Raw genomic sequence first — 56129 nt, 5'->3', positions numbered from 1 at the left:
CAGTCGGGGTGGTCGAAGGTGCCGGTCATGATCTCGATCCGGTCGCCGTCGATGCGGCCGAAGCTCAGCGGCGTGCCGCAGGCGGCGCAAAAGCCGCGCTCGGCGATGGTGGAGGAGCGGAAGAACGAGGGCTGTCCCCTGGTCCAGGCGAAGTCCGTCTTGTTGATGTCGGCAAAGGAGGCGAATGGCGCACCTGCTGCCTTCTGGCACATGCGGCAGTGGCAGATCGAGACCCTGGTCGGCGCCGTCATGACCGCAAAGCGCACCGCGCCGCATTGGCAGCCGCCGGTGAGAACGGGTTTGCTGGCGTCCGTCATGGCTGCTCCATCCGTCGATAGGCGTCTTGCAGTGTCGCAAGCGCATCGCCTCCGGCGAAGATGAAACCCGTGACACCGGCGGCCCGCAGCGCCGCCTCGGCATCAGTCGGGCGGCCCGCCAGATAGATATGTCGCCCGCCGGCCGCTTGTAGGGCCCGGGCGGCGGGTTCCGCCTGACCGGTATAGACCTTGTCGCTTGAACAGAGGCATGCAAGCTCCGCACCTGAAGCCTTGAACGCGGCTGCCAATTTGGATGGATCGGCAAAGCCCTCGCTGTCCAGGGCTTCGATGCCGCCGGCTTCGAAGAAGCTCTTCGCGAAGGTGGCGCGCGCGGTGAAATCGGCAGGCGTGCCGAGATTGGCCAGGAACACCTTTGGCCGCGCGCCACGTGCCTTCGACGCTGCGTCGGATTTGTCGCGCAGCGACTCGAACGGTTCCGCCAGCCGGATTGGCGGCAGCGCATCGAATTTGTATGTCTGCTCCCCGTAAGGCGGAAGCGCGATCGGCGTTGTCGTCAGCACGGTGGCTTCGCGCTCATGCAGGTTCGGAAACTCGCTGGCGCCGGTCAGCACGTCGCGGCGCTTTGCGATGTTGGCCTCACGCGCCTTTCGCGCGGCCGCCACTTTGCTCTGGAACACGCCCTGCTGAAGCGCCGCGAAGGCACCACCGGCTTTCTCGCTTTCCTGGAACAGCGCCCATGCGGCCTCGCAAAGCTGTGCCGTCAGCGTCTCGATGCCGCCTGCGCCTGCCGCGGGATCGCTGACCCTGGCGAGGTTGCTTTCTTCCAGCAAGAGAAGCTGGGTGTTGCGCGCCACGCGCCGCGCGAATGGATCGGGCAGGCCGAGCGCCAGCGTATGCGGCAGCACCGTGATCGCATTGGCGCCGGCCAGTCCTGCTGCGAACGTTGCCATGGTCGCGCGCAGCATGTTCACGTAAGGGTCGCGCTGCGTCAGCATGCGCCAGGCCGTGTCGGCGGCAATGAACAGCGGTTTCGGCGTCAGCCCGCAGGCCTGCTCGATGCGTGCCCACAACAGCCGCAGCGCGCGGAATTTGGCCATGGTCAGGAACTGGTCGGCATCCGCGGCGAGCCGCGCATAGACCATGCCCTGCGCCTGCTCGAGGGGAATGCCGGCGCCTTCGATCGCGCGCAGATAAGCGACGCCGCAGGCGAGCACGAAGGCAAGCTCCTGCACTTCCGAGCCACCGGCATCATGGATCACGCGCCCGTCGGCGGAGGCAAACGGTCCCTTGAAGCCGAGCGCGGCAAGGCCCTTGATGGCGCCGGCGAGCGCAGGAACGATCTCGTCCCAGGTGTAGGGGCTGTGGCCCCACGCTGCGGCGGCCGCGAGCGGATCGAGCCCGAAGCGGATGTTGCAGGCTGCCGGATCGAATCCCTTGCTCTTGACATATTCCGCGACATGGATCGCGGCCATCCGCGATTGCGGGCCGATCTGAAGCTCGAGGCCGATGCCGGCGTCGAGATGAATCTCTTTCAGAACCTTAGCGACCGCATCCGCCGAAGGTTCCAGGCCGAAACCATGGGCGCCACTGCCGCCGGCGAACACCAGCGCGAGCCCCGTCGCGCCGTTCTCGAGGTCGGTGAGGGCCTGTGCATTTGCGAGCGCCGCGTCGGGATGGTCGATCCGCTGTACGATCTGCCATGGCGCAGCCGGCGGGCGTCCCACCACGGGCGCAACGCCTTTGGCGCGCGGATAGAGCGGATCGATCTTGATGCCGTCATAGGTCTTGCCGACCAGCTTCTCGAACGGCGCGCCCTTCAGCACGCCGTCGACCAGCTTGCGCCAGTCCTCAGGCGTGGACTTGGGAAAATCCGCCGCCAGCGGCAGGTCGTTAGTCACGGAGGTCATGCGGCGAGGGGCTCCCAAACGTCTCGTTGTTCTCAGGCGAAATTGCCACGGCAGACCGTCCCTGCAAACGGTTGTTTTTGGTTAACCGGTATCCGGAAGCCGCTCAATGCCTTGCGTGGAGACGCTGGCGAGGCCGTCACGCACACGAATACCCGAGATCACGCGCTCGGGCGCGATTTCGGCCAGCGGCACCAGCACGAAAGCGCGCTCGAACAGGCGCGGATGCGGCAGCGTCAGGTCGGGCTTCTGCAAGCTGACGTCGTCATAGGCGATCATGTCGAGATCGAGCGTGCGCGGGCCCCAGCGCCGCTCCTTGGTTCGCGTGCGGCCGAACTTCTGCTCGACTTTCTGCAGCGCGAACAAGAGCGCGTGCGGATCGAGGCCGGTCTCGATCTCGATGCAGGCATTGATGAAGGGATCCTGGTCCTCGTCGCCCCAGGGCGGGGTGGCATAGTCGGACGAGCGCGCGATCAGCGCCGCCTGTGCCATGCCGCAGATATGCGCGATCGCCTTTTTGAACGTCGCGCGGACATCGCCGACATTGCCGCCAAGTGCGATCAGCACGCTCGCCATGTCAGGGATGCCGCGAGCGTGTCAGCATGATGCCGACATCGTCGAAGATCGCGGCGATCGGCGCATGCGGCTTGTGCACCGTGATCTTCACGGCGCGGACGCGCGGGAAGTTCGACAGGATGGCGTCGGCCACGGCGCCGGCTGCGCGCTCCAGCAGCTTGTAATTGGTGTTCTTGAACGCCGCCGTCGTCGTCGCCACGACGTCGGCATAGGACACCGTGTCTGCGAGCCGGTCGCTGCGCGACGGCTCGGACAGGTCGGTATAGAGTTCGAGATCGATGACGAAACGCTGGCCGACTTCGGTTTCGTGATCCATCACGCCATGGCGGGCATGGATCGACAGGCCGGTGACGAAGATCGTATCGGTCATTGCTTGCTCTCGATTGCATGCGCTACCCGCAGGGCCTGCAGGGTTTCGCCGACATCATGGGTCCGGATGATCTTCGCGCCGCGCTGCGCGGCGATCAGGTGGGCCGCGATCGAGCCGGCGAGCCGCTCCGATGGTTCCGACGGCGACACCGAGCCGATGAAGCGTTTGCGCGAGGCGCCGACCAGGATCGGCAAGCCGAACATGTCGAGTTCGCGCAGGCGCGCCAGCGCGGTCATGCTCTGCTCGGCCGTCTTGCCGAAGCCGATGCCGGGGTCGAGCACGATCTTGTCGCGCGCGATGCCGGCCTGTGCGGCGATATCGAGCGAGTGCCGAAAGAACGTCTTCATGTCCGCGATGATATCGATCGCGGGATCGACGCTGTCGCGGTTGTGCATGACGACGACGGGAACGCCTCTTGCGGCGATCAGCGGCGCTATGTCGGGATCGCGTTGCAGGCCCCAGACGTCGTTGGCGATCGCCGCGCCCTGGTCGAGCGCGAAGGCCACCACCTCGGCCTTCATGCTGTCGATCGAGACGGGCGCGCCGAGCGCCACCACGTCGGCCAGCACCGGCTTCAGCCGTGCCAGCTCTTCCGCCGCCGTGACCGGCCGGGCGCCCTTGTAGGGCCGGGTGGACTCCGCGCCGATATCGATGATGTCGACGCCATCGGCGATCATCGCCCGCGCCCGTTCCAGCGCCCGCGCGGGCGCGATGAACGCGCCGCCATCGGAGAAGGAATCCGGGGTGATATTGAGCACGCCCATCACCGCGGGAAGCGGTCGCTCCAGCAGCGTCCGCAGCGCATCAGGCCCGGCCGAGCCGGCCGGCGGGACGGAAGGGGAGGGCGAGGCGTTCATGCGGCCCGCTTTGCGCGGTCGGGCAGGGGGAGTCAAGCGGGGATGGGGTGGGCGAGCGCCGCTCTAGCACCGTCACCCCGGCGCAACGGCGAAGCCGTTGTCGCTGGAGGTGGCCGCTTCTTAGCGGCCCTCGAAGGGCGACGGCCCGGCGCTCTCCGTGCGGATGCGGCGGTGGCCGTGGATCCTTCGAGGCTCGCCGAAGAGGCGAGCACCTCAGGATGACGGAGAGGGAAGTGGGCTAATACGTGATCTTCGGCGGCAGCTTCTTGGCCTTGGCGATGATGTCGCCGACCGACTTCTCGGAAGGCAGGACGCGGACCAGCTTCTTCTTCTCGTTGGCCTCGCGCATGCTCTGCGCCAACCTTGCCGGATTTCGATAGGCGAGCTCCCGCACGGTCGTGACGCCGGCGGCGCGGACCAGGCCGACCTTGGCTCGGCCCATGCCGGGGATGCGCATGTAGTCGGAGACGTTGGCCCATTCCAGCAATTGCTGCTCGCTGATGCCGGTCTTGGCGGAAAGCGCCTTGCGGCCCTTCACGGTGGAGGCGGCCTCGAGCAGCGCGTCGGTCGTGCGGATTCCCTGCGCCTTCAGCTTGTTGGCGGCAAAGGCCGGCAGGCCCTCAATCTCGGAGATCGGATATGTCATGATACTCGATGTGAAAAGCGTCGCTCAGGCGAACTGGCTGAGGCCCGGCGTCCCCGCGATGATCTTGCCCATCTGATCCGCTCCGATTTTGTCTCGCCCGTAGCGGAAAAGTTCACGGGCGACGTTTTGTATGTCGGACATGCCGAGGCCGAGGCCCATTAGGCGCGTGCCGACCGCCATCAAGCCGCCGCCCATCAGCCGCGACAGGCCGCCGCCGCTCCTGGACGCCTCGATTGCAGCTTCCGCTCCTGGGATCTGGTCGATCAGGGCCTGCACGCTCTCGGAAGGACCCTCGCTGCGGAGGAATCCCAGGATGATGCCGACGGTCTTTTCAGCGACAGCACCATCTATGCTGGCGTTTGCCGCCAGCCGTCCGATCAGCTCGTCCATAAGGCCCCTCAGCCGGTTTGCACGCCGGAGTATTGCTTCCGAAAATTGATCTTGAGCCGGTGTGATGTGAAATTCAAGCGATGAACGCATGCGCGGTCGCGATTCATCCTCGAACGCGCGAAAAGTGTTGCACTCGTGCACGAGCCGAGATCGAATCGGCAAGAAATTGCCGCGCTGCGAATACCTCGTTCCTACTTTCGGCTGATGTTGTCCCTTCGTGTCCGACAATGTCACGTGCTCGGGGCGTGCGTTGAATGGTTTTAATCGGTGCGCGACATGCGTTAAACTACGGAACTGGTGCATTTGAGTTTCAATACGCGAAACTCGGCAGAGAGATCAGAGAGAATAATGACCGCACAGGACAGCAAGCTCGGCGATACCGACGACAAGATTTTCGTCGGCAAGGGAAACGAGCAGGCATGGCTGACGTTGGCGCTCGCCAATCGCCACGGCCTCGTCACGGGTGCAACCGGAACCGGCAAGACCGTGTCGCTGCAGGTGCTGGCGGAAGGATTTGCGCGCGCCGGTGTTCCCGTATTCGCGGCCGACATCAAAGGTGACCTCTCCGGAATCTCGGAAGTCGGCGAGGCCAAAGACTTCATTCTCAAGCGCGCCGGCGACATGGGTCTCAAGTTTCAGCCGGACCAGTTCTCGACCGTGTTCTGGGACGTGTTCGGCGAGCAGGGACATCCGGTCCGCGCCACCGTCACCGAAATGGGGCCGCTACTGCTGGCGCGGATGCTCGATCTGAACGAGGTGCAGGAAGGGGTTCTCAACGTCGCCTTCCGCGTCGCGGACGAGAATGGCCTGCCATTGTTGGATATGAAGGATCTGCGATCGCTGTTGGATGCGATCGTTCCCGCCAGTCGCAAGAAGGGACCGGATGCCGAGGAAGATCCGTTAGCCGAGGTCCGCAAGGCCGCGCAGAGCTTCGGCAATGTCAGCAAGGCGACGGTTGGAACCATTCAACGCCAGCTGCTGGTGCTGGAAAACCAGGGCGGAGCGAAATTCTTCGGTGAGCCGGCACTGGAGCTGAAGGACTTCATGAAGACCGATAGCGACGGTCGCGGCATGGTCAACATTCTGGTTGCCGACAAGCTGATGGAGAGCCCCAGGCTCTACGCTACCTTCCTGTTGTGGTTGCTGTCGGAGTTGTTTGAGGAATTGCCGGAGGCCGGCGATTTGCCGAAGCCAAAACTTGTGTTTTTTTTCGACGAAGCGCATCTGCTGTTCAACGATGCGCCGAAGGCGTTGATGGACAAGATCGAGCAGGTGGTTCGTCTGATCCGTTCCAAGGGCGTCGGCGTCTATTTCGTCACGCAGAATCCGATCGAGGTACCGGACAAAGTGTTGGCCCAGTTGGGCGGTCGCGTGCAGCATGCGCTGCGCGCCTTCACACCGCGCGACCAGAAGGCCGTCGCTGCTGCAGCCCAGACCTTCCGGCCCAATCCGAAGCTCGATACGGCCAAGGTGATCACGGAACTCGGCAAGGGCGAGGCGCTGGTGTCCTTCCTCGAGGGCAACGGCACGCCGTCGATGGTGGAGCGGGTGATGATCCGGCCGCCGTCGGCGCGCATTGGACCGATCACGCCGGACGAGCGCAAGGCGATCATGGCTGCAAGCCCGGTGAAGGGCAAATACGATACCGCCGTCGATTCCGAATCCGCCTACGAGATGCTCCAGAAGCGCATCGCCGACACCGCGGCCACGGCGGACAGTCCAGCGGGCGGAAGCGGCGGCGGCATCCTGGGCCAGATCGGCTCGATCGTCGGCACCATCTTCGGCACCAACGTCAAGCGAGGCCGTCTGTCGACCGGCCAGGTCATTGCGCGCGACGTGACACGATCGGTCACCAATCAGGTGATCGGCGGGATGGCCGCCAATATCGGCAAGTCGGTCGGCGGCCAGCTCGGCGGCTCGATCGGCCGCACGCTGGTCCGCGGCGCGCTCGGTGGATTGCTGCGGCGGTAGAGCATGATCCGGAAAAGTGTGCAGCGGTTTTCCGAAAAGATCATGCTCAAACAATAACCTAAAGCGCGATGACGATTCATCCTAATCGCATCGCGCTTTAGGCAGGCCGCCCGACAGGAAGGCAATTCGTCCGCCGAGCTCATCGACCTGTCCCTCGATCCAGGGGCCGAACGTCGCACACATTCAGGTGAGGGGGCTCTCCAAGCCCCCGCGGGTCTGCTACGTCCTGTTTCGTCGCCGCACCGGATCCCCGCCTCGTGACCCCGCCCGCCCCCTTAGCCAAGCCTGATGCGCCGAGACGTCTGTCGCCGCGTGCGCCGCTGGATCTGCTTTTTCTGTTCTGCTGCGTCCTCCTGACGGCTGACGTGCTCGTCCCCGAGATATTCGGCCACGGCAAGACCAAGGATTACGTGCTCTGGTACTGGGCCGGACAGCAGGTCTTGCAGGATGGGCCGCTCTATCCTGCCACGGCCCGCGACTATTTCGACTTCATCTATCCACCACTCCCCGCGATCCTGCTGGCGATTCCGAGCTGGTTCGGCAAAATCCCGCTCTATGTCGTCCTGTCGATCTTGAATGCTCTGGCGTGGTGGTACACCGGGACGCTCTCCCAAGTCATGGCCGGCTCGCACCGCAAGCCTGGCCGCTGGCTGGAAGCGCTGCCGGTGCTGGTCACCGTGGCCTTCGTGTTCGACATGTTCGATCTCGGCCAGCCGAATCTCGTCCTGCTCGCGATGATGCTCTATGGCTTCTGGAGCCTGCGGCATCAGCGGTCGTGGCTCGCCGGCTTCCTGTTCGCGCTCGCCGCCGCAATCAAGGTGTTTCCGATCGCTGTGCTGCCGTATCTGCTCTGGCGGCGGAAGTGGGCCGCCCTCGGCAGCACGATCGCCTTCACCGGCATCCTGCTCTATGTCGTGCCGGCGCCGATCCGCGGTTTCGAGCGCAATGCGGCCGAGCTTGCGGTCTGGTATCAGGGCATGGTCGGGACGAGTTCGGAAAAGGGCTTTGGCCAGCGTGATGAGCAGAACTGGTCGTGGGTCAACCAGTCCCTCATTGCCGTCACGCATCGCCTGGTGCGGCCGATCAACTACAATCAGGACGATCCCAGCAAACCGCCGCGTACGATGAATGTGGTCGAGGTCGACTACAGGACAGCGAACTGGATCGTACTGGCGCTGTCGGCGCTGCTCGGGCTCGGCTTCGTCGCGATCATGCCGCGGGAGGCGCAGCGGACGGAGCGCTCGGACGCCGAGGAGCTCGGCATCCTGTTTTGCCTGATGACGGTGGCCTCGCCGCTGGCGCGGCAATACTACTTCATGTGGCTGTTCTTCCCGATGACGGTGCTGATGCATCGCGCCGCCTTCGACGCGCGGGCGCATGTGCGCCTGGGAACCTGGCTCGCCATGGGTGCCGCCGGCATCCTCATGCTGCTGTCGCTGCCGTGGTTTCCCAAGGTCATCCAGGCCTGTGGCAACAACCTGGCTGCGACGGCCGTCCTCGCAGGGTGCCTCGCCTGGCACATCCGGCATCCGCCGGTTGCGGCTGGCCCCGAGGCCGCGCCGGCGTTAAAAGCGGAGGCACCTTGAGCCCCCGCAATCAGGAACACCACAATGTCCAACACGCAGCTTCAATCCGTGCTCGACCATATCGACAAGGATTTCGACAACAGCCTGGAGCGCCTGTTCTCGTTGTTGCGGATCAAGTCGATCTCGGCCGATCCGGTCTTCGCGGATGATTGCAGGGCTGCGGCCGAGCATCTCGCCAAGGACATCGCCAGCTTCGGTGTCGCGACCGAGGTGAGGCCGACCGCGGGCCATCCCGCCGTCGTCGGCAGGACCGGAGCGGGCGGGCGGCCGCACGTGCTGTTCTACGGCCATTACGACGTGCAGCCGGTCGATCCGCTCGATCTCTGGCATCGTCCGCCGTTCGAGCCCGTTGTCGCGGATCATGCCGACGGCCGCAAGATCATCGTCGCGCGCGGTGCCGAGGACGACAAGGGGCAGGTAATGACCTTCGTCGAGGCCTGCCGCGCCTGGAAGAAGGTGACGGGCTCGCTGCCGGTCGACGTCACCTTCCTGATCGAAGGCGAGGAGGAGGTCGGCTCGAAGAATTTCGTGCCCTTCATCGAGGCCAACAAGCACGAGTTCAAGGCGGACTACGTGCTGGTCTGCGACACCGGCATGTGGGACCCCAACACGCCCGCGATCACGACCTCGCTGCGCGGGCTGCTGTATGAAGAGCTGAAGATCACCGCCGCCAACCGCGATTTGCATTCCGGCGTGTTCGGCGGCACCGCGATGAACCCGATCCGCCTGCTCACGAAAATACTGGGCGGCCTGTTCGACGACGACAACCGCATCACCATCCCCGGCTTCTATGATGGTGTGAAGGAGACGCCGCCAGACATCCTGGAGCAGTGGAAGAAGCTCGATTTCACGCCAGAGACCTTCCTCAAGCCGGTCGGACTGTCGCTCCCGGCTGGCGAGAAGGGCAGGCTCCTGGTCGAGCAGGCCTCGACGCGTCCGACCTGCGACGTCAACGGCATCTGGGGCGGCTATATCGGCGAAGGCTCCAAGACCGTGATCCCGTCACATGCTTCGGCCAAGGTGTCGTTCCGCCTCGTGCAGGGCCAGGATCCCGCGAGAATCCGCAAGGCCTTCCGCGATTACGTATCGGCGCGCATTCCCGGCGACTGCAAGGTCGAGTTCGGCGACCATTCCGCCGCGCCTGCGGTCGCGCTCGACTGGACCATGAAGCCGCTCGCCGCCGCCAGCAAGGCGCTGGCCGAGGAGTGGGGCAAGGAGACCGTGCTGATGGGCTCGGGCGCCTCGATTCCAATCGTCGCCGACTTCAAGCGCACGTTGGGCCTCGACTCGCTGCTGGTGGGCTTTGGCCTCGACGACGACAACATCCACTCGCCGAACGAGAAATACGACCTGCGGAGCTTCCAGAAAGGCATCCGCTCCTGGGCAAGGATCCTCGCCGCGCTGGCGGAGGTGAAATAGGCTGGGTGCGGTAGGGTGGATAGCCGAAGGCGTAATCCACCAACTTCGTTCCGCGTTCGCTGAAACATGGTGGATTACGCTTCGCCAATCCACCCAACGAAGCCCTGAAACAAAAACGCCGCCCGGGATTGGGCGGCGTTTCATTCCAAAAGGCGTAGAGGTTCGTTGGGCGCTACTCTACACCAGATCCAAAATATCTCAAGACCTGTAGCCGGGATTGACGCGGTCGAGCTTGCGCAGCAAGGGCGGCCACACCAGGTTGGTGGCGCGCAACTCGGCGCGGTCGCGATTCGACAGCAGCTCGGTGTTCTTGTCGATCGCGATATCGTCGACCGGATAGATCGGCGTGCCCAGCGCGCGCGTGCGCACCTGCATCGAGCAGGCGCGCTCGAGATGATACATGCGCTCGAAGGCGGAGGCGACCGAGCGGCCGACCGTGAGCGTGCCGTGGTTGCGCAGGAGCATGTGGTTGTGGTCGCCGAGATCCTTCTGCAGCCGCGGCCGCTCGTCGTGGTCGAGCGCGATGCCTTCATAGTCGTGATAGGCGAGGTCGTGGGTGACGAGCTGGGCAGTCTGGTTCAGCGGCAACAGGCCTTCGGCGCTGCTCGACACCGCAGTGCCGTCGAGCGTGTGGAGATGCAGCACGCAGATCGCGTCCTCGCGCACCTCGTGGATCGCCGAATGGATGGTGAAGCCGGCCGGGTTGATGCTGTATTCGCTCTCGGAGAGCTGGTTGCCGTGCAGGTCGACCTTGACGAGGCTCGAGGCCGTGATTTCCTCGAACATCAGTCCGTAGGGGTTGATGAGGAAGTGATGGTCGGGACCGGGTACGCGCGCCGAGATATGGGTGTCGACCAGATCGTCCCAGCCGTACAGCGCGACGAGGCGATAGCAGGCGGCGAGATTGACCCGTTGCTGCCACTCTGCCTCCGTCATGTTCGACGGCACTTCCCTGAGGCGCGCTTCCGCTGGCGACATGGCTGGTCTCTCCGAAACATCGTTGTGCGGGGCGAAAACCTAGTCTTGCTGCGGGCTGGCAGCAAGACGGCCAAAAGCGCGGCAGTTCAGCGTAGCTCGCATGAGCGCAAGGGATAGGCGCGGCTGCCCCGAAGGTCCCGGATATGTGGCGCTCATCCAGGCCGCGACTGCGTTTTTCTTGTGCAGCCCGGAGACCGGGGAAGGAATTTACGGCGCCGGGATCGACAGCAGGCTGGAGATGCCGCGGCCGCGGATGTCGTAGACGCGGGCGAACACCACGTCGTCGCGCTTGATCTCGACCATGACGGGCGCGGTGAGACCCTTGCAGTAGAACTCGCCGAGCGTCATGGCGAAATCGGCCGCGTTGGAATCCCAGCCGATCGTGAAGTCGGGGCCGAGCGCGACCTGGGCCGGGCGTTGCGGACCGCACACCGCGACCTTCCATTTGCGGTTGCTGGGCGGCACTTCCTGGCGCTCGACGAGCTGCTCGCGCAATTCGTCGGAGGCCTGCTTCAGGGCGAGGCCCCAATAGTCCAGCATGAAGCGGTCGTCGGCGCCGCGAACGGTCCCGGCGATGTGGTTGAAATGCGTGTATTGGTAGGGGTGAAGCCGGATCATCTCGGCGAGCGACAGCGCGAGGCCGAAGCAGAAGGTGGCGAGCACGACCGGCTGCCAGGTGCGGTGATTGGCGCGCAGGCGCTCCATGGCCCAGGCGAACGCGACGCCGCCGAGCACCGCCATCGGCGGGATCACGAAGACGAAATGACGGATGCCGTTGTACAACGCCGGGCGCTTCACCATCGCGATCGCGAGCGGCAGGGTCGCAGCCAGCGTCAGCATCAAGAGGATGGTCTTGCGGCGCGCCGGCACCCCGCGTCGCGGCAGCATGGCGAAGGTGCTGAACACGGCGCCGGCCGTCAGCACCAGCATCACCTCCGGCAGCTGCAGCGCGAACAGCGTCGGCAGATAGGACCAGGGCATGTCGGGCACCGACACGATCGCGCCGTCGAACATCTCCTTCCAGGGCTTCTCGAAGAAATGCGAGAAGTAGGTCAGAGCCTCGAAGGGATTGCCTGGCTCCATGATCGACCACGGCCAGATCAGGCCCATCACGAGATAGCCGAGCACGAGGCCGGGCAGCAGCACATAGACGACATGGGCAAAGCGGCGGACCGACTCGCGCAAACCCTCGGTGCGCAGTTCCTCCAGCAGCAGCGGTATGAAGCCGAACACGGCGTAGACGAGTGCGAGCCCGCCGAGAATGCGGCAGCCGAGCGAAAGACCGGCACCCAGGCCGACGATGAGGACCGTGCGCGGCGACGGCCGCGGATATTCCTCGGCGAGACGGACGAGGCCGAGCATCAGGATGATCATGGCTACCGCGAAGGGCGCATCCTTCGGGTTCATGAACATGTGGCCGTAGAAGATCGGGCAGAGCGCGAGCAGCAGGAGCGAGGCAAGACCCGCAAGAGGCCCGCCGATGCGGCGGCCGAGCCGCCACGTCACCGCAAGGCCGATCACGCCGACGATGGCGCCGACCAGGCGGCGCGTCTCGAACAATTCGAGCGGGATGACCTTGTGCAGGAGGGCCGCGACCATGTCGAAGCCGCCGCCATACATGTAGAGATTGGCGAAGGAGAGCGCCGCGGTGTCCTTGAAGCCGGAACCGAACATGCGCAGCAGCAGGTCGGCGTATTCGGCGTGGGTGTAGTCGTCCCAGCCGAGCCCGTAGTCGCGGAAGGTCAAGCCTGCGATGACGGCGACCGCAGCCAGCACCAGCATGGCGAGATCGTCGCAAGTCCGCTCGACCGAGCGCCGGAGGGGCGTGTCGATCACCGAAGTCGTGATGGATGTCATAGCGGTCGGTGCCCCGGGATCCCCTCTTGGCCCTGCCGGTGCGCACGGGCCTGCTCCCCGGACTCCCTATAGCGCAGTTCCATTACCAAGTAATTGGGCATTATAGCTAATATCCTGATGCGACGCAGCAATTCCCGTTCTTCGGATGACCCCGAGCAGTACCGAGCCGGAGCTGAAGGGAATGTGAATAAGTCCCTGATTTCCTTTCCTTTAGGAACACCGCCTACAATTGGCCGTTGGCGTGGAACATCGTATGACGGTATCGTGGCGTAGCGGTTGTCGCGTGTGGATGCGCGGCCGGGGGTGAGTTCGATGAGCTTGGCATTGTTGATCGTGGGGATTTGCGCCGTCCTGGCGGGTCTCCTTGCGGTCATTTTCGGCTTGACGATCAGAGAATTCAGCCTCGGCGGAACTCTCATAATCTCCGGCGTCATCGGCGTCTGCTCCGGAATGTTACTGGTCGGCCTGTATCTCGTGCTGCTCGAGCTCAAGGGCATCGCTCGCCGGCTGGCCGCCGCGATCGCGCCGTCCGATGTTCGGGTCAGGCCCGTGCTGCCGGGCCTCGCCGTGTCAGGCACGGTCACGCCCGAGCCGGCGGCGCCGCCGCCACCGTCCACAGGCCCGCGGCCGTGGCAGAGCGAAGCTGCCGCGCGCGAGCGTCCGCGGGTCGAGGGGCTGCAGGAGGCCGAAGCTCCTGCGCCGCCACCCGCCGCGGAAGCGCCGCGTCGGCGCAACCTGTTGTTCACCTCGACCTCGCGCAAGGAGCGCGAGCGCGCGGAGAAGGCCACCGAAGGCGCGGCGTCGCAGCCACCTGCGGAGGAGCCCGGTGAGGCGCCGGACCATCCGCCCGCGAGCTTTGATGCGGCCTGGCCGAGGCCGGATCGTATGCGCCCGCAGGAGCCGCCGGCTCCTCCCCCGCGCCGTGCGCCGCCGCGTTCCCCCTCGACCTTTGCGGAGGCCGCCCCACCGCCTGCACCCGAACCGCCGCCGCCCGTCGAGCCGGCACCCGTGACCGTGCTCAAATCCGGCGTCGTCGACGGCATGGCCTATTCGCTCTATTCCGACGGCTCGATCGAGGCGCAGATGCCGGAAGGCATGATGCGCTTTGCCTCGATCGACGAGCTCCGCGCCCATCTCGACCAGCGCGGTTGAGGCTGCCGCGCATAGTGAAGCAGCGCCGTTCACCAGTAATCAGCACATCATCGTCCGTTGTCTTATTTGAGCCGAACGTATTGTTGACATGGAATACTCTGGCGTCGTCAATCCCGTGAGACGCAAGGTGGAGGGAGGGCGGCCGATGTCGGACGCGGGGGCCAGGAATTTCATCGAGCTGACGGCAAGCATCGTGTCGGCCTATCTCAGCAACAATCCGACGCCGGCGGCTGAGATTCCGAACCTGATCAGCCAGGTGCATGGCGCCCTGGTGCGGGTGTCGTCGGGCCGCACCGAGGCGGCGCCGCTCGAGCCCGCCAAGCCGGCCGTGTCGCTGAAGAAGTCGATCGCGCCCGATTATCTAGTCTGTCTGGAAGACGGCAAGCGCTTCAAGTCGCTGAAGCGCCATTTGCGCACGCAGTATAATATGACGCCCGAACAATACCGCGAGAAGTGGGGCTTGCCGGCCGACTATCCCATGGTCGCCCCGAACTATGCGGTGGCGCGCTCGCAGCTGGCCAAGCAGATGGGCCTCGGACAGCAGCAGCGAAAGCGGAAGTGATTTCCTACGACGCTTCCGCGAGCGCCTCTTTCGCGTCGGTCTTGATGCGCTCGACCATCGAGCGCAGGCCGTTGGAGCGCTGCGGCGTCAGATGATCGCGAAAGCCGAACTCGTTGAACACGGCGATCGCATCGGTAGCGAGGATCTGCTGCGGCGTGCGGCCCGAATAGAGCGCAAGCACGATTGCGACCAGCCCGCGCACGATATGCGCGTCGCTGTCGCCGCGATATCTCAGGATCGGCTCGCCATTGCTGCGGTCGACCAGCTTCTGGAGCCAGACCTGGCTGACGCAGCCCTGTACCTTGTTGGCGGCGGAGTGTTCCGCCTCCGGCATCGGTTCCAGGGTGCGGCCGAGCTCGATGACATACCGGTAGCGGTCGTCCCACTCGTCCAGAAGCTCGAAATTGTCCCTGATTTCGTCGATCGTCGTCATGCTGGCCCGTGTTCGCGTTCAGGCCAATATAGGGTCGCGAAGCCGTGAAATCGATAGGGTTTGGCCGCTAATTCGCTGGCCCTGGTCCGCGCCATTCGAGCGCAAGGTCGTCCTGGGTCAGGGTATCGCCCGGCGCCTCGCTTGCGACACTGTCGCCTTCGCCGGCCATGGCGATCGAGCCGGTATGGTCGGGCGCCTTCTTGTCGGTCTTGTCGGTCTTCTCGTTCTTGTCGTTGGTGATCTGCTCTTTCTTGTCGTTGATGATCTGGTAGAGTTTCTTGGCGCCGTCCTGGGCCCGCTGGCCGATGATGGTCGCGGCCTGTCCGCCGACCTCGCAGGCGGCCGGCTGGCGTTTGCAGAAATGGGTCATGTCGGAGACGGCCGCAGTCGCAGCCTGCACCGCGTCGGCGGCGCCGATCTGCGGCAGCTTCTCCGATTCGGGCGTCTTGTCCCGCGGCAGGAGCACCAGCACCAGCCCGAGCCAGAATGTGATGCGAAGCAGAAAGCGCATCTTGCGACCTGTCCGTTAGATTCCGCCCGCGGCGATCTCCGCGGAAGCCGGACCTAGCAACTCTCGATAAATCGCAAGTGATTGCCTTGAGCTTAATTCGCGGAAAATTTGCGCAGGATTCTTCGAAGCCGAAGGTGTCGTAAATTTTCGATTGACGCCCGCGATCGTGATTCCGTCGGCCGCCCGCATCCACCAATTCGAAACCATGCGGAGGAAGGTGAAACCCTGTGTTCACCATCCGAACCGAAGACGTCGCCAAATCGTCTAAAAAGCTTCGCGATCGCGCGGTGTCCGGCCGCACGCGGCGTCGCCTTAGCACTCGTTTAAGGTCGCTCTGACACGGTGGCTCAACGACAAGGAGGCGTTCCGGCGCGTCTTCCAAGAGACGATTGAGCCGAAGCGCGAGACCCGTGACAGTTTTGAGTATCATCCGCGATTGTCTCGATGCGCTGCTGCATCCCTCCGCGCGCTACGATGCGCTGATGCGAGCGCGCCATCGTGCCTTCATGGCGCCGCGGCTGCTCGGCAGCCTGGCCGCCTTTGCCGCATTCCCGGTTTATCTCGCCATGCGCGGTGCGCCGAGCGCGGTCGAGGTCGCGGCCTTTGCCTGGCTGATCGCGCCCATCATGCTGGCCTGGTTCCTGTCGCGCACCGGACGCTACGAAGGCGCGCATGTGCTGTCGTCGCTGGCGCTCGCCGGCCTGATCATGGCGGTCGCGCTCACGACGGGCGGCATCCAATCATTCGCCGCGGTCTGGCTGATCGTGGTTCCACTCGAAGCTGCGCTGTCGGCCTCGCGCCGCGTCGCGGCCTTTGCCTCGCTGCTCGCGCTGTCCTGCGCCGGAATGCTGATCCTGATCAGTCAGCTCGGCTGGCTGCCGGTGGAGGAGCCGAGCGCGGCCGAGCGCGGCGTGCTGATGGCCTTCGGCATTGCGTCTGCGACTCTCTATGCCGCGGGGCTCGCCTTCGGCGCGGAATCGCTCGCGCGCACCAGTGTCGCGCTCTTGTCGCGCGAGGAGGAGCGTTACCGCCTGCTCGCGCGCAACATGAGCGACGTGATTTCGCGGCATCAGCGCAACGGGGCCGTGCAGTTCATCTCGCCGGCCGTGGAGGCCATGCTCGGCGTGCAGGTGGCGCAACTGCTCGGCCACGGCCTGTTCGACCGCGTCCATGTCGCCGATCGGCCGGCCTATCTCACCGCTCTGTCGGATGCGGCGCGCGGCGACGTCGCAAGCGTCGAGTTCCGGCTGCGGCGGGAGCCGGTTGGTTCCGAGCGCGGTGAGGTCGATTTCATCTGGGTCGAGATGCGCTGCCGCCCACTCGACCTGGATCTCGGCCGCCAGGATACCGATCGTGACACAACCCGCGAAGCCGAAGTCGTCGCGGTTATGCGCGACGTCACCGACCGCAAGCTTTTCGAGCAGGCGCTGGATCAGGCGCGCAGCGCCGCCGAGACGGCCGATGCCGCCAAGACCCGCTTCCTCGCCACCATGAGCCATGAGCTGCGCACGCCGCTCAATGCCATCATCGGCTTCTCCGAGATGATCGCGCAGGAGCAGAGCCTGATGCTGGGGGCGGCGCAGCGCAAGGAATACGCCCAGCTCATCAACGATTCCGGCCAGCATCTGCTGTCGGTCGTCAACGGCATCCTGGACATGTCGAAGATGGAATCGGGCAATTTCGAGATTGCGTCCGAGCCGTTCGCACCGCGCGCCTCGCTGCTCCATTGCTGCAATCTGCTGGCGCTGAAGGCGCGTGAGAACGATATCGACCTGATCACCGACGCGCCGCAGGACCTGCCCGTCATGACGGGCGATCCCAGGGCCTTCAAGCAGATCGTGCTCAACCTCGTCGCCAATGCGATCAAGTTCACCGAGCGCGGCGGCCAGGTCTGCGTATCAGCCGCGGTATCGGGTTCGCAGCTGACGCTGCGAGTCAGCGACACCGGCGTCGGCATCGCGCCCGACGACCTCAAGCGCATCGGCGCGCCGTTCTTCCAGGCCGGCAGGACCTATCAGCGCCGTCACGAGGGCACCGGTCTTGGACTTTCGATCGTCAAGAGTCTCGTGGCGTTGCATCTCGGCGAATTGACGGTACAAAGCAGGTTGGGAGAGGGCACCGCCGTCACCGTCAAGCTGCCGCTCGTCTACACGCCGCCACAGGTCAAGCCGGCCAATGAGAAGGCGAGCGAGAGCAAGATCGCGACCTTGACGCCGGGGCTGCGCCAGGACCTTCAAGGTCAGGACCTTCACGACCAAACTCACGACCAACCCGCTCTGGTGAAGAAAAGTGCCTAAGAAGTCTGCAAAGGACGACACCGCGCCGCGCCGTCGTGGCGCCAAAGCCGCGGTCGTCGATGTCGAGACCGAACGCAACCTCGTGCTGCGCGTGCTGCTGCACAGCCCCAAGGATACGCTGGCCGGCCTCGTCGCCGCCGCCGCGATCAGTGCGATCGTTGCCAACGCGCTGTTCCTCCAGACCGGCCGGCATCCCGCGCCGATGTTCGGCACAGTGATCAATCTTCCCGCGCCGTCGTCCGTGCCGCTGGCGAACCCGTTGCCGCGTCCGCGCCCCGTCGGCGCCGATAGCTCGCCGCTCGAGCCGCGTGCGACGGAGTTCCGCGTCGAGCCCAAACCGGCCGAGCGTGCCGTCGAGAAGGCGCCCGAAAAGCCCGTCGAGGCGACGGCCTCGACGCGCGCGAACGATCCGATGACGAACCTGGTCAAGGCGACGACCTCGGCGCCGCCCGCGGCCCTGCGTCCGCCGGCGCCGATTCCGGCGCAAAGCCCGGCCGCGCGGCGTATCGCCGGCGTGCAGCGCGCGCTGTCCGAATATGGCTACGGCAATCTGAAGATCACGGGCACGATGGGCGGCGAGACCCAGTCCGCGATCCAGAAGTTCGAGCGCGAGCACAAGATGCCCGTCACCGGGCAGGTGTCCGATCGGCTGCTGCGCGAGCTCGGCGCCGCGATCGGCCATCCCGTCGAGTAGCCGTACCGCCTGTCATTGACGCCGATCAATTCCGCATAGCGCGCGTCCGCACATCAGCTCGGCGTCCGCGGGCGCGGGATTTGCTGGGGATCAATGACAGCCGGCGGATTCGGGGAACATGATCGCTCATCCTCATCAGGGAAGAGAGAGGTCGTCATGTTCAAGGTTTCGATTCTGATCTGGATCATGTTGGGAACCACGTTGGCTGGAATCAGTCTGATCGTGGTGCTGATGGTGCCGAGCCTTGCGGCGGATGCCATCAAGAACATTCCCTACGCCGTGGCCGTGGGATTCGCGCTGGCGATGCCGCTGTCATATTTCGTCGCGACCCAGATTCGCGGCGGCCAGGAGAGCACGCGCAAGGCGTGAGATGGACGAAGTGAGGCTGGCGTGAGACCTCGCGCTGGCCTATCGTCGAGTTCATGCGTTTGAAATCCAACATTTGGGTGGCGGCTTACTTGCGCCGCTGCCAGGCCGAGGGCGTGTTCGGCGCCGTACGACGCCGCGGCGCCGAGGAGGCTGGCGCGGTGTTCGTCAAGGTGTCGCTGCTCGACGGCAATGCGATGCTGTACGCGCCGGCGCCGCAGACTTCTTACGACGACGGCCGGCCCATCGATCGCTTCTTCGTGCCCGTCTCACCGCAGCCTCTGCCGGAGCACACGATCGAGGAGCGGCTGACCAAGGAGATCCGCTTCGATTCCGACGCCTGGATCGTCGAGACCGAAGACCGGGCCGGACGGCATTTTCTGGAATTGGCGAAGATGTAACTGCGGCCGTGTCCCGGACAAGCGGCAACGCGTCAGCGTTGCCGTGCAGAGCCGGGACCTAGAAAGCAGCATGAATCGAAGTGGCAAAATGGGCCCCGGCTCTGCAGCGCACCGCCGAAGAGGTGCTGCGCTGCGTCCGGGGCACAAGGGGAAACGTGTCGCTTGCTGCATTGGCAATGACGAGCTTGGGAGACGTCATGCGCCTCACACATACGGTCAGCGCCTGAGCGCGAGCTGTCAGCGATCCGACGAACCGGTGCCCTTCCGCACCGTCGGGCTGGAGCCGGGCTGCGCGCCCGGCCGCGTCTGGCCCGCGCCGCTACGCGCGCGCTGGCGTTCGCCGTCATGCAGTGCTGCCTGGTACTTTGCGCGCGTGACGGCGAGCGTCGAGCCGCGCCAGGCCGCCAGCATCACCAGCGCCGAGCGGTCGGCGAGGCGGTCGTAGAGCCGCGACAGCCGGTATACGGCGTTCACCGACGTCCCGATCTCCGGCTTGAAGAACAGCAGGATGCGCTGGAAGACGGGGCTCGGCATGTCGAGTGCGCGCGCGGCGACCGCGAGCGCCTCGCCGCTGGTATCGTCGACGATCTGGGCTGCGACGCGCGAGGGCAGGATCAGGCTGTCGCCGAGCTCGAAGGCGAAGTTCTCGACGTCGCCCGCGATCGCCGCCATTTCCAGGATCTGGATCGCGCGCTTGGCGCGCACGGTCGGGATGCGGGGGGCGGCCTTAAGCGGGGTCTGTGCCAGATTGTGCAGGATCATCGCGCGCTCGGAGGCACCGGCGCGGAAGAACATGTCGTGGATCTCGGCCGCCTCCTTCGGCTGCATCGCCATGTCGGCGGCCATGCGCTGCTCGGGCTCGGCGGGCGCGCGCGCCGGAGAGGGAGGTAATGGAACCCTGCGGCCTTCCTGTGCCGCGACCAGCCCGAGCTTCTGCAGGACCGGGACGGGCGTGTGCGGATAGACCGCGAGCCGCGCCTTGACGGCCGCGCGCGTCGCATCGTCGACCTGGTCGATCAGCCGCGTGGCGAGCTCGACGAACTGCCGCTGCTCGTCCTCGCTGTGGGTGCCGGTCTGGACATACAGGTCGGTCAGCACGCGCAGCAGCGTCGGACGGACGTCGACACCTTCGCGACGGGACAGGTTCATCAGCCCGTCGAATCCGGGAAACAGCGACTTGGTCATGGAGGCGTACGCAACTCGGAAAAGATACTTGCGAGCGAACCTAGCGCAGGTTCTTTTAAAGCCTCGTTAAGGAAAATGAGGCGTGAAGCCGGCCCTGCAATTCAGGGCATTGTCGTACCGCAACGGGACGGCGCGGCGCGCCCGTGCGGTTACGGTCCAAGGGCGCGCGTTTACATCCCGTTAACCATGAACTGATCTTAATGATCGCCACGTTGCAGAGGCGCGTTCTGTCGCACGGCAATTGAGAGAGCTGACATGGGGACCATCATCGAATTTCCGGCCGGTCGCCGGGTGGGCTCGTCGGGGGATGTCGCTCCACGCGCGGACATGGGAACGGTCGTGATCCTTCCCGTGATCCGGATCGAGCGTGAGGCGGACGAAACCAGCGGCGATCGCGGGCCGGAGCAGGGCGCAGCGCCGGGGCGCCGTCGTCGCCGCCGCTGACATCCGGCTTCACGCAATGCCGGAATCCATTCGCCAGATCCGGCCCGTCCTCTCGGCCGTCCTGCTCGTCGTGCTTGGCGCGGGGCTGTGCGCCTGCAGCGGCGGCGATTTCGGCCGCACCCGCGCCGACATGCGCAGCGACGACATGCACCGCTGGCTGGGCGCGGAGGTCACCTCCAGCGTCGGCCTGCAGCCCTCGCAATTCCAGCTCACCGACGAGGAGCGCCAGCTTCGCGATCTCGCCTATCCCATGATCGAGCCGCCGCTGTCGCGGCCGGCCTGGAAGAGCGTGTTCGGCGACTACAAGGCGCTGCCCTCGCCCTGGCGGCAGAAGGTCGTGTTCGACCGCACCATGTACGGACGCACGCTGATCGACGAGCCGCACCGCTCGCATTCCTCGCGCTATGCGCAGCTGATCGAGGACGTTCGCAACGACATCACGCGGTTCGAGCCGTTCTTCGGCAGCGCGATCCGTGTCATCGATCTCGACAGGAAGCGCGATGCCAGCATGGCGCGTGTCTCCGCGCTCTCGCCAAGGGAGAGGGACGATGCGGTCGCGCGCATGCAGGAGAACTCGCTGATCATCCAGTGGGTGCAGCAGTGCCTGGAGCAGCGCATCTCGTCCTACCGCTGGGCTCTGGAACGCCTGGTGATCCAGGCTCCCGACGGCATGGCCGCCGATGCCGACCGCCTGATCGGCGAGCTCGCCGCGCAGACCGCCAATCCCCCGGTCGCGGCACAGCCGCCCTACGGCCGGGCGGTCGTCTCGAAGGGCTGACCGCGTCAGCACGAAAAGCTGATCTTCGCGAGAGGTCGCGCGAGCCTCTGCGCGCCGGGCAATCAGCCGGCGCGAGGAGGCGCCGCAAGCCTATCGCGCTTCGACCACCTCGCCGTCTTCTTTCACGAAGCGGCCGACGGGATTGTCCAGGAGATCGATCACGGCTTCCGACGGCCGGCACAATCGCGCGCCCTTTGGCGTCACCACGATCGGACGGTTGATCAGGATGGGATGGGCGAGCATATGGTCGATCAGCTCGTCGTCGGACCATTTGGGGTCATCGAGGCCGAGGTCGCGAAAGGGCGTACCTTTCTCCCGCAGCAGCGCGTGAGCGGAGATCCCCATGGCCTTGATGAGCTCGACCAGCCTCTCGCGCGACGGCGGCGTCTTCAGATATTCGATGACGACAGGCTCGACACCGCTCTGCCGGATCATCGCCAAGGTGTTTCGCGAGGTGCCGCAAGCCGGGTTGTGATAGATCGTGACGCTCATCGACGTGTCTCCGTGACTGGCAGACCGGCATCCATCGCTGCCGCACCGCCGCCGGCAAATGATGAGCTCATTGGCGGGCCTCGGCAGCCGTCGGGACTTTGCCGGTCCCCGCTTCGTACCAGCCCCGCGTGGCCTTGACGATGCGGACGACGGACAGCATCACCGGGACCTCGACGAGGACGCCGACCACGGTCGCCAGCGCCGCGCCGGAGTCCAGGCCGAACAGGCTGATCGCGGCGGCGACCGCCAGCTCGAAGAAGTTGCTCGCGCCGATGAGGGCAGCCGGAGCCGCGACGCACCAGGCCACGCCGAACCGCCGGCTCAGCCAATAGGCCAGGCCCGCATTGAAATAGACTTGCACCAGGATCGGGACGGCAAGGATCGCGATGACGCCGGGCTGCCTGACGATCTGCTCTCCCTGGAAGCCGAAGAGCAGCACCAATGTCGCGAGGAGCGCGACAAGCGAGAGAGGCTGCAGCATCCGCATGACGCGGTTGAAGCTGGCGTCGCCGCCTCGCAGCAGCATCTTGCGCCACAGCTGAGCGACGATCACGGGAACAACGATGTAAAGCAGGACGGACAGAAGCAGCGTGTCCCAGGGGACGCTGATCGAGGCCACTCCGAGCAGCAACCCCACGAGCGGCGCGAACAGGAAAACCATGATCACGTCGTTGAGTGCGACCTGGCTCAGAGTGTAGTGGGGCTCCCCTTCGCACAAATTGGACCACACGAACACCATCGCAGTGCAGGGGGCAGCCGCAAGCAGGATCAAGCCGGCGATGTAGGACGGGATCTGGTCGGACGGCAGCCACGGTGCGAAGACGTGACCGATGAAAAAGGAGCCCAGCAGCGCCATCGAGAACGGCTTCACGGCCCAATTAATGAAGAGAGTGACGCCGACGCCGCGCCAATGCTCGCGGACCTGGCCCAGTGAGCCGAAGTCGATCTTCAACAACATCGGCACGATCATGAGCCAGATCAGTATCGCGACCGGCAGGTTGACCTTGGCGACCTCGGCGGCTGCAACCGCGCCGAAGAAGCCGGGCATGACGTGCCCCAATGCGACGCCGACCACGATGCACAGCGCGACCCACAAGGTGAGGTATCGTTCGAAGATGCTCATGGTCACGCCACGTCGCTCTTGCCGGAGGTTGCCCCCTCGGAGCGGCCGATTTCCCGCAGCTTGGTCCCCAGCGAAAGCCGGTCGATGCCGCTGAGGGGCAGGTTCACGAACGCGCCGATGCGGTTCTTCAGGTAGCGGAAGGCCGTCGAGAAGGCCGCAAGTCTTTCAATCTCGGTGCCTTCGACGGCCGCAGGATCTTCGATGCCCCAATGCGCAGTCGTCGGTTGACCCGGCCAGACCGGACAGGATTCACCGGCGGCATTGTCGCAGACGGTGAAGACGAAATCCATTACCGGCGCATCGGGCGCGGCGAACTCCAGCCAGCTCTTCGAGCGCATCCCGTCGGTCGGGTAGTCCATGCTCTGCAGCGTGCGCAGCGCCAGCGGATGCACGGCGCCTTTCGGCGTGCTCCCCGCGGAGAAGGACCGGAAACGCCCGGCACCGTCCTTGCGAAGGATCGATTCCGCGAGCACGGAACGGGCCGAATTGCCCGTACAGAGGAACAGCACATTGTAGACGCGGTCAGGCATGGACCTTCTTCCTTCGCTTGGGAGCGCAGCACGATTGCAGAGTCTCGACGACAGGCTCGCAAACCTCCGGTCGTCCGCCGCAGCAATCGCGCAGCAGGAAGACGGCGACGTCGCGAAATTCACCGAGGTTGGCGCGGTAGACGATCGAACGGCTGTGTCGCTCGGACATCACGAGGCGCGCGCGGCTCAGAATCGACAGATGCGCCGAGAGCGTGTTCTGGGGGACTTCCAGCAGACGTGCGAGATCGCCGGCCGCAAGACCGCCGGGCTCGTGTCTAACCAGCGCCCGGAACGCCTCCAGACGGGTCGGTTGAGACAGCGCGGCGAGCGCCAGGACGGCTTCTTCTGTTTCCATATATCCAGATTTATGGAATTGTTCGGGCGGCGTCAACCTGAAATCCGCGACCTCGTGAGCAATATTTCGAATATTCTAGAAATAGCGTTTGACAGATGATGTGGCACGGGTGCATCCTGGCCTCATGAAGATCGATGACGCAGCCGCGCGTTTGGAGGCCCTGGGCAATCGGACCCGGCTTCAGATCTACCGCGCATTGGTCCGGGCCGGGCACGCGGGCATGCCGGTTGGCCGCTTGCAGGACAAGCTGAAGATCCCGGCGTCAACGCTGTCGCACCACATCAAGACCCTGGTCGCGGTCGGACTGGTCAGTCAGGTCAGGGAATCGACGACCCTGATCTGCCACGCCAACTTCGACGCCATGCGGGGCCTGGTCGACTATCTGGTCGCGGAGTGCTGTGCGGACGAAGCCGGATGCAAGGACGCTCAGACGGCAGCCTGATTCATTTGGCAGTTTATTCCATAATTCTAGAACTACAGGAGAAGTCGGAATGAACAAGACTGTCGCCATCATCGGGGCGGGGCCGGTCGGTCTCGCCGCCGCCGCGCATGTGCTCGAACGCGACATGTCGCCCGTCGTGCTCGAAGCCGGACCCGAGGCAGCGCATGCGGTGCGGCAGTGGCAGCACGTCCAGCTCTTCTCGCCGTGGGAATTCAATGTCGACAAGGCGGCGGCGCGCCTGCTCGCGCCGACGGGCTGGAATTCGCCCGATCCTCAATCCTATCCGACCGGCGGCGAGCTGATCGAGCGCTACCTCGCGCCGCTCGCAACGCGAACGAAGCTGCGCGAGACGATCCGGACGTCGAGCTGCGTCACGGCGATCAGCCGCGTCGGCTTCGACAAGGCGAAGACCAGGGGCCGCGAGCAGGCGCCCTTCGAACTCCGTTATCAGAACGGCAAGGGCCCCGAGGTGCTTCGCGCCGACGCCGTCATCGACGTGTCAGGCACGTGGTTCTCGCCCAATCCGGCCGGCAGCAACGGTCTGCCTGCGATCGGCGAACGCGAGCGCAGCGATCGCATCGCCTATGGCATGCCGGATGTGCGAGGTGCTGCGCGCGACAAATATGCCGGCAAGACCGTGGCCGTGCTCGGTGCCGGCCATTCCGCGCTGGGCACGCTGATCGATCTCGCGCGGCTCGCCGAGGAGGTGCCCGGCACGCAGCCCGTCTGGCTGTTGCGCGGCGGCGATCCTGCAAAGGCCTTCGGCGGCGGCAGCAACGACAAGCTTGCCGCGCGCGGCGAGCTGGGATCCACTTTCGCCGCGCTCGTGGCTGACGGAAAGATCAAGGTCGAGACCGAGTTCGGTGTCACCCATCTCTCGGAGGTCGAAGGACGTCTCAGGATTTCGGCAGGTGCCTGCTGCGGTGCGCGCAGCGTGGTTGCGGATGAGCTGGTGGTGTCGACCGGCTTCCGTCCCGATCTCTCGTTCCTGTCCGAGCTGCGGCTTCGGCTCGACCCGGCGATCGAGGCGCCCGTCGCACTTGCGCCGCTGATCGATCCCAACGAGCACAGCTGCGGAACGGTGCGGCCTCACGGCGCTCGCGAACTGGCGCATGACGAGCCCGGCTTCTATCTGGCCGGCATGAAATCCTACGGCCGGGCGCCGACCTTCCTGATGACCACCGGATACGAGCAGGTCCGTTCGATCGTCGCCGAGATCGCGGGCGACAAGGAGGCTGCGGCACGGGTCGAGCTCGTGCTGCCCGAGACCGGTGTCTGCACACGTGGCGGCGTCGAGTCCGCCGGCGCAGCGGGATGCTGCGGCGGTCCGGCCAAGGCCGAACCCTCAGCCTGCTGTGTGGCCGACGAATCCGCCATGAAGGCAGGCAGAGCAGGATGCGGCTGCTCATGAGCCGAGGCACTGCGAGACCGCTCGCTGTCGTCGTCGCGCTCGGCAGCGCCCAGACCATTGCCTGGGCGTCGAGCTACTATCTCCCTGCGATCCTGGCTGCGCCGATTGCGCACGATCTCGGTCTCGCGCCGACCTACCTGTTCGGCGCGCTGTCGGGAGCGCTCGTCATCTCCGGCCTGCTCGGCCCGAGAGTCGGGCATGCCATCGACACGTTCGGAGGGCGCGGCCTGCTTGCGATCTCGAATCTCGTTTTCGCGTCAGGCTTGCTCCTGCTCTCCGTGTCCCATGGTGTAGCGCTGCTGATCACGGCCTGGATCCTGCTCGGGATCGGTATGGGCATGGGCCTCTATGAAGCAGCGTTCGCGACGCTTGCGCGCATCTACGGCACCAATGCGCGAGCAACGATCACCGGCATCACCCTGATTGCCGGTTTCGCCTCCACCCTCGGCTGGCCTCTCACGACGTGGCTCGCTTCGGAGTACGGCTGGCGCACGGCCTGCCAGGTATGGGCGGTGATCCATATCTGCGTTGCGTTGCCGCTCAATCTTTCGCTGCCCCGTGCCGCTCCATTGCACCAGGACTCCCGACCGGGCACGGGTGCGAGCCAACACTCCGGCGGCCAGAGCGAAAGCTTCGCGATGATGCTGCTGGCGTACATCTTTGCGGCGGCAAGCTTCGTCAGCTCGGGAGTCTCGGCCATCCTGCCGACCATGCTGGTTGCGTTCGGCGCCACGCCGGCACAGGCGTTGTTCGCAGGAGCATTGGTCGGACCTGCGCAAGTCGGGGCCCGCCTTCTGGAGGCAGGATGGCTCAGTCGGTTTCATCCGCTGCTGTCGGCAAGGCTTGCCATGCTCATGAATCCGGTCGGCGTGCTTGCACTGGTCGCGGGCGGCCCCTGGCTCGCGCCGGCCTTCACGGTGCTGTATGGCGCGGGCAACGGCATCATCACCATTGCCCGTGGTACGCTGCCATTGGCGTTGTTCGGGCCGGCGGGATTCGGCAGGCGTGTCGGCATGATCTCGCTGCCGTCGAGGGCAACAGGCGCCTTCGCGCCGCTTGCGCTGGGACTGATGGTGGAGCATTTCGGTAGCAGCGCACTCTGGATCAGCGCGCTGGCCTCGGTGTCCGCCTTCGTCGCGCTGCTGCTGCTTCGTGCGGATCGGACGACGTGAGTCAGGGGACAACCGACCGAAACGTCAAAGCCGATCAGTCCGAGAATTCGGCTGCTGGAACCTGAACCATGATGCACGACATCGTGGCGGCAACGTTTGGGGGCGATGGAATTGATCACCGCGCTGGTCGCCATCGCTCTAATATTGGGTGCGGCGATGCCAGGAGATGCGCGCATGGGCTTCTACAACGACGTCATTCTGCCACGGCTTTGCGACCTTGCGATGGGCAACAAGGAACTTGCGCCTTACCGGCAACGCGTAACCCGCGCGGCTCAGGGCCGGGTCCTCGAGATCGGCGTCGGGTCCGGCCGCAACCTGCCGTTCTACGGAGCTGCGGTGACGCAGCTTGTGGGTCTCGAGCCCGCTCCAAGGCTTCTCGAAATGGCGCGGCACGCGCCACATCCGAAAACTCCAGTCGATCTCATTGAAGCGTCGGCCGAGGCTATGCCGATCGAGGACCGCAGCATCGACACGGTCCTGACGACCTGGACCATGTGCAGCATTCCGGACGTCGATCGCGCGATGACGGAGGCGCGGCGCGTGCTGAAACCGGGAGGGAAGCTGGTCTTCGTCGAGCATGGCCGCGCGCCCGAACCGAACGTGCGCTGGTGGCAGGATCGCCTGACCCCCGCATGGATGCGCATCTCGGGCGGTTGCCATCTCAACCGGGACATCGCCGACGTCTTGACCCGGAACGGCTTTCACATCGACGAGATGCGCACCGGCTATATGAACGGGCTGAAGCCAATGACGTTCATGTACGAAGGCCAGGCGAGCCCCCGTTGATGCTGCGGCGCTCCGCAGGGCTGATGGCTGCGGCAGCGGCGGCAGTCCTGGCCAGATGAGCTGGCGCACGAGCCGAGCGTTGCCAATCCCTGGATGACGCCAAAAGTGCCGGTCTCATCCTCTGCCGCTACGGCTGTGGAGGATAGCGGTCGAACGCCGGCAGTTCGTGCGCACGCTCCATCCAGCGAAGACGTTCGGCGACCTGGATCTGCATCGTCGCCGGCACGGCCTCGGGATCGTCATAGGTCGCGCTCTGGATATCGATGACCCCGGGCAGCATGCCGGCATTGACATAGAACAGGCCGGTGCCGCAGTCGCCGCAAAAGTGCCGCCGGCCATGTTCCGAGGAGCGGTACACTTTCGGCTCGCCCTTGGTCACCTTGACGGCATTGTCCGGATACATCGTCCAGCCGACGACCGGGGCGCCGGCGTGAAGTCGGCAGTCGCGGCAGTGGCACAGCGCGTGCACGATCGCGTCACCCTCGACCTCATAACGGATTGCGCCGCAGTGACAGCCGCCGGTGATGGTGCTCATGCGTTCCTCCGATCGAGACGATTTCTTGAATCGATAGCCATCGAAATGAGCGGCTTCAATAGCGTAAGCGATTTGGAGTTGCGTCCTACTGTCGCCTGACAGCTGCTGACATCGTGCGCTGATGCGAGATCGGTTCCGGAGAATGTGCGCGGCCGGTTTCGCGCGAGAGCGAAAAAGGGAGCGGGCTAACGCGGCTTGGCTGCCACGTTGAACCACAGCGTGGCATTGTAGAGGTCGGCCGTCGCCTGATCCGGCGTGACTGACGGCGCCGCGCGATGATCAATCACCAGCAGATGGGGACCCGGCTTGGCGATGGGAACAGTCGCCACGCCTTCGGCGTCCGTCCTAAATTTTGGGATGTCCTTCTCCGCAACGACCGTCTTGCCGTCGCCACGTTCGACCTCCGCTTCAGCGAGAGGCTTGCCGCGGAACAGCACCTTGACCTTGAGCGTCTCACCTGGCCTCGCCTTGGCCGGGTCGGTGAGCGGCACAAGCTCGAGATCGTGTCCGAGCACCTCCTGCCACGGCGCGTCAGCCCCCGTAATCGCCTTTGCAAACTTTCCGGACCAGAAGCTCTCGGCGGCGTCTGGCACCAGGCGCCTGGTGGCGTTGCGATAGAGGCCCTCTGTCGTCTTGACCCAGAAGCCGTTGTCGTAACGCGCCGCCAGCAGCGTATGCCCGGCATCGTCGAACGGTCTTGTTCGTGCGACCTGGACGCCATTGTCCGATGCGCCCGCAAGTCCGTCGAGCAGCGAGCTGCGGCCTTTCGGTGTCACCATGAAGAGGTCCACGACCTTGTCCGCGAAAGCCGGTGGCCGGTCGTCCGGATGACCGTAGTTGACGATGGCGCGGCGTGCGGTGGCCGGCCCCGAGAACGTGAGCCAGACATCATGCGCCGAAGCGGAGGCTATCGACCCGAGAACGAATCCGGTCGCGAGCAGCGTGTGGGCGAGACGAGGGAAGGTACGGTTCATTTGGTCACCAGCTTTGGAGTTGTCTCGGCCATCACGGTCGGGAAACGATAAGAAACGCCCGCAAGCACGGCGATTGTCGGCTGCGCGCTGACGAAGATGTCGGAGGTTTTTGCGCCGACGGGATCGCCGAAATTGATGGCGATTTCGCTGAGGCGATCACCGGGATACCAGGTCGCCTGCGTGAACGCGGTCCACCCCTCGGGCCAGGAATAGGCGAGCTTGCCGGTTACGCGGGAGTAGGGTGAGGTCGTGATGAGGCCGTCCTGCGTCAGGTTCTTCCTGCCGACGAAGGTCACATAAGCCGAACCGGACAGGACTTGCGCGTTGACCGTCGCGACGTTGAAGTCGACGCCGACATTGGCCACGTAGCTCGGCACGTTCGGGACGAAGTAGGAGGGCGCCGCGTCGATGAGGCGGGCCGAGACGCCGCCATAGTTGGCGAAGAGCGAGACATTGTTGACGGGATCCTTGATCACGAACCAGCGGGCATCGACGTCGTATCCGTTGCGCTGGGCCTTCCCCAGGAACGTCACGGGCAGACCGGGCGCCGCCTGAAACGCTTCGTTGGCAGAGTCCGTCGTCCAATAGCTCGCGAGCAGCCTGAAGCGATCGAATGTGAACTGGACGCCACCCTCGCGGCTGACGATCCTGAATGGCTGAATGCCGGGATTGCCGATCAGCTCCGCGGGCACGTCGATGCTGCGGAAACCCTCGCCGTAATTGGCGAACAGCTCCAGCCATTTGAATGGCGTGATGGCGACGCCGGCCTTTGGGCTTGCGATGCCGTTCGAAATGTTCGGCGTGCCGCCGGGCGTGATGCGGTCGTTGATGTCGTAGTAGAACTGGTCGTAACGGCCGCCGGCCGTGAACTTGAGCCATGGCAGCGGCTTGACCTGGACCTGACCGAAGCCGGCGATGTTCGTCTCGGTCAATCCGACATTGACTGCGGCCGGGCCGGACACCGCGCGGGCGATGGTCGGCGCCTGGAACGCCTCGATGAAGTCGGTGCGCCAGTTGCTGCCGAGCAGGACCTGCACGGGAATGTCGTCGCCGATGGCCCCGCTCCAGACCTTGCTGACGCGGCCGCCAACCATCGTGCGGTCGTCGTGCTGCACGCGCTGGCCGCCGCCGAAATCCGAGAACCGGTTCGAGAACTGGTGGCTGACGAACAGGGTGCCTTTCAGCTCCTGGTCCAGTGCGCCGGAGCTGTAGTTCGTGACGAGGTTTTCCAGTTGCTTGTTGCCGCCGTCGGTCGGATTGGTCGCCGAGCGTTCGGAGATCGTTCCGGCGGCGATGGCGTCGCGACTGGAATAGCCGGGCGAGCCGTATTCGGTGCCGTAGGCCTGTGCACGGAACGACACGGTGGCGCCGTCGGGAAGCGTCGTCGTGACCTTGTTGAACGAGTTGTAGCGATTGATGAAGCTGTTATCGCGATAGCCGTCGGTGTGATACCCTTCGAATGCCAGGTAGGGCAGCCACGCGCCCTGGGTCGTGCTGTAGGTCGCGACGCCCCGCGCCGTGCCTTGCATGCCTCCGGAGACGCCGACGCTGGCAAAGGGTTCGGCCTGCTTGGTCGTGATGTTGACCGAGCCGCCCATGTTGGAGTCGCCGTACTCGACGGAAAACGGCCCGCGCACGATCTCGATGCTCTTGATCGTTTCCGGAAACAGCACGTTGAGGTCGGCATAGTTCGGCGTGTGCAGCGAGGAGACCTCGTTGAGCGGAACTCCGTCGATGTAATAGGCGATGTCGCGGCCGTGCTCGGATTCGGTATAGCCTCGCAGCGAAAGCCCGTAGCCGATGCCGCCCTGGCCGTAGTTGGACACATTGAAGCCCGGGAGCGAGCGAAACAGGTCGCCATAGGTTGCTACCGCCAGCCGGCTGATGGCCGGTGCGTCCATCACCGTAACCGCCGCCGGCAGCGCGGTCACCGCGCTTGATACGTCACCCCGTCCCGGCGTCGCACCAGCGGAGAGGGCCGCGCTCGATTGCTGCTGCGATGAAGTCTGCGTGACAGGCGATCGCTGCGCCCGACGCGCGGCGTTTGTCCTTGCCGAAGGCTCTGCGCGCCGCATGCGCCTGGGTGGCGCCTCGGGCGCCGCGACCATGACCGGCGGCAAGGGACCGGCCGCAGATGCCGCCGGTGCCGTCTGGGCGTGAACTCGCTCTTCGGCCGAAGCCCCTGACAACGCGATGCCGGCCAGAACCAGGCGCCAAGAAATCTTACGCAACTTATCCCCCGCTTTCACATCGACGGCCGCGCGACGGTCTCCGGCAGGCGGTGTGATGTTTCGTGTAAGTGGTCATACATTAGTATGACGACTTGAGTCGATCGTCATACTTGCATGAGCAAATTGCGGGCCAATCACAGCGGGCTTGGACGCGCGCGGTGGGAAAGCCGACGGGATTCAGGGGGGTGCTTGTTTGGACGTCTGGGGGCGCATCCGCATCGGCGCCTCACGATGGCGGTGTGGTCCCGGGAAAGCGACGGGACACGGGTCGGGTTCGCATGCTTGCTGGATCGACGCGCGCGAGAGCGCAGTTTCGGCCATCGGGTCTGCCGGCGCTCCAGCATGAAAAAACCCGCGCCGGATTGCTCCGCGCGGGTATGACGAACTTCGATGATGCCAGTATGCCGGTGTTTTGCCCGACGAGTCAAAGGTGCATACGCGCCCGTCCAGTCGCCTCGTCGTCGCCGCTCAAAGAACGCAATGATTTCAATTCCCCCGCTACTGTGCATGGGGTTGTTTTCGCGCTTTTATGTTCTGCAGCGCTAAAACGGCCGCGCTCAGCGCCTTCCGCGCGGTGCCTCGGCCTTGGCCGGCGGCTCGGTCTGCGGCGCGCAGGTCGCCGCTGCCAGCGAGCTTTGCGCCTGCGGCATCAGGCCGGGCTCGGGGGCGAGCGCCTTCATCAGGATCAGACCGGTGGTCGCAGGGGAATCGATGATCAGCCGGTCGGCCGCGGTGACCTCTTCGTCCTCGGGCAGCTCGCTGTGCTGCGCTTCGGTCATCAGGTCGAGTTCGATCACCTTGCGGCCCGCGGAGCGGTCGTTGATGGCGTAATAGGCGATCTCGTTGCGGGTGTAGAACGAAACAGAGGTGTAGGCCTGGCTCACCGGCACCGTCAGCTTGATCGGTCCGCCCGACAGATCGTAGCGGCAGATCGCCAGCGCGAAGGCCGGGTCCATGAACGGCATCGGCGAGGTGTTGGGGTCGGCGAGGGGAAGCTGGGTGACGGCGTTCACCTTCGTCATTGGCGTCAGCCGTGAATAGGCATCCTGCGTCGCGATCCGCGGCAGCGCCAGCACGCTGACGAGATGGACCACGAGGCCCAGCACCACGCCGGCAATGATGGTGAACGCGAGCCGGATCATGAGCAGCCCACCGTGGTGATGCTCGGCATCGGCGCATCGCGCTGGGTGCGCGTTGCGACCCCGACCGGGGTGTCGTAGAGGCGCAGCATCAAGGCATAGCGCTCGATGCCGCCGGTCGGCAGCCAGTTGCCGGCACGGGAGCGCGAGGCGATGCGGATCTCGAACGAGCCGTCGGATTGCCGCACGATCTCCTGGCTGGTGAAGCCGTAGCGGGCAAGCGAATTGGCGACGAGGTGGCCCTTGCGGTCGTACAGCGTCAGCGTCCAGAACCGCGCCGGCGGCGTCACGCCGGAGACGACGACATCGCAGCGGCCGTCGAGCGCCTTCCTCTTGTCGTCGGTGGTGGCGGTGAAGGCGACGCCGTCGCCGGTGCCGATCGGCAGCTCGCCGTTGCGCACGATGGTGGCGCGCGAATAGGGGTCGGCGTCGGCGGTGCCGGTGCGCGGCCGCGCGGTCCAGGCGCCGATGGTCAGCGTGCCGATCTCGGTGCCGCGCGTCGTCGTCATCCAGGTCGCGCCGACGCCGACCACCGTTGCGAGAAGAAGCGCCGTCAATGTGATCAGGATCAGCCGCACGGGTTTCGATCAGTTCTTGCGCGGAGCAGAGGCGTTGGCGTTCTCTTCCGCATAGTTTTGCGGGAAGGCGAGCGCGCTCGTCGCCGAGGACGGCTTGGCCGGCTTGCCGTCGTCGGCCGCGGATTTATTCGCGGTCCTGGCCGCATCATCGAGCAGCTTCTCGACGCGCACCAGGACGTCGGCACCGCGCTTGGTCAGCACCGGCGGCGGACCCGGCTTGGTCGCCAGCACCTTCGCCGCCGCATTGGCCTGCGCGTTGGAGACATGCTGCGGCGGCAGCTTCTGGCCCATGCCGACGCCGGGAATCTCCCGGACCTCGACGCCCTGATGGGCCGCGAGCATGATGTCGTGCCAGGTCTGCGCCGGCAGCGAGCCGCCGGTCATCCGGTTGGTCGGCGAGTAGTCGTCGTTGCCGTACCAGACCGCGCAGGTGAAGTTGCCGGTGTAGCCGACGAACCAGGCGTCGCGATACGCATTGGTCGTGCCGGTCTTGCCCGCGGTCGGAATGCCGTCGAGCGCAGCGCGGCGTGCAGTGCCTTCGCTGACGACGTGGCTCATCATGCCGGCCATGTCGGCGGCAACGGAAGCGGGGATCGCCTGCCGCGGCTTCGGACCGTCGCGGTCCCAGCGCCAGACGAGGTCGCCGGCGCCGGTGCGCACTTCAAGCACCGCATGCGGCGTCACCGCCTTGCCGCGGTTGGGGAAGGTCGCGTAGGCGACGGCATGTTCGAGCACGGTGACTTCATCCGAACCGATCGGCAGCGACGGCGTGTCGGGCAGCGGTGCCTTGAGACCGAAGCGGCGCGCGACCTCGACGATCTTGGCGCGGCCGATCTTGGCCGGGTTCGGCGCCTTCGGCTGATCCCGCCGGCCGATCTCGATCGACAGCTTCACCGGCACGACGTTGATCGAGCGCGTGATCGCCTGCGTCAGCGTCACCGAGCCGGAATAGGAATGGCCATAATTCTGCGGACACCAATTGCCGATGCAGACCGGGCCGTCGACCACGATCGAGTTCGGTGTGTAACCGTTCAGCAGCGCCGTTGTGTAGACGTAGGGCTTGAACGAGGAGCCGGGCTGGCGATAGGCGTCGGTGGCGCGGTTGAACTGGCTGGCGCCGTAGTCGCGCCCGCCGACCATGGCGCGGACGCCGCCGTCGAGATCGGCGACGACGGTCGCCGCTTGCGTTGCGTGATAGTCGCGGCCGAACTGGCGCAGCTGGTTCTCGACCGCGTCTTCCGCCGCCTTCTGCACGTTGGTGTCCATCGCGGTGCGGACCACGAAGACGCGCTCGGTGTAGGACTTCGGGAACGTGTCCACCAGCTTGCGCATCTCGTCGAAGGCGTAGTCGAGATAATAGTTCGGCGAAGCCTCGTCGCGGCGGTCGACGGCGAAGGCCGGATTGCGGCGGGCGCCGAACACCTGGCCCTCGGTCATGAAGCCGGCATCGACGAGGTTGTCGAGCACGACGTTGGCGCGGGCGCGGGCGGCGGGCAGGTTGATGTGGGGGGCGTATTTCGTCGGTGCCTTGAACAAGCCGGCGAGCATCGCAGCTTCCGCCAGCGTCACGTCGCGCGCCGACTTGTTGAAGTAGAAATGCGCCGCGCCATCGACGCCGAACGTGCCGCCGCCCATATAGGCGCGGTCGAGATACAGCTTGAGGATCTCGTTCTTGGTCAGGCGCCATTCCAGCCAGATCGCGAGGAAGGCCTCGTTGACCTTGCGCTCGATGGTGCGCTCGTTGCTGAGGAACAGGTTCTTGGCGAGCTGCTGGGTGATCGAGGAGCCGCCTTGGCGCACGCCGCCGGCCTGGGCGTTGGTGACGAGCGCGCGCGCGGTGCCGGCGATGTCGATGCCGAAATGCTCGTAGAAGCGGCGGTCCTCGGTCGCCAGCGTCGCCTTGATCAGGACATCGGGAAAATCTTCCAGCGGGATCGAATCGTTGTGCTTGATGCCGCGGCTGCCGATCGGATTGCCGTAGCGGTCGAGGAAGCTCACCGCGAGATCGGACTTCTTCAGCCAGTCCTCGTCCGCGGTCTCGCGGAAGGCGGGGATGGCGAGGGTGAGCATCACGATGAGGCCGCCGAGGCCCAGCGTCGCGGCCTCCGAGAACGGCTCGATGAAGACCCAGCGCTTCCACCGCCCGACATAGAAGCGGTCCATGAAGGTGGAGTAGCGCTCGTAGAGCTCGCGGATGCCCTTGGCCGAGGAGAACAGCGAGGAATCGATACGCGCATCGAGGTCGAGGAAGAAATTCCGGACCCTCTGCTTCCAATGCGGTGGTATGATCTGTCGCACCTAGAACCCTTGAGCCCTGCTTCGAAGCGATCAAGCACCCGGCCGGGGCGGCATCGAGACGTCTTGGGGGAATGTTGCGGCAAACCCAAGGCGCCCGGCCAGCATCCGAGGGACTTGCTGTTCCTTCTAGCCGAGCGGGGCCCATAAACCAATGGTCACGCTCGCGATTTTGAACAACAGGCCTAACTGACCCCGGGTCATTACGGGCTTCGGAGAGGCCTCGCTTGCACCCTTGCGGCCGTGCCCCCTAGATGGCGTCGCCGTAGCTCTTTCGAATTTTTGTTGAGGCGCATGACCGCAGCTCCCAAACGACCCTCAGGCCAGGAAGAATTCTTCTGGAAAACCAAGACGTTGGAAGAGATGTCGGGGTCCGAATGGGAAAGCCTGTGCGACGGCTGCGGCCGCTGCTGCCTGAACAAGCTCGAAGACGAGGATACCGGCCGGATCTACTTCACCCATGTCGGCTGCAAGCTGCTCGACGGGGCGAGCTGCGCCTGCAAGGACTATCCGAATCGTTCCGACAAGGTTCCGGATTGCGTTCGCCTGACCCCGGCCAATGTCCGCAGCCTGAACTGGCTGCCGCCGAGCTGCGGCTACAAGCTCGTCGCCGAGGGGCGCGACCTCTATTGGTGGCATCCGCTGGTCTCGGGCGATCCCAACACCGTGCATGAAGCCGGCGTCTCCGTGCGCGGCCGCGTCGAGGGAAGCGAGGAGGAGATCCCGGACGAGGAGCTCGAGAACCACATCGTGCAATGGCCGGCCGTGCTGCCGAAACGGGCTCGTCTGAAGCGACGCCCAAGGGACTGACAAGGGACTGACAAGGGACTGATCCGTCGCCCCTTGCGATCACGTGTTCGGGATGACCCCGGGGCGGGATGCACCCATGCGCCGTGGTGCCTGCCCGGGAAGAACTTTGCTGTCTACATTGGATTGCATAGAACGAATCCTTCGCGGCGTTGCGCCGCCACATGACGTCCGACGAGATGAACAAAATCGAACGGCAGAGTGCTGCCGACGTCCAGACATTGCCTGACGACATTGCCGACGAGCTGTCCCGCCTTCCCAGCGAGGTGTTGAGCGTCGATGACGCGCCGTCCATCGCGCCGCCGGTGCCGCTGACCTCCGACGAGGTCCGCACCATCGTCATCAGCCTGATGCTGACGATGTTCCTGGCAGCGCTCGACCAGACCATCGTGGCGACCGCGCTGCCGACCATCGGGCGGCAGTTCCAGGACGTCTCGAATCTCTCCTGGGTGATCACCGCCTATCTGCTCGCCTCGACCGCGGTTGCGCCGGTGTTCGGCACGCTCAGCGACATCTACGGTCGTCGCGTCATGATCATCATCTCGCTCAGCCTGTTCGTCGCGGGCTCGGTGCTGTGCGCGATCGCCCCGAACATGCCGATGCTGATCCTGGCGCGCGGCCTCCAGGGCCTCGGCGGCGGCGGCATCATGCCGGTGGTGCAGACCGTGATCTCCGACGTGGTGAGCCCGCGCGAGCGCGGGCAATACCAGGCCTATTTTTCCAGCGTCTGGATGGTCGGCGGCATTCTAGGCCCCGTCATCGGCGGCGTCTTCGCCGAGCATCTGCACTGGTCGATGATCTTCTGGATCAACCTGCCGCTTTCGGCCGCCGCGATCGCGCTTCTGCTGCCGAAGATGAAGAAGATCCCCGTGTTCCACCGCAAGCGCAAGGTCGACTGGCTCGGCGGCGTGCTGCTGATGGCCTCTGCCGTGGTCTTCATGCTGGTGCTGACCTGGGGCGGCACGCGCTATCCCTGGCTGTCGCCGACCGTGCTCGCGATGGTCGGTGGCGCGGTCGCGCTCGTCGTCAGCTTCGTCTGGCATGCGCGGCGGGCGGACGAGCCGTTCCTGCCGCTGCCGCTGCTCGGCGGACGGGTCGTGCCGTTCGGCCTGATGGCAGGCGGTTGCGCGCTCGGCGCGATCACGGGCCTCACGGTCCAGCTGCCGCTCTATTACGAATCCGTCTATCATCTCACCGCCAGCGAGGCGGGGCTTGCGCTGATCCCGCTCGCGGCGGTCTCGACCATCGGTGCGGCCGTCGCCGGCCGTACCATGGCGCGGGCCAAGCACTACAAGCGCGTCGCCATCATCGGCACGTCCTGGGCCGCGCTGTGCGGCCTTGGCCTGACGCTGACGACGCTGCCGCTCTGGGGCCTTTTGACGCTGATGGCTGCGTTCGCGCTCGGCCTCGGTACCACCTTTCCGGTCTGCGTGGTCTCGGTGCAGAATTCGGTCGCGCGGCCGCAGGTCGGCACCATCACCGGCGCCTTGAACTTCTTCCGCTCGCTGATGTCCTCGTTCACGGTCGCAGCTTTCGCAGCCATCCTGCTGATCGCGCTGGGTGCCGACATCCCGCTCGCCGGCGAGCATCATGCCGCAGGCGTCGTCAATGCCATTCCCGCCGAGGACATGCGGCATGCGTTCCGTTATGTCTTCGGCGCCGCCACCGCGCTGATGACGGGTGCTGCGCTGTGCCTGATCGCGCTGGAGGAGCGGCCGCTGGCCGGCCCCACCGTGACCAAGCACGTCGAGATGGCGGAGTGAGCGGCTTTAGCCGCCGCGATCGGGATCGTCATTCCCTGCACTCGTCGTCTGCCGCGCTTTCGCCGCAAGCTGCCCCTTCAGCCGGGCGAGCGCCTCGGCCGACCAGTCACTGACATCGGTCACCGCGACCCAGGCGTCGACGTAATGCTCGGGTGCGTAGACATGGCCAAAGCCCATCGGCGTATGGGTCGCGACCGCCATGTCGAGGGCGAGCTGCAGCATGGTGACGATGGGATACCACCGCAGCTCGGGTGAGACGTCCGGCCCGCGCGGCACCGTCATCCAGGCCGGCGCCTGGTAGGCGTCGCGGTAGGAAAAGAACGTGATCGCGTCACTGGCATATTGCAGATAGACGACGCGCATCGGACCCCAGGGCGCATCTGCCGGCACTGTCGCTCCATTCTGGTTCATGAAGCGGACGAAGCGGCCGTCGCGGAATTCCGGCAGCCACGCCGGCGTGCCCGGGTTGCGGTTCGCGGTGATCGAGCGCCAGATGCGGCTCTCGAACGGCGGCCCGCTCCAGAGCGCGCCTGCAATCGGATCGCCGATCGTCTCGAACAACTCCGCAGATTTTTCCGAGTTCATGGCGCCGAGGCTGAGCCCGTGCAGATACAGCTGCGGCCGGCCGTCCTTCGGCAGCGTCGTCCAGTAGCCATAGATTTCAGCGAACAGCGCACGCGAGGCCTCCGCTCCGTACTCCGGCTGGAAGAGCAGCGACAGCGGGCTGTTGAGATAAGAGTATTGTATCGCCACGCTCGCGACATCGCCATGGTGGAGACATTCCACCGTGTCCATCGCGGCCGGATCGATCCAGCCGGTGCCTGTCGGCGTGATCACGACAAGGACCTTGCGCTCAAAACCATGCTGACGCTTCAGCTCGTCGAGCGCGAGCTTGGCGCGCGCCCGCGGCGTGTCGCGGCCGGCGAGCCCCACATAGACGCGCACGGGATCCCGGGCGGGCCGTCCCGTGAAGGCGCTGATCTCGGCTGCGGTCGGGGCCGAGGCTATGAACCGGCGCCCCATGCGCCCGAGTTCCTGCCACTTCACGAGGGAGTCCGGGCTGCCCGTCCGGTCCGACGCGGTCGGCTGCGGCCGCTCCGGCTCGAGCAGGATGTCGAGCTCGCGAAAGGAGGAGTCGAGCGCGTTGAATGCGGTGCGGATCAGGACATTGCTGGCGATCGACCAGAACAGCAAGCCCGCGATCAGCACGCCGATGACGTTCGCCACTTTCGGCGGGATGACGTGCCGCGCGCGGGCGGCGAGAAAGCCGGCGACCAGCGTGAACAGCCGTCCCAGCACCAGTAGCACCACGAACGTGACCAGGGCGATGGCGCAGACCTTGAATGGATGTGCGGTCTCGACCGGTGCCATCTTCATCACGGCGCGGATCGAGTTCTGCCATTCGGCGCTGCGCCATAGGCATACGATGACGACCAGCAGGCAGATGACGGAGGCCAGCGCGTTCGCAATCGATCTCGCCCGCGCCGACGGTTCGGGCAATTCCAGATAGTGCCACAGCCGCCGCCACAGCACGCCGGTGAAATAGCCGATCGCAAAGCAGCCGCCGGCGAGGGCACCTTGCGTCAGATAGCTGCGCGGAATCAGCGTCGGCGTCAGCGCGGCCGCGAAGAGCAGCGCGCCAAGCATGACGCCGACGCCGGAGAGTGAGAGCAATTGGCGCCGAATGAACCACGCGAGACTCTTCAATGAATCCTCCGAGGTGTTGCTATCCCTTGTCGCTCCTCATGGATCCGCTCTTCCGCGGCAGCAGAATCGTGAATTCGGCGAACTCTCCCGGCACCGTCGCGACCTCGATTCTGCCGCCGTGCTGCTTCACCACGATGTCGTGGCTCATCGACAGCCCGAGGCCGGTGCCTTCGCCGGCCGGCTTGGTGGTGAAGAACGGATTGAACATCTTCTCCTTCACCTCGTCCGGAATGCCGGTGCCGTTGTCGCGGATGCGGATCTCGACGTGATCGCCGCGGTCGCGGGTCGTGGCGGTCACGACCGGCTGGTAATCGCCGCCACCGCCGTCGGCCTTGCGCCGCGTGATCGCGTGGAATCCGTTCGAGATCAGGTTCAGCAACACCCGGGTGATCTCCTGCGGAAATAGTTCGGCTTGCCCTGCCGCAGGATCAAGCTCGCGAGTTAGCGTCACGTCGAATCCGGGATGCTCGGCGCGCGCGCCGTGATAGGCGAGGTTGAGGCTTTCCTCGACCAGCGCGTTGATGTCGCTCAGCCCATGCTCGCCGCCGCCTTCGCGCGAATGCAGCAGCATGTTCTTGACGATGGAATCGGCGCGGCGGCCGTGCTGCACGATCTTTGCCAGATTGTCCTTGAGGAGGCCCGTCAGCTCCTCGACGTCCGCGCGCACGTCCTCGGCGAGCGATACCGGCGCAAGCACGTCGTTCAGCTCCTCGGTCAGTTCGGCGGACAGCGAGGCGAAATTGTTGACGAAGTTGAGCGGGTTCTTGATCTCGTGCGCGATGCCCGCGGTGAGCTGGCCGAGGGACGCGAGCTTCTCGGTCTGGATCAGTCGGTCCTGCGCGGCGCGCAGATCGTCCAGCGATCTGGCGAGCTCGCTTGTGCGGTCCTGCACCTCGTTGAACAGGCGCGTGTTCTCGACCGCGATCACCGCCTGGTCGGCAAAGGTCTTGAGCAGGTTGATCGCCTTGTCAGGAAAATGGCCGGGCTCCGGCCGCGTGACGGCGATGGTGCCGATCGCGATGCCGTCGCGCAGCATCGGCACCACCAGGATGCTGCGATAACCTCGCGTTCGCGCCAGTTCCTTCATGGCTTCGGTGAGGTCGGGTTCGCCCTGCATGTCGCTGCGGAAGGCATATTGTCCGCTTCGGGCCACCCGGCTGTGAATGCCCGAGCCCGACAGCGGCGCCGGGAAGGAGCTGAGCAGATCGGCGTTGCCGGCTTCATTGTCGGTGGTGAAGGCCGCCAGATGCAGCATGCCGTCGATGACGCGGGTGACGGTCGAGGAGTGCCCGCCGATCAGCGACTTTGCGCTGTCGGAGATGGCCTGGAACACCGGCGTGACGTCTGATGGTGAGGCCGCGATCACCTTGAGGATATCGGCGGTCGCGGTTTGACGTTCCAGCGCTTCCCTGGTGGCGTTGAACAGGCTGACATTCTTGATCGCGATCACCGCCTGGTCGGCGAAGGTCTGGAGCAGCCGCACATGATGCTCGGCGAAGCTGCCTGTCGCACGGCGCGTGGCGATGATGATGCCGATGGCTTCGCCCTCGCTCATCAGCGGGGTGAACAGCATGCTGCGATAGCCCCGCGCACGCGCGATGTCGCGTGCGGCCGGCTCGAGCTCGGTGTCGGGCAGTTGCGCGGCGGTACCATTGGCAACCAGCTGATAGGGCGGGAATTGTGCGAACGGCACCGGGAACGAGGCCTGGAGCACGCGATCGCCGGCCGGATCGGTCGGCGTGAATGCCGCAAGGTGGGCGGCGCCGTCGATATAACGCAGCACCGCGGTGGAGAAGCCTCCGATCAGCCGGTTGGCATTGACGGCGATCGCCTCGAATACCGGCTGCACGTCGGACGGCGAGGCCGCCATCACCTTCAGGATGTCCGCGGTGGCGGTCTGGCGTTCGAGTGTCTCCTTCGTCTCATTGAACAGTCGCGCATTCTCGATCGCGATCACCGCCTGGTCGGCAAAGGTCTGGAGCAGCTGCACGAGGTCGGGCGCGAATGCGCCTGTTACAGCGCGCGTGACGCTGATCATGCCGACCGGCGTGCCCCGGTTCATCAGCGGCATGAACAGCACGCTGCGGAAGCCGCGCAGCCGCGCCAGCTCCCGGTTCAGCTCCGGAACGTCGGCGGCCTCGCTGTCGGGAAACTGGATGGTCTCGCCGTCGCGCACCAGGGCAAAGGTCGGGAAGTCCGCGATCTTGCGCGGGAACGACGCCCTCAGCGCTTCGTCCGCCTCCGGGCTGGTCGGCGTGAACGCCACGAGGTGCAGCTCGTCGCCGATGAACTGAAGCACCGTGGCGGAGAAGCCGCCGAGCAGGTGCTTCGAGCTGGATGCGATCGCCGCGAAAACCGGCCGCGCGTCGGAGGGCGAGGCCGCGATGGTGCGCAGGATCTCGGCACTCGCGCTCTGGCGATCCCGCGCAATCGCAAGCTCGCCGCGCAGCCACGCGTTCTCGGCTGCAAGTTCAGCGGCGATATCCTTCGGAAGGTTGGTCATTCGCAATCCGGCTTGATGCCGCGACAGGCGCAGCACCGGGCCGGATTATCACATCCCGCGCGGCAGGTGCCAGCCTCGACGACCGCGGCACCGAACTGAGACGAGACTGGATTGAAGCGACGAAGCTGGCAGGCGGGATCACCTCTCTCGTCGGGGTGAGGTGGATGCGGCGCAACCAGCCGGGCTTGATGCCACCCATGCTCAAGCGCGCCCGCTCACGTGCCTGGCCGCGACACCTCGGTCTCCTTGCTGGTGATGAACTCCAGCAGCACCGGGACGCCTTCCTGCGTCTTCTGGATGCCCCGCTTGATCGCGGGCACGATGTCCTCCGGCCTGGTCACCCGCTCGCCATAGCCGCCGAAGGCGCGCGCCATCGCGGCGTAGTCGCCGGAAATGTCGGTCGAGCGATACTTTTCGGTCGAGACCGGCATCACCTTCAATTCGATCGCCATCGAGAAATTGTTGAGCAGGATCGACATGATCGGGATGCGCTCGCGCACCGCCGTCTCGAAATCCATGCCCGTGAAGCCGATGGCCGCATCGCCCCAGACATTGATGCAGAGCTTGTCGGGCCTTGCGAGCTTGGCGCCCATCGCCAGCCCAAGGCCGTAGCCAAGCTGCGTCGTCTTGCCCCAGCCGAGATAGGTGAGGGGCTCGACCGCTCTCCAGAACGGCGAGAGCTGGTCGCGCGGACTGCCGGCGTCGTGGGTGATGATGGTGTTCTCGATGTCGACGGTGTGCTGGAGGTCCCACAGCACGCGGTACGGGCTCAACGGTGCGTCATTGCTGGTCAGCTTCGGCATCCATTTCGCCAGCCATTCCTTGTGAGAGGCCGCGATCTCGGCCGCGACCGCCGAGGCATCGCGATCCGTGGTGACGGTCCTGCCGATTTCCTCCAGCAGCGCGTCGAGCACGAGGGCGGCGTCGCCGACGAGGCCGATCTTCGCTTCCACGTCCTTGTTGAGATGATTGGGATCGAGCGTGGAGTGAATGATGGCTTTGCCCTTTGGCATCGCGATGCCGAAATTGGTCTCGGTGAAGGAGCAGCCGATGCCGAAGATGACGTCGGCCTCGCTCAGGAACTTCGGAACCGCGCGCGGCACCGCAAGGCCGCCGGAGCCGAGCGAGAGCGGATGCGTTTCCGGAAACGACGATTTGCCTCCGAGGCTGGTGGTGACGGGGATCGCCAGCCGCTCGGCGAGCCGTTTCAGTTGCGGCCAGGCCTGTGCGTAATGCACGCCCTGACCGGCATAGATGACCGGCCGCTTCGCGTTGACCAGAACACCGGCCGCTTCCTTCACATGCACGGGGTCGGCGCCGTAACGGGTGCGCAGCACCGGCGTGTAGTCGAGCGGCTCCGGCACTTCCTCGTTCCACATGTCCGAGGGGATCTCGACGATCACCGGCCCGCCGCGGCCGTTCTTCAGCTTGGTGAAGGCGCGGCGGAAGATGTTGGCGACTTCGGTCGCGAGGATGATCGGCTCGGACGATTTCGCGAACGGCTTCATCGCCTCGCTGGAATTGAAGTTCGGTTCGACATGCGAAAGCCTGCGCTGATAGCCCATCGGCAGCACCAGCACCGGCACGGACTCGCCGAAGCACTGGGCGACGCCGCCCATCGCATTCTCCGCACCCGGCCCGTGCTGCATGCAGAACGCGCCGATGCTGCGCCCCGACGTGACCCGCGAGATCGCATCCGCCATGTGGATGCCGACGCGCTCCTGCCGTACCATCACGGGGCGGATCTCGGCTTTCGCCGCGTGCTCGATCAGATGGTTGACCGGATAGCCGCAGAGGATCTCGATCCCCTCGCGCCTCATGATTTCCGCGATCGCGGTCCCGAGCTTCATGGCGTCTCTCTCCCTGGGGCATGGCCGGTTGGTCCGGCTGGTTGGGGAGAGAGGATCAGGAATTACGCGAGGCGTAAAGCGCGCGCGGCGAGCGTGGCGGTAGGCCAGCTATGCGCCGCGGGCGTGCACTGGCTTCGATTGGCGATGGTGGCCGCAGCCGATCGCTGTCGGACGCACGCACTGCAGCAGGCGCGAGGCGGCAACCAGATCCGGCGTCTCGAAGCCCTCGGCGAAGCCTTCATAGATCGGGGCGAGCAGTCGGACAGCCTTGACCCTGCGGCCGGTCCCGATCCAGTGCGCGGCGAGATCGGTGGCGATGCGCAATTCGAATGTCGCCGCTCCTATGGCGCGTGCTTCGGCGAGTGCCTGTTCTAGCCGTTTTTCAGCGCGCAGCGGCTCGCCGGCGTGGAGAAGGACCGCTGCGTCGACCCTTTGAAGCTCCGACCGGCACCAGCGCTCGCCTTGACGTTCCTGATGGCCGATCGCCCGCGTGATGGCCTCGCGCGCCTCCGCGATCCGCCCTTGCCGCAAATAGGCGCGGGCGAGGACCGCGAGATAGCTGCCGATCCGCATCAGGAAGCGACATTCGATCAACTCTTCGATCGCGGCCCGAATATCCTCCACCGCGCGCCGATCGCCATGCAGGTCGCGAAGGCAGGCGGAGAAATAGCGCTCGACCGGAACCCAGCGCGAGATGCGCTCACGTTCCAGGTTGCGACGCAGACGCTCGGTGAAGCGCGCGAGCGCATCCAGATTACCGGTTTCGAGCGCGACAGGAAGCGCGGCGAGCCCGAGCGCATTCGACTGCGACACCCAATGGCCGCTGCGATCCGCGGCCTCGACGGCGTCGCGGGCCAGCCTCGCAGCGTAGTCGGCTTGCCCCTGCATCCACGCCACGAATGGCAGGTTGAAGCGGACGGTGATGAACCGGTAGACTTCGTTCGCATCCTTGCGCGAACGGCCCTTGGCCAGCGAATAGGTCGCCGCGAGACGATCCAGAACTGCGCGGCTCTTGCTCAATTCACCGGCAAACGCGCAGGCCCAGGCCAGCGCGCGGTCGGCTTCGGACGTTGCCGTCAAATCGCGGTCGCGGTCGGCTAGCTCCGTGGCCTCCTCGAGATAGGTTATGGCGCGCGGGACCTGGCCAATCTGCAGCAGGTAGAAGGCAAAACCGACCAGCGCGCGCTGCTGATACTCGATGTTGCCGGCGCTCCTTGCAAAAGCGATGGCATCGAGCCAGGCGACCTCGTTCTCATTCGACATCTTGCGGGCGTAGAACAGGCTCCATCCGAGGGCGCAGGCGAGATTTGCCTTCAACAGATCGTCGCACGCGACGGTCTCGGCCAGGGCGAGCGCGTCCTCCAGCCGCGCCTGCGCTTCCGACAGGATGGAGGTTTCCGACCACAAGGTGATCGCTGCAACCGTGAGCTTGATTCCGAGGACAGGATCGCCTTCCTCGCCGAATGCCCATGAAAGAGCGGCGCGCAAATCGGCGATGCGACCAAGGTAGCGCTGTGTCCAATCGGCCGGCTCGCGCCAGTTCCATTCCTCCTCGGATTGTTCGAACAGCGCGAGGACACGTTGCGCATGGCGGGGCAGTGCCTGGCCGCAGGCAGGATCGGCCCGGCGCCGCTCGGCGGCATAGCGCCGCGTGCTGTCGAGCAATCGGTAGCGCAGGCTTGCGCCCTGGGCCTGTGCGCTCAGAAGCGATTTGGCGACGAGACTGCCGAGTCCGGTAACGACGTCGACCGGCGTGAGCCCTGCCGCCTCGGCGACGAAGACCGCGTCCTCGACCTCGAAGGCGTCGCTGAACACCGACAGCAGGCCGAACAGTCTGGCTTCCCTCTGCGACAGCAGCCTGAAGCTCCAGTCGATTGTCGCCATCAGGGTTTCCTGGCGCAGCGGCGCGCCATCGGCGGCGGGGGCGCGAAAACCCAGATTGTGGTCGAGGATTGCCACCAACTCGCGAGGATTGAACCGGCCGATCTGGGCTGCGGCCAACTCGATGGCAAGCGGAATGCCGCCGAGTGAGTGGCAGATCGAAGCGATGGCCTCGCAATCACGATCGACGAACTGGTAGTCCGACCATTCGGCGGCGCGGCGAACGAACAACTGCACCGCGGGAAACCTGACGGCCTGATCGACGGTCAGGGCATAGCCAAATTTCGGTGAGGCCAACGAACCCAGCCGGACGACATGCTCGGTGGCGTTGCCGAGCGGCTCCCGGCTCGTGGCAAGCAACCTGGAAGACGATGTGTCCGCCATGAACCGGCCGGCGAAGATCGTCGCGGCGGGCAGCACATGCTCGCAATTGTCGAGAATGAGCAGCATCTGCCGCGGTCTCAAATAGTCGAGAGCCGCAGCCAGGCTGTTGTCCGGGTTGCCTCTGATGCCCAGCGCCGTCACCAGTGCCGCGCCGAACAGCGTCGGATCGGAGATCGTGGCGAGATCGACGAAGCAGACGCCGTCGCGACACCGTGGCGCAAGCGCCTGGGCGACCGCCACGCCAACCGTCGTCTTTCCGATTCCTCCGGCGCCAGCCAGGGTCACGTGCCTGTTGTCGGCCAGCAGGCCGGCGATCTCGACGACCTCTGCTTCACGACCAATGATGCCGCGCGGCATTGGCGGATTGGACAACGGGAGCGGTTCGGCGAGCGCCAGATCATCCTCGATCTCGCCGATGCTGATTTGCACCTCGGCGATGAACTTGTACCCGCGGCGCGCCACGGTCGCGATGTAGACGGGGTCGATCTGGGTATCTCCCAGCGAACGCCGCAAGCTCCACATGTTGACCTTGAGATTGCTGTCGTGGAGGAAGGTGCCCGGCCAGGCCGCGGCCATCAGCTCATTCTTGCTGACGAGTTCGCCGCAGCGCTGCACCAGCACTTGCAAGAGTTCGAATGCGCGCCCGCCCAGTTTGACCGGACGTCCGTCGAGAAGGAGCAACTGGCGGCGGGGAACCAGTCGAAATGGGCCGAAGCAGTATGTGAGTTCCTGTCGGAGTGTGGCCCGTTGCCGTGTCTCCGTGGCAGCCCTCATTGATCCATGCCAATCGATCGAACAGATCGCATGCCATTATCATGCACTGCAAACTGGTTGAAGAGAGACGTTCTGAATTCGCACGATTGCCGCGGGCATCTACCGCGGGATTGCTGCGACAAAATCGCTCACTCGCTATTTTTGGCGCTTGCCAAGAACCGCCATGCGCATGACTTCGACGCCGCCGTCGGCAAGTTCCGGCAGCTTGGCGAACCAGTCCTTCACATAAGGCATCGCGTTGTGCGCGTCGAAATCGGCCTGGCTGGCGAACACCTCGTAAAAGATGAAATGACCGGGTTTGGCGCGGTCTTCCTGAAGGAAATAGACCAGGTTCTTGGGATCGCCGCGAACCAGGTCGATCAGCGGCAAGGTGGCGGCGCGCAGCGCGTCTTCTTTCCCGGGCTTGGCTCGCACCTGCGCCACGACCGAATATGCGCCATCCGGAATCTCCTGATAGCGCACGCGCGGCGCTTCCCCGGCGACCGCGGACGGCGCCGTCATGGCCATCGAGGCGGCGGACAGCAGGACGCAAAGCGAATTGCGGACGAGACTTTGCATGATGAGCTCCTTCACATGTAGTCGTGAGTGCGAGGCGGCCAGGCAAGCGGCACTGACCCGGTCGCGCGCCACGTTTGAGTCGTCAGCGCACGACTTTTTGCTGCCGCTTTGCCAGGGCCTCGCTGAAGCGCTTCTTGACCGGGTCGAGCGCCTTGACGAATTCGAGTTGCTCGCCCTCGGGACCCTTGCAATAGATCAGCTCCCAACCGTTCGAAGGCTCCGCCGTCACGCGGTTCGTGTTGGCGCTGCAGGGAGCCGCCTTGCGGTCTGCTTCCGTCATGACGCGGATGGTGCGGTTCGCTCTCACCTGTGTCATGCCGCGGCGCGCGGACTCGGCTTCGAGGTCGGCGATGAACTTGTTGAAGTCGACGTCGTCGCGAACGTAGAAGCAGATGTGCATCATGCGCGGAAAAGCCGGGCTCATATGCTCCAGCGGCTCGGCAAAGCTCTTCGCGCTGCCCATGGGCTGATCGGCCTCGCGATATTGCAGCAGTTCGAGCACCATGTTGTCGAACTGGATGAAGCGGACGTCGAGCCGCTGCGCTCCGCTTCGCAGGTCGGGAACGCCGATCGTTCGCGGATTGACCCCGCGTGCGTTCGCCTCGATCTCCTGGTCGGCCAGCAGCGTGTTCTGCACCCCGTCGCCCTGGAAGTCGCCATGACGGAAGACCTCGGTGCCGCCGAGCACCTCCGTATAGAATTCGTAAGCCCGCTCCATGTTCTGGACCGTAAGCCCGAAATGCTGGACGCCTGCAGCCGCGCGCCGAGCGGCGCCTCGTTGCGCTCGGCCGTCGACATGCCCTCCGGCGCCGCGGACGCGGCTGACGGCATGCTGCCGGCCGCAAGACCGGTGATCATCGCGGCGCCTGCCGTGCGAAGCAGGCTGCGGCGTTCGATTTCGGCAATTTTGCACGTTTCGTCGGTCATTCTCGTCTCCTCGGTCTGTGAGCGATGTCATGTGCCGGTCAGCCGGCGTCCGGAAGCGGAGCAGCTGGATTGACGAGACCGGCCGATCGAAGTTCGCGCCAGAAATCGCCGGGTATTGATTGGTCAAGGGCCGCGCGGTCCTCGGCGATGCGGCCGGGCCGGCTCGCCCCGGGGATCACGGCGGCGACCACCGGGTTTGCCAGCGCGAATTGCAGGCCTGCGGCCTTCATGCTGATGCCATAGCGATCGGCGATCGCCTTGATCCGCGCCACCTTGTCGAGGATTTCCGGAGGGGCTGGCGCATACTCGAAGTTCGGACCGCCGACGAGCGCGCCCGAACTGTAGGGTCCGCCGACGACGATCGCGAGCTCATGCTCCGCAACCATCGGCATCACCCGCTGAAGCGCCCTCGCATGGTCCAGCAGCGTGTAGCGGCCCGCGAGCAGGAAGCCGTCGGGGCGCGGCTCTTCGAGCGCGAGCAGCAGCTCGATCGGCTCCACCCGGTTGACACCCAGCCCCCATGCCTTGATCACGCCCTCGTCGCGCAGCCGGTCGAGCGTCCTGAACGCGCCCTTGCGTGCGCTTTCGAAGATCGAAAGCCACTCGTCTCCGTAAAAATCCTGCGCGACGTCATGCACGAAGGCGATATCGACATGGTCGGTGCCTAGCCGCTTCAGGCTGTCCTCGATCGAGCGCAACGTCGCGTCCCGGGAGTAGTCGTTCACGATCCTGTTCGGGCGACCATGTTTGAAGACGCCGCCTTTCTCGCCGAGGTCGCGGGCACTGACATCCTCGACCTCGTCCAGGATCAGGCGCCCGACCTTGGTGCTGATCACGTACTCCTCACGCGGTCGGCCGGCGAGCGCTGCACCCATGCGGATCTCGGCGAGACCCGCGCCATAGAAGGGCGCCGTATCGAAATAGCGGATGCCGTCGTCCCAGGCGGCATTCACCGTCGCGAGGGCTTCCTGCTCAGGGATGTCACGAAACATGTTGCCGAGCGGCGCCGCGCCGAAGCCCAGTCTTCCCGGCAGAATATCCTTGAGAGCCATGGTGCATATCCTTCGCTGGTAACGGCTGGGACCATCGTCGGCGACTGTGGCAACGTCGACCTCGGCGATCGCACGTTTGGTCTTCGTCACATCGATCCGGCAGGACTGCCGTCCGATGGAGCATCAATGGCTCATCCGGCCATTGCGGTATTTCCGATTCCTGCGCGATGACCGACGCATCTTGCTGATCGGGACTGGGTCAGCCGCTCGAGCCAATCGAGCGCATCGTCCAAGCCTTTGCTTTGGCTGTCTTTTACCTCTTTTAACCGCGCCGGCTCTGGACTTCGCTCCAGCGGCTTGTGAGAAGTTCTCATCGGCGTGGCAGTGGCCGGGGCTGCAACTCACCACCGGATGGAATGATCGCTCGTTCGCGATACGGGGCCGGGATTCGCCGCAACCAGCGGAGGTCGTAATGGCGCTCGTGACGCATGGAGATCAGAAATATCAGAACAGCGAGAAGCTCGCGGCGGCCAGCGATTGGCCGGGACTGAGCATCGAGCATCGCAAGTTCGAGGCGGGATGTCAGGCAACGCCCGTTCCCATCTGCACCGAGCTCGTCATGCTGCTGTCAGGCGGCGGGATGGTGTGCCGCGCTGGCAACGGTGAGGTCCAGAAGAGCCTGGCGCGGCCGGGCATGAGCTACCTCGTGCCCGTGGGAACGCAGGAGAGCCATCTCGAGCTTTCGGACCGGATGGAATGTCTGCATCTTTATCTGCCGCCGGCGCTGCTCGACCACAGCGCCCTTGCGGATTTCGACATCGACCCGGCAAAGATCGAGATCGCCTACGCTCACGGCCTGGCGGATCAGGTGCTCTTCCACATCTGTTCGCCGCTTCGCGACCTGCTCCATCGTCCCCGCCAACCGACCGACGCGCTGTTCGTCGAGGGGATCCAGGTCGCGCTCGCGGCACATCTTCTGGGAAATTATACGATCGAGCGCTGGCGCGCGCCCGAAAGGTCGCCGTCGCTCGAGCCGCGGCGTCTTCAGCGCGTACTGGACTATATCGAGGCCTCTCTTGGCGGCGACATCAGGCTCGAGGATCTGGCGGCGCAGGCCTGCCTCAGCCCCTATCATTTCTCACGATTGTTTCGTGAGGCAACCGGACTGTCACCGCACCGCTACGTCACCGATCGCCGCGTCCAGGCTGCGCGGCACGAGCTCGCACGCGACCGCCTGTCCCTGGTCGAGATTGCCCTGGACTTCGGCTTCGGCTCGCAGGCCAATTTCACGCGCGTATTCCGTAAGGCCGCAAATCTCACGCCGGGGCAGTATCGCGAACTGTGCTGCGGCCAGGCGGACATCAATGCCGATCGCAACGATACGGCATTCCGCAGGGATTGCGCATGATCCCGCAGGATTCGGGAATACGGCTCGGTTTGCATCGTGCAGTGCTGTTACGACGACCAGATACGCGAGGGGATAGACCGACATGATCGAACTCACGGTGAACGGGATCAAGCGCCAGGTCGACGTCGTTTCCGAGATGCCCTTGCTGTGGGTGCTGCGCGACGAGCTCGGCATCACCAGTGCCAAATATGGCTGCGGGGTCGCGCAATGCGGCGCCTGCACCGTTCACATCGACGGCAAGGCGGTGCGGTCCTGCCAGTCGCATATCGGCGAGGTCGCCGGCAAATCGGTCGTCACGCTCGAAGGCCTCGACAACAAGGATCACCACCCGGTCTTGCAGGCCTGGATCGAGCATCAGGTGCCGCAATGCGGCTACTGCCAGACCGGCCAGATCATGCAGGCGATCTCGCTGCTCACGAAGATACCCAAACCGACGGACGAGCAGATCAATCAGGTGATGTCGGGAAACCTCTGCCGCTGCGGCACCTATCCGCGCATCCGCGCGGCGATCCATGCGGCCGCGGCCAAGAAAATGGCGGAGAAGTGATATGGGCCATATGCAGGACCTCTCGCGGCGCGCGTTTGTCTTCGGCTCCGCCGCGATGGCCGGCGGCATTGCCTTCGGCTCCTATAGCGGTGCTGAAGTGGCCGCACCGGCCGCCGGCGACAATCCCTTGACCGCCGGCCTCGGGCCGAATTCCGTGACGTTCAATCCCTGGGTCGAGATCAGCCCGGACAAGATCACGCTGATCGCACAGCATGCCGACATCGGGCAGGGCGTCGGCTCGGTGCAGCCGATCATGATCGCCGAGGAGATGGACCTCGATCCCGGCCAGTTCGAAGTTCGCTTCGCTGGTCCCAGTCCCGCCTATTTCAACACCGGGTTCAAGGAGGAACTGGCGCCGTTCCTCGCCTCGGATCGGAGCCCCGCGGCCGAAGCGGGTCGCGCCGCGGCGCTCGAAGATCTTCGAAAGTCCGGCATGCAGATGACGGGCGGCTCGAGCACGATCCCCGACACCTATGAGAAGCTGCGCAAGGCCGGCGCCGTAGCGCGTGAAACGTTGAAGGCCGCCGCTGCCAAGCGTTCGGGCGTCGCGGTGGCCGACATCCGTACCCGATCCGGGCACGTGATCCTCCCCGACGGCAAGAAGATTCCCTATGTCGAGCTCGCGGCGGACGCCGCCGGGATTCCTCCGGTGCTCGATGCGCAGACGCGCGATCCCTCCACCTGGCGCTTGATCGGCAAGCCGATGATGCGCCTTGACGTTCGCGCCAAGGTTCTGGGCGAGTTGAAGTTCGGCATCGACATGAAGATGGAAGGCATGCTGTACGCTTCCGTCAAGCTGAACCCCAACAAAGGGCAGCCGCTGAAATCCTATGACGCGAGCAAGGCGCAATCGATGCCGGGGGTCAGGAAGATCCTCGAAATCAAAAATGGCATTGCGGTGATCGCCACGAACAGCTGGTACGCGATGAGGGCCGCCGATGCCGTCAGGTGTGAGTGGGCGCCTTCAGTGTACCCCGCCGACCAGGCCGACCATTGGAAGGTGCTGCAATCTTCGTTCAAGCCGGAGTTCCTGGGCAAGGAATGGCGCAAGATCGGCGATGTTGAAGCCGGCCTGAAGACGGGCACGCGCATCGAGGCGGAGTATCGCGCGCCCTATCTCGCCCATCAGCCGCTCGAACCGCTCAATGGGATCGGCCTCGTCACCGACAAGGGGATGGAGATCTGGGTCGGCCACCAGAGCCCTCAATTCGTGCAGCATGTCGCGGCGACCGCGATCGGCTTGAAGCCGGAACAGGTCACCTTCCATAATCAGTGGACTGGTGGAAGTTTTGGCCACCGTCTCGAATACGAGAACGTCCGCGTTCTCGCCGAGATCGCCAACCAGATGAAGGGCACGCCGATCAAGCTGGTGTTCTCGCGCGAGGAGGATTTCCTCCAGGACATCCCGCGGCAGATCGCGGTCGCCCGGCACCGCGGCAGCATCGACAAGGGCAAGATCGTCGCGGCCGATCTGCAGCTGGCGTCGACGGCGCCGCTCAAGGGGCTGCTCGAACGTTCGGGCGTCCCCTCGAAGGATCCCGACGCTCAATTGGCGGCCGGCCTCTGGAACGTCTACTACGACATCCCCAATTTCCGGGCCACGACTTACGAGGCGCAGGGGCTGTCGCCGAGCACCACCTGGCGGTCCGTGGGTGCCTCGACGGCCGGCTTCTTCACCGAGAGCTTCATCGACGAGTTGATCCACGCCGCCGGACTCGATCCGATGAAGGCGCGGATCGCGATGTGCAGCGTGCCGCACTATCGCAAGCTGCTGGAGACGCTGGCGGAGATGTCGGACTGGAAGGGACCGCTCGGCAACGGTCGAGGACGGGGCGTTGCCTTCGTGGAATCGTTTGGCACGCCGACCGCTGAGGTCGTCGAGGTGACGGCCACGGACCGGGGCATCAGGATCGACAAGGTCTGGGCCGTGGCCGACGTCGGAAAGGTGATCGACCCCGTCAACTTCGAGAGCCAAATGCAGGGCGGCGTCGTCTGGGGCCTCGGCCACGCCATCAACTGCGAGCTCACCTACGCCAAGGGCGCGGTGCAGCAGACCAATTACAACCATCATGAAGCCATGCGGATCTATCAATGTCCGGTCATCGAAGTTCGCGGGCTGGAGAACGATCCGAAGGTGAGGGGCATCGGAGAGCCGCCGGTTCCGCCGGCCGCGCCTGCGCTCGCCAATGCGATCTTCGCGGCCACCGGAAAGCGCATCCGCGAAATGCCCTTCAACAAGTTCATTGATTTCGTGTGAGGCGAGCCATGAGGAGATCTCTAATTGCGGTCGTCTTCGCGGCTTCTGCCGTCGCGGCGCTCACCGGGATCGTTGCGGCCAAGGACGAGGCCGCAAAGGACGTGCTGCCGCCCGGCAGCGTCAGCCGCGTCCAGGGACTGGAAGCCTGGAAGCGGATCGAGGCCGTCGTGACCCATCCCCGGTGTGCCAACTGCCATGTCGATGCCAGGGCCATACCCATCTGGACGCCGGCCGGCGAAACCAAGCCGCGCCCGCATGGCATGAACATCCATGGCGGCGAGAGCCGCATCGGCGCGGAGGCGATCCCGTGCTCGACCTGTCACATGACCTCGACCCAGGCGAACGAGCCGGCACCGTCGCCGCCACGCGCCGGAATCGACTGGCAACTCGCGCCGGTGGCGTTCATCTGGTTCGGCAAAAGTGGTGCCGAGATATGCGCGCAGATGAAGGACCCGAAGCGCAATGGCGGCCGCGACGCTGCCGGTCTCGTCGAGCACCTGCGGCACGATGCATCCTTGAACGGCTTCATCCCGCGGGGCTGGGCGCCCGGAGCGGGCCGCTCGACGCCGCCGGGCACCTTCGAGGATCACGTCAAGGACATGGCGATGTGGGGAGCGGCCGGGCAACCCTGTCCGAATTGATGCGTTCGCTGCCTCACTCGGGCTGACCAGTCTCCTATTTGCAGTTCTTGCAAATCGTCAGCTTTCGCCTCAGCGCCTCATCGTCGAGCGATTCCTGCCCTGCGGAACTGTTCTTCGCTGCGCGTGACCTCGCGAGCGGCGCGACCAGACTAGAGGCGTCGCGGTCTTCGCTGCCGACGGTGAAGCCATCGTAATCGGCAGCGGGATTCGGCGAGAGCGGTAGTGCGCCGATCACAGGCGTCGAAGTATCCGTGCCGGGCGTCGCCAAGGCTGGATCGCGCTTCGGCCGCGAATTCTTGGCCTTCGAAGGTGGGGGCGATGCAATCGGAGCAAGCGAAACCGGCGGTGCCACCGGAGCCTGCCCCCTCGCGCTATCCTGTGCCCAGAGGCCGACACACACAAGGCCGAGGCCCAAGAACGTCGTGCGTCTCATCCGCATCCTCAAATAGCTTTGTTCAATGATAGGTCGCATGCTCATTCGAGCCACGCCGTGTGGAAGAATATCAGGGCTCAAATGACCGTCAAAGTTGACGGAAATAGGGAGCTGGCTCCACCCGGGCCACGATCCCTTGTGTGGCCCGACAGACGAAACACGCTAAAGCTGGGTCAATCGCGGTCCGCAAGATATTCGTATTGACCGAAATTCGGATATGACGTAAAACCCGAAACATCCCGCCCGCCACAAGGGGCGTTTCGCGATCGTCACGGGACGCGGGCCGGGATGCGGTGGCCGCGACGGCGTCGGCGCGCAAGATTGGCTGCAGGGCGGGAAACCGTGAGCGGCGATCGGCGCGATACGACACGGCGCTGACAGCGTCTTCGCATGGTCTCGACGGTGAGCGCACGCCAGCCGGTGAGAACCCAGCGAAGATGTGCGCGGACGGAGAAGTCGTGTGGTCCTGACGCCCGGGGTCTGTGCGTCAAGTCATGTGGTGATGCTCACGGCCCAACCGGGCACGCACATCAGCCATCTGCATGGCGACGGGGGCAATAGTGCATCGCTCCCCGAGGAGATCACGAAGGACACCGTTAAAACCATCCGCGCAGGGAAGGCCGGGATGTCCGGCGACCTGTCGTCCACCCCCGTGCGCGTTCTCATCGCACACGCGGGACTTCGGGTGCCGGCCGGCGCCCAGCCTTCCCTGCGCCCTCGCTTTCGAGGAGGGCGAAATAGGACAGCAAGACTCGGGCGAAAGACGCCGCGAGGCCGCGAAGGTGTGTCCCGGATGAAATGCGAGTCGTTAGAGCGACGTCGTCTCTCCACACTCCGTCATTGCGAGCGGAGCGAAGCAATCCAGAATCTCTCCACGGAAGGATTCTGGATTGCTCACATGGGGATTTGGTGTGTCAAGTGGGATGGTCAGCTCTTTGTTCGACTGCAGGCCAGCTCTTCGTCCCGACCGTGTGGACTT

The 56129-nt window shown here is 65.1% G+C and carries 52 protein-coding genes (1 of these 52 running past the window's edge); 22 read left to right on the top strand and 30 right to left on the bottom strand.

Annotation, left to right across the window (positions count from 1 at the left end):
* The 7 genes from EDE08_RS35945 to EDE08_RS35915 all read right to left on the bottom strand — a co-directional run.
* On the bottom strand, window positions 1-317 hold the 5' portion of the coding sequence (locus EDE08_RS35945; protein ID WP_131874354.1) for a GFA family protein. 148 nt of this gene lie to the left of the window's left edge; the window shows 317 of its 465 coding nt (coding positions 1-317); its start codon is at window positions 315-317; its stop codon lies beyond the left edge, outside the window.
* Window positions 314-2185, bottom strand: a complete 1872-nt coding sequence (locus tag EDE08_RS35940; protein WP_131874352.1) for a methylmalonyl-CoA mutase family protein — start codon at window positions 2183-2185, stop codon at window positions 314-316. The genes EDE08_RS35945 and EDE08_RS35940 overlap by 4 nt, the downstream gene beginning before the upstream one ends.
* 81 nt (window positions 2186-2266) lie before the next feature.
* Window positions 2267-2758 carry a 2-amino-4-hydroxy-6-hydroxymethyldihydropteridine diphosphokinase gene (gene folK / locus EDE08_RS35935; protein ID WP_131874351.1) on the bottom strand — a complete coding sequence of 164 codons (492 nt, stop codon included), beginning with the start codon at window positions 2756-2758 and terminating at the stop codon, window positions 2267-2269.
* Between the two features lies 1 nt (window position 2759).
* Window positions 2760-3128 carry a dihydroneopterin aldolase gene (gene folB, locus EDE08_RS35930; protein ID WP_028176687.1) on the bottom strand — a complete coding sequence of 123 codons (369 nt, stop codon included), beginning with the start codon at window positions 3126-3128 and terminating at the stop codon, window positions 2760-2762.
* Window positions 3125-3985, bottom strand: coding sequence for a dihydropteroate synthase (gene folP / locus EDE08_RS35925; protein ID WP_131874349.1), 861 nt, complete (start codon window positions 3983-3985; stop codon window positions 3125-3127). Before folP ends, folB begins: the two co-directional genes overlap by 4 nt.
* Before the next feature lie 238 nt (window positions 3986-4223).
* The gene (locus EDE08_RS35920; RefSeq protein ID WP_036005985.1) at window positions 4224-4631 is read right to left on the bottom strand and encodes a DUF4332 domain-containing protein; all 408 of its coding nucleotides are present in this window, start codon (window positions 4629-4631) and stop codon (window positions 4224-4226) included.
* 24 nt (window positions 4632-4655) lie between these two features.
* Window positions 4656-5021: a DUF2267 domain-containing protein gene (locus EDE08_RS35915; RefSeq protein WP_131874347.1), complete on the bottom strand. Its 366-nt coding sequence runs from the start codon at window positions 5019-5021 to the stop codon at window positions 4656-4658.
* A 348-nt stretch (window positions 5022-5369) separates the two neighbouring features.
* Between EDE08_RS35915 and EDE08_RS35910 the strand changes: the two genes are divergently transcribed.
* From EDE08_RS35910 to EDE08_RS35895, 3 genes are all read left to right on the top strand, one after another.
* On the top strand, window positions 5370-6992 hold the full coding sequence (locus EDE08_RS35910; RefSeq protein ID WP_131874346.1) for a helicase HerA-like domain-containing protein: 1623 nt from the start codon (window positions 5370-5372) through the stop codon (window positions 6990-6992).
* A 257-nt stretch (window positions 6993-7249) separates the two neighbouring features.
* Window positions 7250-8578, top strand: coding sequence for a glycosyltransferase family 87 protein (locus EDE08_RS35900; protein ID WP_131874342.1), 1329 nt, complete (start codon window positions 7250-7252; stop codon window positions 8576-8578).
* A gap of 24 nt (window positions 8579-8602) precedes the next feature.
* Window positions 8603-9997 carry a M20/M25/M40 family metallo-hydrolase gene (locus EDE08_RS35895; RefSeq protein WP_131874340.1) on the top strand — a complete coding sequence of 465 codons (1395 nt, stop codon included), beginning with the start codon at window positions 8603-8605 and terminating at the stop codon, window positions 9995-9997.
* Between the two features lie 198 nt (window positions 9998-10195).
* Here the strand turns inward: EDE08_RS35895 and EDE08_RS35890 are convergent, their stop codons facing one another.
* Entirely contained in the window at window positions 10196-10975 is a 780-nt protein-coding gene (locus EDE08_RS35890) for a class II aldolase/adducin family protein (protein ID WP_131874338.1), read from the bottom strand.
* 207 nt (window positions 10976-11182) lie between these two features.
* Window positions 11183-12832, bottom strand: a complete 1650-nt coding sequence (locus tag EDE08_RS35885; RefSeq protein WP_131874336.1) for a glycosyltransferase family 39 protein — start codon at window positions 12830-12832, stop codon at window positions 11183-11185.
* A gap of 312 nt (window positions 12833-13144) precedes the next feature.
* On the opposite strand from EDE08_RS35885, the gene EDE08_RS35880 reads away from it, so the two are divergent.
* Window positions 13145-13984 carry a DUF308 domain-containing protein gene (locus EDE08_RS35880; RefSeq protein ID WP_165936375.1) on the top strand — a complete coding sequence of 280 codons (840 nt, stop codon included), beginning with the start codon at window positions 13145-13147 and terminating at the stop codon, window positions 13982-13984.
* Window positions 13985-14129: 145 nt separating this feature from the next.
* Window positions 14130-14546: a Ros/MucR family transcriptional regulator gene (locus tag EDE08_RS35875; RefSeq protein WP_131874332.1), complete on the top strand. Its 417-nt coding sequence runs from the start codon at window positions 14130-14132 to the stop codon at window positions 14544-14546.
* A 4-nt stretch (window positions 14547-14550) separates the two neighbouring features.
* Here the strand turns inward: EDE08_RS35875 and EDE08_RS35870 are convergent, their stop codons facing one another.
* On the bottom strand, window positions 14551-14979 hold the full coding sequence (locus EDE08_RS35870) for a SufE family protein (RefSeq protein ID WP_131874331.1): 429 nt from the start codon (window positions 14977-14979) through the stop codon (window positions 14551-14553).
* A 67-nt stretch (window positions 14980-15046) separates the two neighbouring features.
* On the bottom strand, window positions 15047-15490 hold the full coding sequence (locus EDE08_RS35865) for a DUF5330 domain-containing protein (protein ID WP_131874329.1): 444 nt from the start codon (window positions 15488-15490) through the stop codon (window positions 15047-15049).
* A gap of 410 nt (window positions 15491-15900) precedes the next feature.
* Here EDE08_RS35865 and EDE08_RS35860 point away from each other — a divergent pair, with 410 nt between their 5' ends.
* The 4 genes from EDE08_RS35860 to EDE08_RS35845 all read left to right on the top strand — a co-directional run bounded on the left by EDE08_RS35860 (window position 15901) and on the right by EDE08_RS35845 (window position 19248).
* The gene (locus EDE08_RS35860; protein WP_165936374.1) at window positions 15901-17787 is read left to right on the top strand and encodes a PAS domain-containing sensor histidine kinase; all 1887 of its coding nucleotides are present in this window, start codon (window positions 15901-15903) and stop codon (window positions 17785-17787) included.
* Window positions 17780-18481, top strand: a complete 702-nt coding sequence (locus EDE08_RS35855) for a peptidoglycan-binding domain-containing protein (protein WP_131874325.1) — start codon at window positions 17780-17782, stop codon at window positions 18479-18481. Before EDE08_RS35860 ends, EDE08_RS35855 begins: the two co-directional genes overlap by 8 nt.
* A 156-nt stretch (window positions 18482-18637) precedes the next feature.
* Window positions 18638-18850, top strand: a complete 213-nt coding sequence (locus EDE08_RS35850) for a hypothetical protein (protein WP_131874323.1) — start codon at window positions 18638-18640, stop codon at window positions 18848-18850.
* Between the two features lie 53 nt (window positions 18851-18903).
* The gene (locus tag EDE08_RS35845) at window positions 18904-19248 is read left to right on the top strand and encodes a DUF1491 family protein (protein ID WP_131874321.1); all 345 of its coding nucleotides are present in this window, start codon (window positions 18904-18906) and stop codon (window positions 19246-19248) included.
* A 237-nt stretch (window positions 19249-19485) separates the two neighbouring features.
* Here the strand turns inward: EDE08_RS35845 and EDE08_RS35840 are convergent, their stop codons facing one another.
* On the bottom strand, window positions 19486-20433 hold the full coding sequence (locus EDE08_RS35840; protein WP_131874319.1) for a DUF2336 domain-containing protein: 948 nt from the start codon (window positions 20431-20433) through the stop codon (window positions 19486-19488).
* Window positions 20434-20688: 255 nt separating this feature from the next.
* Between EDE08_RS35840 and EDE08_RS35835 the strand changes: the two genes are divergently transcribed.
* Together EDE08_RS35835 and EDE08_RS35830 are read left to right on the top strand one after the other, a co-directional pair.
* Window positions 20689-20877 (top strand): hypothetical protein, encoded by a 189-nt coding sequence (locus EDE08_RS35835; protein ID WP_131874317.1) that lies wholly within the window; start codon window positions 20689-20691, stop codon window positions 20875-20877.
* Between the two features lie 16 nt (window positions 20878-20893).
* Window positions 20894-21655 carry a hypothetical protein gene (locus EDE08_RS35830; protein WP_131874315.1) on the top strand — a complete coding sequence of 254 codons (762 nt, stop codon included), beginning with the start codon at window positions 20894-20896 and terminating at the stop codon, window positions 21653-21655.
* A 90-nt stretch (window positions 21656-21745) separates the two neighbouring features.
* Here the strand turns inward: EDE08_RS35830 and arsC are convergent, their stop codons facing one another.
* The 4 genes from arsC to EDE08_RS35810 all read right to left on the bottom strand — a co-directional run bounded on the left by arsC (window position 21746) and on the right by EDE08_RS35810 (window position 24155).
* The gene (arsC, locus tag EDE08_RS35825) at window positions 21746-22147 is read right to left on the bottom strand and encodes an arsenate reductase (glutaredoxin) (protein WP_131874314.1); all 402 of its coding nucleotides are present in this window, start codon (window positions 22145-22147) and stop codon (window positions 21746-21748) included.
* Between the two features lie 67 nt (window positions 22148-22214).
* The gene (gene arsB / locus EDE08_RS35820) at window positions 22215-23270 is read right to left on the bottom strand and encodes an ACR3 family arsenite efflux transporter (RefSeq protein WP_131874312.1); all 1056 of its coding nucleotides are present in this window, start codon (window positions 23268-23270) and stop codon (window positions 22215-22217) included.
* A gap of 2 nt (window positions 23271-23272) precedes the next feature.
* Window positions 23273-23800 (bottom strand): arsenate reductase ArsC, encoded by a 528-nt coding sequence (locus tag EDE08_RS35815; protein WP_131874310.1) that lies wholly within the window; start codon window positions 23798-23800, stop codon window positions 23273-23275.
* Window positions 23793-24155, bottom strand: a complete 363-nt coding sequence (locus tag EDE08_RS35810) for an ArsR/SmtB family transcription factor (protein WP_131874396.1) — start codon at window positions 24153-24155, stop codon at window positions 23793-23795. The genes EDE08_RS35815 and EDE08_RS35810 overlap by 8 nt, the downstream gene beginning before the upstream one ends.
* Before the next feature lie 124 nt (window positions 24156-24279).
* On the opposite strand from EDE08_RS35810, the gene EDE08_RS35805 reads away from it, so the two are divergent.
* The 4 genes from EDE08_RS35805 to EDE08_RS35790 all read left to right on the top strand — a co-directional run bounded on the left by EDE08_RS35805 (window position 24280) and on the right by EDE08_RS35790 (window position 27966).
* On the top strand, window positions 24280-24597 hold the full coding sequence (locus EDE08_RS35805; protein ID WP_061878003.1) for an ArsR/SmtB family transcription factor: 318 nt from the start codon (window positions 24280-24282) through the stop codon (window positions 24595-24597).
* Between the two features lie 49 nt (window positions 24598-24646).
* Window positions 24647-26008, top strand: a complete 1362-nt coding sequence (locus EDE08_RS35800; RefSeq protein ID WP_131874308.1) for an NAD(P)/FAD-dependent oxidoreductase — start codon at window positions 24647-24649, stop codon at window positions 26006-26008.
* A complete protein-coding gene (locus EDE08_RS35795) occupies window positions 25993-27180 on the top strand; it encodes an MFS transporter (protein WP_131874306.1) in 1188 nt (395 codons plus the stop codon). The genes EDE08_RS35800 and EDE08_RS35795 overlap by 16 nt, the downstream gene beginning before the upstream one ends.
* A 174-nt stretch (window positions 27181-27354) precedes the next feature.
* Window positions 27355-27966, top strand: a complete 612-nt coding sequence (locus tag EDE08_RS35790; protein ID WP_131874304.1) for a class I SAM-dependent methyltransferase — start codon at window positions 27355-27357, stop codon at window positions 27964-27966.
* 127 nt (window positions 27967-28093) lie between these two features.
* On the opposite strand, the gene EDE08_RS35785 is transcribed toward EDE08_RS35790, so the two are convergent.
* From EDE08_RS35785 to EDE08_RS35775, 3 genes are all read right to left on the bottom strand, one after another.
* Window positions 28094-28501 (bottom strand): GFA family protein, encoded by a 408-nt coding sequence (locus EDE08_RS35785; protein ID WP_131874302.1) that lies wholly within the window; start codon window positions 28499-28501, stop codon window positions 28094-28096.
* Window positions 28502-28686: 185 nt separating this feature from the next.
* A complete protein-coding gene (locus EDE08_RS35780; protein WP_131874300.1) occupies window positions 28687-29475 on the bottom strand; it encodes a DUF4198 domain-containing protein in 789 nt (262 codons plus the stop codon).
* Window positions 29472-31376, bottom strand: coding sequence for a TonB-dependent receptor (locus EDE08_RS35775; RefSeq protein ID WP_165936373.1), 1905 nt, complete (start codon window positions 31374-31376; stop codon window positions 29472-29474). Before EDE08_RS35775 ends, EDE08_RS35780 begins: the two co-directional genes overlap by 4 nt.
* Here EDE08_RS35775 and EDE08_RS38765 point away from each other — a divergent pair.
* Window positions 31360-31635: a hypothetical protein gene (locus tag EDE08_RS38765; protein ID WP_165936372.1), complete on the top strand. Its 276-nt coding sequence runs from the start codon at window positions 31360-31362 to the stop codon at window positions 31633-31635. The two genes, EDE08_RS35775 and EDE08_RS38765, sit on opposite strands and share 17 nt — an antisense overlap.
* Window positions 31636-32263: 628 nt before the next feature.
* On the opposite strand, the gene EDE08_RS35770 is transcribed toward EDE08_RS38765, so the two are convergent.
* From EDE08_RS35770 to EDE08_RS35760, 3 genes are read right to left on the bottom strand one after another with little or no spacing between them, the layout of a single operon-like run.
* A complete protein-coding gene (locus EDE08_RS35770) occupies window positions 32264-32848 on the bottom strand; it encodes a DUF1254 domain-containing protein (RefSeq protein ID WP_131874296.1) in 585 nt (194 codons plus the stop codon).
* Window positions 32845-33423, bottom strand: a complete 579-nt coding sequence (locus EDE08_RS35765; protein ID WP_061877991.1) for a DUF1214 domain-containing protein — start codon at window positions 33421-33423, stop codon at window positions 32845-32847. The genes EDE08_RS35770 and EDE08_RS35765 overlap by 4 nt, the downstream gene beginning before the upstream one ends.
* A 9-nt stretch (window positions 33424-33432) precedes the next feature.
* On the bottom strand, window positions 33433-35721 hold the full coding sequence (locus EDE08_RS35760; protein ID WP_131874294.1) for a transglycosylase domain-containing protein: 2289 nt from the start codon (window positions 35719-35721) through the stop codon (window positions 33433-33435).
* Between the two features lie 291 nt (window positions 35722-36012).
* Here EDE08_RS35760 and EDE08_RS35755 point away from each other — a divergent pair, with 291 nt between their 5' ends.
* Both EDE08_RS35755 and EDE08_RS35750 read left to right on the top strand, forming a co-directional pair.
* Window positions 36013-36528: a YcgN family cysteine cluster protein gene (locus EDE08_RS35755; RefSeq protein ID WP_131874292.1), complete on the top strand. Its 516-nt coding sequence runs from the start codon at window positions 36013-36015 to the stop codon at window positions 36526-36528.
* A gap of 176 nt (window positions 36529-36704) precedes the next feature.
* Window positions 36705-38288 carry an MDR family MFS transporter gene (locus tag EDE08_RS35750; RefSeq protein ID WP_131874290.1) on the top strand — a complete coding sequence of 528 codons (1584 nt, stop codon included), beginning with the start codon at window positions 36705-36707 and terminating at the stop codon, window positions 38286-38288.
* 6 nt (window positions 38289-38294) lie between these two features.
* On the opposite strand, the gene EDE08_RS35745 is transcribed toward EDE08_RS35750, so the two are convergent.
* The 7 genes from EDE08_RS35745 to EDE08_RS35715 form a co-directional block, all read right to left on the bottom strand.
* Entirely contained in the window at window positions 38295-39935 is a 1641-nt protein-coding gene (locus tag EDE08_RS35745) for an alpha/beta hydrolase (RefSeq protein WP_131874394.1), read from the bottom strand.
* A gap of 79 nt (window positions 39936-40014) precedes the next feature.
* On the bottom strand, window positions 40015-42498 hold the full coding sequence (locus EDE08_RS35740) for a GAF domain-containing sensor histidine kinase (RefSeq protein WP_131874288.1): 2484 nt from the start codon (window positions 42496-42498) through the stop codon (window positions 40015-40017).
* 215 nt (window positions 42499-42713) lie between these two features.
* The gene (locus EDE08_RS35735) at window positions 42714-44411 is read right to left on the bottom strand and encodes a thiamine pyrophosphate-requiring protein (RefSeq protein ID WP_283810588.1); all 1698 of its coding nucleotides are present in this window, start codon (window positions 44409-44411) and stop codon (window positions 42714-42716) included.
* 45 nt (window positions 44412-44456) lie between these two features.
* Window positions 44457-47387: an ATP-binding protein gene (locus EDE08_RS35730; RefSeq protein WP_131874284.1), complete on the bottom strand. Its 2931-nt coding sequence runs from the start codon at window positions 47385-47387 to the stop codon at window positions 44457-44459.
* Between the two features lie 135 nt (window positions 47388-47522).
* On the bottom strand, window positions 47523-47894 hold the full coding sequence (locus tag EDE08_RS35725; protein WP_349627714.1) for a putative quinol monooxygenase: 372 nt from the start codon (window positions 47892-47894) through the stop codon (window positions 47523-47525).
* Between the two features lie 133 nt (window positions 47895-48027).
* Complete coding sequence (locus tag EDE08_RS35720) at window positions 48028-48663, bottom strand: VOC family protein (RefSeq protein WP_245524987.1); 636 nt, start codon at window positions 48661-48663, stop codon at window positions 48028-48030.
* A gap of 247 nt (window positions 48664-48910) precedes the next feature.
* Complete coding sequence (locus EDE08_RS35715; protein ID WP_131874282.1) at window positions 48911-49924, bottom strand: aldo/keto reductase; 1014 nt, start codon at window positions 49922-49924, stop codon at window positions 48911-48913.
* A 76-nt stretch (window positions 49925-50000) separates the two neighbouring features.
* Between EDE08_RS35715 and EDE08_RS35710 the strand changes: the two genes are divergently transcribed.
* From EDE08_RS35710 to EDE08_RS35695, 4 genes are all read left to right on the top strand, one after another.
* Window positions 50001-51272, top strand: a complete 1272-nt coding sequence (locus tag EDE08_RS35710) for a helix-turn-helix domain-containing protein (protein ID WP_349627713.1) — start codon at window positions 50001-50003, stop codon at window positions 51270-51272.
* 82 nt (window positions 51273-51354) lie between these two features.
* Window positions 51355-51819, top strand: coding sequence for a (2Fe-2S)-binding protein (locus tag EDE08_RS35705; protein WP_131874280.1), 465 nt, complete (start codon window positions 51355-51357; stop codon window positions 51817-51819).
* A gap of 1 nt (window position 51820) precedes the next feature.
* Window positions 51821-54076 carry a xanthine dehydrogenase family protein molybdopterin-binding subunit gene (locus EDE08_RS35700; protein WP_131874278.1) on the top strand — a complete coding sequence of 752 codons (2256 nt, stop codon included), beginning with the start codon at window positions 51821-51823 and terminating at the stop codon, window positions 54074-54076.
* A gap of 8 nt (window positions 54077-54084) precedes the next feature.
* Entirely contained in the window at window positions 54085-54717 is a 633-nt protein-coding gene (locus tag EDE08_RS35695) for a hypothetical protein (protein ID WP_131874276.1), read from the top strand.
* A 34-nt stretch (window positions 54718-54751) separates the two neighbouring features.
* Here the strand turns inward: EDE08_RS35695 and EDE08_RS39570 are convergent, their stop codons facing one another.
* Complete coding sequence (locus tag EDE08_RS39570; RefSeq protein WP_349627712.1) at window positions 54752-54985, bottom strand: hypothetical protein; 234 nt, start codon at window positions 54983-54985, stop codon at window positions 54752-54754.
* Window positions 54986-56129: the final 1144 nt, after the last annotated feature.

It is taken from the genome of Bradyrhizobium sp. R2.2-H, from assembly GCF_004346455.1.
GTDB lineage: Bacteria > Pseudomonadota > Alphaproteobacteria > Rhizobiales > Xanthobacteraceae > Bradyrhizobium > Bradyrhizobium diversitatis.
Note: the sequence above shows the minus strand (reverse complement) of the source record. Positions and strands in the feature narration are given on the sequence as shown.

Excerpts from the sequence above, each read along its gene's own strand:
- EDE08_RS35940 (WP_131874352.1), bottom strand. The coding sequence starts at position 2,185 with ATGACCTCCGTGACTAACGACCTGCCGCTGGCGGCGGATTTTCCCAAG.
- folK (WP_131874351.1), bottom strand. The coding sequence starts at position 2,758 with ATGGCGAGCGTGCTGATCGCACTTGGCGGCAATGTCGGCGATGTCCGC.
- folB (WP_028176687.1), bottom strand. The coding sequence starts at position 3,128 with ATGACCGATACGATCTTCGTCACCGGCCTGTCGATCCATGCCCGCCAT.
- folP (WP_131874349.1), bottom strand. The coding sequence starts at position 3,985 with ATGAACGCCTCGCCCTCCCCTTCCGTCCCGCCGGCCGGCTCGGCCGGG.
- EDE08_RS35920 (WP_036005985.1), bottom strand. The coding sequence starts at position 4,631 with ATGACATATCCGATCTCCGAGATTGAGGGCCTGCCGGCCTTTGCCGCC.
- EDE08_RS35915 (WP_131874347.1), bottom strand. The coding sequence starts at position 5,021 with ATGGACGAGCTGATCGGACGGCTGGCGGCAAACGCCAGCATAGATGGT.
- EDE08_RS35910 (WP_131874346.1), top strand. The coding sequence starts at position 5,370 with ATGACCGCACAGGACAGCAAGCTCGGCGATACCGACGACAAGATTTTC.
- EDE08_RS35895 (WP_131874340.1), top strand. The coding sequence starts at position 8,603 with ATGTCCAACACGCAGCTTCAATCCGTGCTCGACCATATCGACAAGGAT.
- EDE08_RS35890 (WP_131874338.1), bottom strand. The coding sequence starts at position 10,975 with ATGTCGCCAGCGGAAGCGCGCCTCAGGGAAGTGCCGTCGAACATGACG.
- EDE08_RS35885 (WP_131874336.1), bottom strand. The coding sequence starts at position 12,832 with ATGACATCCATCACGACTTCGGTGATCGACACGCCCCTCCGGCGCTCG.
- EDE08_RS35880 (WP_165936375.1), top strand. The coding sequence starts at position 13,145 with ATGAGCTTGGCATTGTTGATCGTGGGGATTTGCGCCGTCCTGGCGGGT.
- EDE08_RS35875 (WP_131874332.1), top strand. The coding sequence starts at position 14,130 with ATGTCGGACGCGGGGGCCAGGAATTTCATCGAGCTGACGGCAAGCATC.
- EDE08_RS35870 (WP_131874331.1), bottom strand. The coding sequence starts at position 14,979 with ATGACGACGATCGACGAAATCAGGGACAATTTCGAGCTTCTGGACGAG.
- EDE08_RS35865 (WP_131874329.1), bottom strand. The coding sequence starts at position 15,490 with ATGCGCTTTCTGCTTCGCATCACATTCTGGCTCGGGCTGGTGCTGGTG.
- EDE08_RS35850 (WP_131874323.1), top strand. The coding sequence starts at position 18,638 with ATGTTCAAGGTTTCGATTCTGATCTGGATCATGTTGGGAACCACGTTG.
- EDE08_RS35845 (WP_131874321.1), top strand. The coding sequence starts at position 18,904 with ATGCGTTTGAAATCCAACATTTGGGTGGCGGCTTACTTGCGCCGCTGC.
- EDE08_RS35840 (WP_131874319.1), bottom strand. The coding sequence starts at position 20,433 with ATGACCAAGTCGCTGTTTCCCGGATTCGACGGGCTGATGAACCTGTCC.
- EDE08_RS35835 (WP_131874317.1), top strand. The coding sequence starts at position 20,689 with ATGGGGACCATCATCGAATTTCCGGCCGGTCGCCGGGTGGGCTCGTCG.
- EDE08_RS35830 (WP_131874315.1), top strand. The coding sequence starts at position 20,894 with ATGCCGGAATCCATTCGCCAGATCCGGCCCGTCCTCTCGGCCGTCCTG.
- arsC (WP_131874314.1), bottom strand. The coding sequence starts at position 22,147 with ATGAGCGTCACGATCTATCACAACCCGGCTTGCGGCACCTCGCGAAAC.
- arsB (WP_131874312.1), bottom strand. The coding sequence starts at position 23,270 with ATGAGCATCTTCGAACGATACCTCACCTTGTGGGTCGCGCTGTGCATC.
- EDE08_RS35815 (WP_131874310.1), bottom strand. The coding sequence starts at position 23,800 with ATGCCTGACCGCGTCTACAATGTGCTGTTCCTCTGTACGGGCAATTCG.
- EDE08_RS35810 (WP_131874396.1), bottom strand. The coding sequence starts at position 24,155 with ATGGAAACAGAAGAAGCCGTCCTGGCGCTCGCCGCGCTGTCTCAACCG.
- EDE08_RS35805 (WP_061878003.1), top strand. The coding sequence starts at position 24,280 with ATGAAGATCGATGACGCAGCCGCGCGTTTGGAGGCCCTGGGCAATCGG.
- EDE08_RS35800 (WP_131874308.1), top strand. The coding sequence starts at position 24,647 with ATGAACAAGACTGTCGCCATCATCGGGGCGGGGCCGGTCGGTCTCGCC.
- EDE08_RS35795 (WP_131874306.1), top strand. The coding sequence starts at position 25,993 with ATGCGGCTGCTCATGAGCCGAGGCACTGCGAGACCGCTCGCTGTCGTC.
- EDE08_RS35790 (WP_131874304.1), top strand. The coding sequence starts at position 27,355 with ATGGGCTTCTACAACGACGTCATTCTGCCACGGCTTTGCGACCTTGCG.
- EDE08_RS35785 (WP_131874302.1), bottom strand. The coding sequence starts at position 28,501 with ATGAGCACCATCACCGGCGGCTGTCACTGCGGCGCAATCCGTTATGAG.
- EDE08_RS35780 (WP_131874300.1), bottom strand. The coding sequence starts at position 29,475 with ATGAACCGTACCTTCCCTCGTCTCGCCCACACGCTGCTCGCGACCGGA.
- EDE08_RS38765 (WP_165936372.1), top strand. The coding sequence starts at position 31,360 with ATGGCCGGTGCGTCCATCACCGTAACCGCCGCCGGCAGCGCGGTCACC.
- EDE08_RS35775 (WP_165936373.1), bottom strand. The coding sequence starts at position 31,376 with ATGGACGCACCGGCCATCAGCCGGCTGGCGGTAGCAACCTATGGCGAC.
- EDE08_RS35770 (WP_131874296.1), bottom strand. The coding sequence starts at position 32,848 with ATGATCCGGCTCGCGTTCACCATCATTGCCGGCGTGGTGCTGGGCCTC.
- EDE08_RS35755 (WP_131874292.1), top strand. The coding sequence starts at position 36,013 with ATGACCGCAGCTCCCAAACGACCCTCAGGCCAGGAAGAATTCTTCTGG.
- EDE08_RS35750 (WP_131874290.1), top strand. The coding sequence starts at position 36,705 with ATGAACAAAATCGAACGGCAGAGTGCTGCCGACGTCCAGACATTGCCT.
- EDE08_RS35745 (WP_131874394.1), bottom strand. The coding sequence starts at position 39,935 with ATGCTTGGCGCGCTGCTCTTCGCGGCCGCGCTGACGCCGACGCTGATT.
- EDE08_RS35740 (WP_131874288.1), bottom strand. The coding sequence starts at position 42,498 with ATGACCAACCTTCCGAAGGATATCGCCGCTGAACTTGCAGCCGAGAAC.
- EDE08_RS35730 (WP_131874284.1), bottom strand. The coding sequence starts at position 47,387 with ATGAGGGCTGCCACGGAGACACGGCAACGGGCCACACTCCGACAGGAA.
- EDE08_RS35725 (WP_349627714.1), bottom strand. The coding sequence starts at position 47,894 with ATGGCCATGACGGCGCCGTCCGCGGTCGCCGGGGAAGCGCCGCGCGTG.
- EDE08_RS35720 (WP_245524987.1), bottom strand. The coding sequence starts at position 48,663 with ATGGAGCGGGCTTACGAATTCTATACGGAGGTGCTCGGCGGCACCGAG.
- EDE08_RS35715 (WP_131874282.1), bottom strand. The coding sequence starts at position 49,924 with ATGGCTCTCAAGGATATTCTGCCGGGAAGACTGGGCTTCGGCGCGGCG.
- EDE08_RS35705 (WP_131874280.1), top strand. The coding sequence starts at position 51,355 with ATGATCGAACTCACGGTGAACGGGATCAAGCGCCAGGTCGACGTCGTT.
- EDE08_RS35700 (WP_131874278.1), top strand. The coding sequence starts at position 51,821 with ATGGGCCATATGCAGGACCTCTCGCGGCGCGCGTTTGTCTTCGGCTCC.
- EDE08_RS35695 (WP_131874276.1), top strand. The coding sequence starts at position 54,085 with ATGAGGAGATCTCTAATTGCGGTCGTCTTCGCGGCTTCTGCCGTCGCG.